This is a genomic window from Streptococcus sp. 2741, assembly GCF_013276315.1.
Lineage (GTDB): Bacteria > Bacillota > Bacilli > Lactobacillales > Streptococcaceae > Streptococcus > Streptococcus pseudopneumoniae.
Window position 1 is genome coordinate 1 of the sequence record NZ_VMKU01000017.1, and the last position, 49,162, is coordinate 49,162.

The 49,162-nt window shown below is 39.8% G+C and carries 45 protein-coding genes and 2 pseudogenes; 10 read left to right on the forward strand and 37 right to left on the reverse strand.

The window, feature by feature from the left end; translation table 11 throughout:
• The first annotated feature begins 158 nt into the window (after window positions 1-158).
• A complete protein-coding gene (spuA, locus tag HT671_RS02140) occupies window positions 159-4,019 on the forward strand; it encodes an LPXTG-anchored pullulanase SpuA (RefSeq protein ID WP_101514417.1) in 3,861 nt (1,286 codons plus the stop codon).
• A 75-nt stretch (window positions 4,020-4,094) separates the two neighbouring features.
• Here spuA and HT671_RS02145 read toward each other — a convergent pair whose 3' ends face one another.
• Genes HT671_RS02145 through HT671_RS02155 form a run of 3 tightly spaced genes read right to left on the reverse strand, consistent with a single transcriptional unit; the run spans window position 4,095 to window position 6,287 of the window.
• A complete protein-coding gene (locus HT671_RS02145) occupies window positions 4,095-4,859 on the reverse strand; it encodes an amino acid ABC transporter ATP-binding protein (protein ID WP_000942261.1) in 765 nt (254 codons plus the stop codon).
• A gap of 9 nt (window positions 4,860-4,868) precedes the next feature.
• Window positions 4,869-5,591 carry an amino acid ABC transporter permease gene (locus HT671_RS02150; protein ID WP_000362517.1) on the reverse strand — a complete coding sequence of 241 codons (723 nt, stop codon included), beginning with the start codon at window positions 5,589-5,591 and terminating at the stop codon, window positions 4,869-4,871.
• 3 nt (window positions 5,592-5,594) lie between these two features.
• Complete coding sequence (locus HT671_RS02155; RefSeq protein ID WP_004256697.1) at window positions 5,595-6,287, reverse strand: amino acid ABC transporter permease; 693 nt, start codon at window positions 6,285-6,287, stop codon at window positions 5,595-5,597.
• Window positions 6,288-6,309: 22 nt separating this feature from the next.
• On the opposite strand from HT671_RS02155, the gene HT671_RS11515 reads away from it, so the two are divergent.
• Entirely contained in the window at window positions 6,310-6,495 is a 186-nt protein-coding gene (locus HT671_RS11515) for a chlorohydrolase (protein ID WP_078929755.1), read from the forward strand.
• Here HT671_RS11515 and HT671_RS02165 read toward each other — a convergent pair.
• From HT671_RS02165 to HT671_RS02185, 5 genes are all read right to left on the reverse strand, one after another.
• Window positions 6,473-7,351 (reverse strand): transporter substrate-binding domain-containing protein, encoded by an 879-nt coding sequence (locus HT671_RS02165; RefSeq protein ID WP_000039542.1) that lies wholly within the window; start codon window positions 7,349-7,351, stop codon window positions 6,473-6,475. The two genes, HT671_RS11515 and HT671_RS02165, sit on opposite strands and share 23 nt — an antisense overlap.
• Before the next feature lie 11 nt (window positions 7,352-7,362).
• Window positions 7,363-8,361, reverse strand: a complete 999-nt coding sequence (locus HT671_RS02170; protein ID WP_050222822.1) for a uroporphyrinogen decarboxylase family protein — start codon at window positions 8,359-8,361, stop codon at window positions 7,363-7,365.
• 2 nt (window positions 8,362-8,363) lie between these two features.
• Window positions 8,364-8,567, reverse strand: a complete 204-nt coding sequence (locus HT671_RS02175; protein ID WP_000823549.1) for a hypothetical protein — start codon at window positions 8,565-8,567, stop codon at window positions 8,364-8,366.
• 9 nt (window positions 8,568-8,576) lie between these two features.
• On the reverse strand, window positions 8,577-9,584 hold the full coding sequence (locus HT671_RS02180; protein WP_000202171.1) for a uroporphyrinogen decarboxylase family protein: 1,008 nt from the start codon (window positions 9,582-9,584) through the stop codon (window positions 8,577-8,579).
• 206 nt (window positions 9,585-9,790) lie between these two features.
• Window positions 9,791-10,840 (reverse strand): LLM class flavin-dependent oxidoreductase, encoded by a 1,050-nt coding sequence (locus HT671_RS02185; RefSeq protein WP_000229792.1) that lies wholly within the window; start codon window positions 10,838-10,840, stop codon window positions 9,791-9,793.
• Between the two features lie 55 nt (window positions 10,841-10,895).
• On the opposite strand from HT671_RS02185, the gene HT671_RS11520 reads away from it, so the two are divergent.
• Window positions 10,896-11,063 (forward strand): hypothetical protein, encoded by a 168-nt coding sequence (locus tag HT671_RS11520; RefSeq protein WP_240153261.1) that lies wholly within the window; start codon window positions 10,896-10,898, stop codon window positions 11,061-11,063.
• Between the two features lie 28 nt (window positions 11,064-11,091).
• Here HT671_RS11520 and HT671_RS02195 read toward each other — a convergent pair whose 3' ends face one another.
• The 12 genes and pseudogenes from HT671_RS02195 to ruvB form a co-directional block, all read right to left on the reverse strand.
• The gene (locus HT671_RS02195) at window positions 11,092-12,228 is read right to left on the reverse strand and encodes a mannitol-1-phosphate 5-dehydrogenase (RefSeq protein ID WP_138703072.1); all 1,137 of its coding nucleotides are present in this window, start codon (window positions 12,226-12,228) and stop codon (window positions 11,092-11,094) included.
• A gap of 61 nt (window positions 12,229-12,289) precedes the next feature.
• Window positions 12,290-12,727, reverse strand: a complete 438-nt coding sequence (locus HT671_RS02200) for a PTS sugar transporter subunit IIA (protein WP_000764147.1) — start codon at window positions 12,725-12,727, stop codon at window positions 12,290-12,292.
• A 1-nt stretch (window position 12,728) separates the two neighbouring features.
• Complete coding sequence (locus HT671_RS02205) at window positions 12,729-14,684, reverse strand: transcription antiterminator (RefSeq protein ID WP_000927661.1); 1,956 nt, start codon at window positions 14,682-14,684, stop codon at window positions 12,729-12,731.
• Between the two features lie 23 nt (window positions 14,685-14,707).
• Window positions 14,708-16,477: a PTS mannitol-specific transporter subunit IIBC gene (locus tag HT671_RS02210; RefSeq protein WP_138703073.1), complete on the reverse strand. Its 1,770-nt coding sequence runs from the start codon at window positions 16,475-16,477 to the stop codon at window positions 14,708-14,710.
• A gap of 444 nt (window positions 16,478-16,921) precedes the next feature.
• On the reverse strand, window positions 16,922-18,730 hold the full coding sequence (gene glmS, locus HT671_RS02215; RefSeq protein WP_000334290.1) for a glutamine--fructose-6-phosphate transaminase (isomerizing): 1,809 nt from the start codon (window positions 18,728-18,730) through the stop codon (window positions 16,922-16,924).
• A gap of 191 nt (window positions 18,731-18,921) precedes the next feature.
• Window positions 18,922-20,301 (reverse strand): 6-phospho-beta-glucosidase, encoded by a 1,380-nt coding sequence (gene bglA, locus HT671_RS02220; RefSeq protein WP_172923021.1) that lies wholly within the window; start codon window positions 20,299-20,301, stop codon window positions 18,922-18,924.
• A 98-nt stretch (window positions 20,302-20,399) separates the two neighbouring features.
• Window positions 20,400-22,253 (reverse strand): proline--tRNA ligase, encoded by a 1,854-nt coding sequence (locus HT671_RS02225; protein ID WP_054392882.1) that lies wholly within the window; start codon window positions 22,251-22,253, stop codon window positions 20,400-20,402.
• A gap of 12 nt (window positions 22,254-22,265) precedes the next feature.
• Window positions 22,266-23,525: an RIP metalloprotease RseP gene (gene rseP / locus HT671_RS02230; protein WP_138703074.1), complete on the reverse strand. Its 1,260-nt coding sequence runs from the start codon at window positions 23,523-23,525 to the stop codon at window positions 22,266-22,268.
• Window positions 23,526-23,546: 21 nt separating this feature from the next.
• The gene (locus tag HT671_RS02235) at window positions 23,547-24,350 is read right to left on the reverse strand and encodes a phosphatidate cytidylyltransferase (protein WP_000189868.1); all 804 of its coding nucleotides are present in this window, start codon (window positions 24,348-24,350) and stop codon (window positions 23,547-23,549) included.
• Window positions 24,351-24,358: 8 nt separating this feature from the next.
• Window positions 24,359-25,117, reverse strand: a complete 759-nt coding sequence (locus tag HT671_RS02240) for an isoprenyl transferase (RefSeq protein ID WP_000466722.1) — start codon at window positions 25,115-25,117, stop codon at window positions 24,359-24,361.
• 345 nt (window positions 25,118-25,462) lie between these two features.
• Window positions 25,463-26,035, reverse strand: a pseudogene (locus HT671_RS02245) (nucleotidyltransferase family protein).
• The gene (gene ruvB, locus HT671_RS02250; RefSeq protein ID WP_007284862.1) at window positions 26,016-27,014 is read right to left on the reverse strand and encodes a Holliday junction branch migration DNA helicase RuvB; all 999 of its coding nucleotides are present in this window, start codon (window positions 27,012-27,014) and stop codon (window positions 26,016-26,018) included. The pseudogene HT671_RS02245 and the gene ruvB overlap by 20 nt, the downstream one beginning before the upstream one ends.
• Window positions 27,015-27,145: 131 nt before the next feature.
• On the opposite strand from ruvB, the gene HT671_RS02255 reads away from it, so the two are divergent.
• On the forward strand, window positions 27,146-27,238 hold the full coding sequence (locus HT671_RS02255) for a type I toxin-antitoxin system Fst family toxin (protein ID WP_000970381.1): 93 nt from the start codon (window positions 27,146-27,148) through the stop codon (window positions 27,236-27,238).
• A gap of 595 nt (window positions 27,239-27,833) precedes the next feature.
• Here HT671_RS02255 and HT671_RS02260 read toward each other — a convergent pair.
• Together HT671_RS02260 and HT671_RS02265 are read right to left on the reverse strand one after the other, a co-directional pair.
• The gene (locus tag HT671_RS02260) at window positions 27,834-28,487 is read right to left on the reverse strand and encodes a DUF4352 domain-containing protein (RefSeq protein ID WP_001074692.1); all 654 of its coding nucleotides are present in this window, start codon (window positions 28,485-28,487) and stop codon (window positions 27,834-27,836) included.
• A gap of 228 nt (window positions 28,488-28,715) precedes the next feature.
• Window positions 28,716-29,157: pseudogene (locus HT671_RS02265) on the reverse strand (IS630 family transposase); the annotation flags it as partial.
• Window positions 29,158-29,272: 115 nt separating this feature from the next.
• On the opposite strand from HT671_RS02265, the gene HT671_RS02270 reads away from it, so the two are divergent.
• Window positions 29,273-29,365 (forward strand): type I toxin-antitoxin system Fst family toxin, encoded by a 93-nt coding sequence (locus HT671_RS02270; RefSeq protein WP_000970294.1) that lies wholly within the window; start codon window positions 29,273-29,275, stop codon window positions 29,363-29,365.
• 823 nt (window positions 29,366-30,188) lie between these two features.
• Here HT671_RS02270 and HT671_RS02275 read toward each other — a convergent pair.
• Genes HT671_RS02275 through leuS form a run of 4 tightly spaced genes read right to left on the reverse strand, consistent with a single transcriptional unit; the run spans window position 30,189 to window position 34,753 of the window.
• Window positions 30,189-30,605, reverse strand: coding sequence for a GNAT family N-acetyltransferase (locus tag HT671_RS02275; protein ID WP_000628384.1), 417 nt, complete (start codon window positions 30,603-30,605; stop codon window positions 30,189-30,191).
• A gap of 11 nt (window positions 30,606-30,616) precedes the next feature.
• The gene (locus tag HT671_RS02280) at window positions 30,617-31,312 is read right to left on the reverse strand and encodes a GNAT family protein (RefSeq protein WP_001144903.1); all 696 of its coding nucleotides are present in this window, start codon (window positions 31,310-31,312) and stop codon (window positions 30,617-30,619) included.
• A gap of 55 nt (window positions 31,313-31,367) precedes the next feature.
• Complete coding sequence (locus HT671_RS02285; protein ID WP_001081167.1) at window positions 31,368-32,210, reverse strand: hypothetical protein; 843 nt, start codon at window positions 32,208-32,210, stop codon at window positions 31,368-31,370.
• 41 nt (window positions 32,211-32,251) lie between these two features.
• Window positions 32,252-34,753, reverse strand: coding sequence for a leucine--tRNA ligase (gene leuS, locus HT671_RS02290; protein ID WP_000011746.1), 2,502 nt, complete (start codon window positions 34,751-34,753; stop codon window positions 32,252-32,254).
• Between the two features lie 147 nt (window positions 34,754-34,900).
• Here leuS and HT671_RS02295 point away from each other — a divergent pair, with 147 nt between their 5' ends.
• The 5 genes from HT671_RS02295 to HT671_RS02315 all read left to right on the forward strand — a co-directional run bounded on the left by HT671_RS02295 (window position 34,901) and on the right by HT671_RS02315 (window position 41,226).
• On the forward strand, window positions 34,901-36,550 hold the full coding sequence (locus HT671_RS02295) for a histidine kinase (protein ID WP_000019712.1): 1,650 nt from the start codon (window positions 34,901-34,903) through the stop codon (window positions 36,548-36,550).
• A complete protein-coding gene (locus tag HT671_RS02300; RefSeq protein WP_000475415.1) occupies window positions 36,543-37,316 on the forward strand; it encodes a response regulator in 774 nt (257 codons plus the stop codon). The genes HT671_RS02295 and HT671_RS02300 overlap by 8 nt, the downstream gene beginning before the upstream one ends.
• A 111-nt stretch (window positions 37,317-37,427) precedes the next feature.
• Window positions 37,428-38,474, forward strand: a complete 1,047-nt coding sequence (locus HT671_RS02305) for an ABC transporter substrate-binding protein (RefSeq protein ID WP_000731166.1) — start codon at window positions 37,428-37,430, stop codon at window positions 38,472-38,474.
• A 12-nt stretch (window positions 38,475-38,486) separates the two neighbouring features.
• On the forward strand, window positions 38,487-39,578 hold the full coding sequence (locus HT671_RS02310; RefSeq protein ID WP_101514792.1) for an ABC transporter ATP-binding protein: 1,092 nt from the start codon (window positions 38,487-38,489) through the stop codon (window positions 39,576-39,578).
• Window positions 39,568-41,226 carry an iron ABC transporter permease gene (locus HT671_RS02315; RefSeq protein ID WP_000440015.1) on the forward strand — a complete coding sequence of 553 codons (1,659 nt, stop codon included), beginning with the start codon at window positions 39,568-39,570 and terminating at the stop codon, window positions 41,224-41,226. The genes HT671_RS02310 and HT671_RS02315 overlap by 11 nt, the downstream gene beginning before the upstream one ends.
• Before the next feature lie 222 nt (window positions 41,227-41,448).
• Here HT671_RS02315 and HT671_RS02320 read toward each other — a convergent pair whose 3' ends face one another.
• The 11 genes from HT671_RS02320 to HT671_RS02370 form a co-directional block, all read right to left on the reverse strand.
• Complete coding sequence (locus HT671_RS02320; RefSeq protein ID WP_000241534.1) at window positions 41,449-42,141, reverse strand: histidine phosphatase family protein; 693 nt, start codon at window positions 42,139-42,141, stop codon at window positions 41,449-41,451.
• A 232-nt stretch (window positions 42,142-42,373) separates the two neighbouring features.
• A complete protein-coding gene (locus HT671_RS02325; protein ID WP_119919658.1) occupies window positions 42,374-43,837 on the reverse strand; it encodes an N-acetylmuramoyl-L-alanine amidase family protein in 1,464 nt (487 codons plus the stop codon).
• A 17-nt stretch (window positions 43,838-43,854) separates the two neighbouring features.
• Window positions 43,855-45,192, reverse strand: a complete 1,338-nt coding sequence (locus HT671_RS02330; protein WP_119919657.1) for a PFL family protein — start codon at window positions 45,190-45,192, stop codon at window positions 43,855-43,857.
• A 9-nt stretch (window positions 45,193-45,201) separates the two neighbouring features.
• Window positions 45,202-45,468 (reverse strand): ACT domain-containing protein, encoded by a 267-nt coding sequence (locus tag HT671_RS02335; protein WP_000644124.1) that lies wholly within the window; start codon window positions 45,466-45,468, stop codon window positions 45,202-45,204.
• 264 nt (window positions 45,469-45,732) lie between these two features.
• Complete coding sequence (gene rplQ / locus HT671_RS02340; protein WP_000331493.1) at window positions 45,733-46,119, reverse strand: 50S ribosomal protein L17; 387 nt, start codon at window positions 46,117-46,119, stop codon at window positions 45,733-45,735.
• Window positions 46,120-46,130: 11 nt separating this feature from the next.
• The gene (locus HT671_RS02345) at window positions 46,131-47,066 is read right to left on the reverse strand and encodes a DNA-directed RNA polymerase subunit alpha (RefSeq protein WP_000568988.1); all 936 of its coding nucleotides are present in this window, start codon (window positions 47,064-47,066) and stop codon (window positions 46,131-46,133) included.
• A gap of 42 nt (window positions 47,067-47,108) precedes the next feature.
• Window positions 47,109-47,492 carry a 30S ribosomal protein S11 gene (gene rpsK, locus HT671_RS02350; RefSeq protein WP_001118385.1) on the reverse strand — a complete coding sequence of 128 codons (384 nt, stop codon included), beginning with the start codon at window positions 47,490-47,492 and terminating at the stop codon, window positions 47,109-47,111.
• Window positions 47,493-47,509: 17 nt separating this feature from the next.
• Window positions 47,510-47,875, reverse strand: a complete 366-nt coding sequence (gene rpsM / locus HT671_RS02355) for a 30S ribosomal protein S13 (RefSeq protein WP_000090781.1) — start codon at window positions 47,873-47,875, stop codon at window positions 47,510-47,512.
• A gap of 17 nt (window positions 47,876-47,892) precedes the next feature.
• Window positions 47,893-48,009, reverse strand: a complete 117-nt coding sequence (rpmJ, locus tag HT671_RS02360; protein ID WP_001808836.1) for a 50S ribosomal protein L36 — start codon at window positions 48,007-48,009, stop codon at window positions 47,893-47,895.
• A gap of 24 nt (window positions 48,010-48,033) precedes the next feature.
• Window positions 48,034-48,252: a translation initiation factor IF-1 gene (gene infA, locus HT671_RS02365; RefSeq protein WP_001029883.1), complete on the reverse strand. Its 219-nt coding sequence runs from the start codon at window positions 48,250-48,252 to the stop codon at window positions 48,034-48,036.
• A 116-nt stretch (window positions 48,253-48,368) separates the two neighbouring features.
• On the reverse strand, window positions 48,369-49,007 hold the full coding sequence (locus tag HT671_RS02370; protein ID WP_001050436.1) for an adenylate kinase: 639 nt from the start codon (window positions 49,005-49,007) through the stop codon (window positions 48,369-48,371).
• Window positions 49,008-49,162: the final 155 nt, after the last annotated feature.

Sequence of the window (49,162 nt, forward strand, 5' to 3'; positions counted from 1 at the left end):
TTTCATTGAGTATTATTTCCATTATTTATACTGATATATAAAATAATACGGAAAACTTCTCAAAAGTAAGAATTTCTTTGACAAACCAAAGAAAACGCTTGCATATTGTTTTACTACATGCTATACTGGTATAGAAATTTATTGATTGGAGAATCATCATGAGAAAAACACCAGCTCAAACTGAGAAAAAAATGGTCTACAGCATCCGTTCCCTCAAAAATGGAACTGGTTCTGTCCTTATCGGCGCAAGCCTTGTCTTGCTTGCCATGGCTACACCAACTATCTCAGCAGACGAAAGTACACCAACCACTAACGCAAATAATAGTGAAACTACTACTGCCCTTGCCCAGCCTCTTACTGATACAGCAACTAGCACTGGTAAGAAAGAAAGCGATTTTTCTTCACCTAATAATGCAAGCGCTTCCCTAGAGAAAGAAGAAAAACCTGCAACAGAGGCGACCACTCCTGTTGCAAGCCCAGCCGATCCAGCACCACAAACTGGACAAGATCGTTCAAGTGAGACAACTACTTCCACTAGTCCAGTAACGACTGAAACTAAGGCAGAAGAGCCCATCGAAGATAACTACTTCCGTATCCATGTCAAAAAACTTCCTGAAAAAAACAAGGATGCTCAAGGACTATGGACTTGGGACGATGTTGAAAAACCATCTGAAAATTGGCCAAACGGAGCCTTGTCCTTCAAGGATGCCAAAAAAGATGACTACGGCTATTACCTAGATGTCAAATTAAAGGGAGAAGAAGCCAAGAAAATTAGCTTCCTCATCAACAATACAGCTGGAAAAAATCTAACCGGCGATAAATCTATAGAAAAACTAGTTCCAAAAATGAACGAGGCTTGGTTAGACCAAGATTACAAGGTTTTCTCTTACGAGCCACAGCCTGCAGGAACTGTTCGCGTCAACTACTACCGCACAGATGGCAACTATGACAAGAAATCTCTCTGGTACTGGGGAGATGTGAAAAATCCAAGTAGCGCTCAATGGCCTGACGGAACAGACTTTACGGCTACAGGCAAATATGGCCGCTATATCGACATTCCTCTTAATGAAGCCGCAAGAGAATTTGGATTTTTATTACTAGATGAGAGCAAAGAAGGAGACGACGTGAAAATCCGTAAAGAAGATTATAAGTTTACAGATTTGAAAAATCATAGCCAAATTTTCCTAAAAGACGATGACGAATCAATTTACACAAATCCATACTATGTCCATGATATCCGCATGACAGGGGCCCAACACGTAGGAACTTCTAGCATTGAAAGTAGTTTTTCAACACTTGTCGGTGCTAAAAAAGAGGATATCCTCAAACACTCCAACATCACTAATCACCTAGGAAATAAAGTAGCTATCACCGATGTTGCAATAGATGAAGCTGGTAAAAAAGTGACCTACAGCGGAGATTTCTCTGACACAAAACACCCATATACTGTTAGCTACAATTCCGGCCAATTCACTACCAAAACAAGCTGGCGCCTGAAAGATGAGGCTTACAGCTATGATGGTAAACTTGGAGCTGATCTTAAAGAAGAAGGAAAACAAGTTGATTTGACCCTCTGGTCACCAAGTGCTGATAAGGTTTCTGTCGTTGTCTACGACAAGAATGACCCTGACAAAGTAGTTGGAACTGTCGCTCTTGAAAAAGGGGAAAGAGGAACTTGGAAACAAACTCTAGACAGCACAAACAAACTCGGAATCACCGATTTCACTGGATACTACTATCAATACCAAATCGAGCGTCAAGGTAAAACTGTTCTTGCACTCGATCCTTACGCTAAATCTCTTGCTGCTTGGAATAGCGACGATGCCAAGATTGACGATGCCCATAAAGTGGCTAAAGCCGCCTTTGTAGATCCAGCTAAACTCGGACCTCAAGACTTAACTTATGGTAAGATTCACAATTTCAAGACTCGTGAAGACGCCGTTATCTACGAAGCTCATGTGCGTGATTTCACTTCAGATCCTGCCATTGCAAAAGACTTGACCAAACCATTTGGTACCTTTGAAGCCTTTATTGAAAAACTAGACTACCTCAAAGACTTAGGTGTGACCCACATCCAGCTCCTTCCAGTCTTGTCTTACTACTTTGTCAATGAATTGAAAAACCATGAACGCTTGTCTGACTATGCTTCAAGCAACAGCAACTACAACTGGGGATATGACCCTCAAAACTACTTCTCATTGACTGGTATGTACTCAAGCGATCCTAAGAATCCAGAAAAACGAATCGCAGAATTTAAAAACCTCATCAACGAAATCCACAAACGTGGCATGGGAGCTATCCTAGACGTAGTTTATAACCATACAGCCAAAGTCGATCTCTTTGAAGATTTAGAACCAAACTACTACCACTTTATGGATGCTGATGGGACACCTCGAACTAGCTTTGGTGGTGGACGCTTGGGGACAACCCACCATATGAGCAAACGGATCCTAGTTGACTCTATCAAATATCTAGTTGATACCTACAAAGTGGATGGCTTCCGTTTCGATATGATGGGAGACCATGACGCCGCTTCTATCGAAGAAGCTTACAAGGCTGCACGCGCCCTCAATCCAAACCTAATCATGCTTGGTGAAGGTTGGAGAACCTATGCTGGTGATGAAAATATGCCTACTAAAGCTGCTGACCAAGATTGGATGAAACATACCGATACTGTCGCTGTCTTCTCAGATGACATCCGTAACAACCTCAAGTCTGGTTATCCAAACGAAGGTCAACCTGCCTTTATCACAGGTGGCAAGCGTGATATCAACACTATCTTCAAAAATCTCATTGCTCAACCAACCAACTTTGAAGCAGACAGTCCTGGAGATGTCATCCAATACATCGCAGCCCATGATAACTTGACCCTCTTTGACATCATTGCCCAGTCTATCAAAAAAGACCCAAGCAAGGCTGAGAACTATGCTGAAATCCACCGTCGTTTGCGACTTGGAAACCTCATGGTCTTGACAGCTCAAGGAACTCCGTTTATCCACTCTGGTCAGGAATACGGGCGTACCAAACAATTCCGTGACCCGGCCTACAAGACTCCAGTAGCAGAGGATAAACAACCAAACAAATCTCACTTGTTGCGTGATAAGGATGGCAATCCATTTGACTATCCTTACTTCATCCATGACTCTTACGATTCGAGTGATGCTATTAACAAGTTTGACTGGACTAAGGCTACAGATGGAAAAGCATATCCTGAAAATGTCAAGAGCCGTGACTATATGAAAGGGTTGATTGCCCTTCGTCAATCTACAGATGCCTTCCGACTTAAAAGTCTCCAAGATATCAAAGACCGTGTCCACCTCATCACTGTCCCAGGTCAAAATGGCGTGGAAAAAGAGGATGTAGTGATTGGCTACCAAATCACTGCTCCAAACGGTGATATCTACGCAGTCTTTGTCAATGCGGATGAAAAAGCTCGCGAATTTAACTTGGGAACTGCCTTTGCCCACCTCAGAAATGCTGAAGTTTTAGCAGATGAAAACCAAGCAGGACCAGTCGGAATTGCCAACCCTCAAGGACTTGAATGGACTGAAAAAGGCTTGAAATTGAATGCCCTTACAGCCACTGTTCTTCGAGTCTCTCAAAATGGAACTAGCCATGAGTCAACTGCAGAAGAGAAACCAGACTCAACCCCTTCCAAGCCTGAACATCAAAATGAAGCTTCTCACCCTGCACATCAAGATCCAGCTCCAGAAGCTAAACCTGATTCTACTAAACCATCTGCAACAGTAGCTGATGCAGAAAATAAACCTAGCCAAGCTACAACTGGTTCACAAGCTTCACAACCAGCACAAGAAGCACAAGCATCATCTGTAAAAGAAGCGGTTCGAAACGAATCGGTAGAAAACTCTAGCAAGGAAAATATACCTGCAACCCCAGATAAACAAGCTGAACTTCCAAATACAGGAATCAAAAACGAAAACAAACTCCTATTTGCAGGAATCAGCCTCCTTGCGCTCCTTGGTCTCGGTTTCTTACTAAAAAATAAAAAAGAGAACTAAACTAGCCCTCCTATAGAACTATCCCCCAAGCCTTAACGCTCGGGGGATTGATTTTTGCCCTGATAAGCCTATCTATCAAATCATATATTCTACACTATAGGTCGCATCCGAGAGTATTCGTGCCAAAAATTGCTTGGTTCGTTCTTCTTTTGGACGACTAAAGAAATCATGGGCATTATTTTCTTCAACAATTTTCCCACCGTCCATAAAAATAACATGATTGGCTACATCTCTAGCAAAACCCATCTCATGAGTCACTACTACCATAGTAACTCCTTCTTTAGCTAACTGTTTTAAAACATCTAAAACATCCCCTACCAACTCTGGATCCAAGGCCGATGTTGGCTCATCTAATAAAATGACCTCTGGTTTCACAGCAATGGCACGCGCAATACCGATTCGTTGTTGCTGGCCTCCAGAAAGCTGAGAGGGATAGTAAGCTTTATAAGCTAGTAAACCAACTTTTTCTAAGGCAGCTTCCGCACGTTTTGTTGCTTCTTCCTTAGGAATTTTCCGAGCAATAATCAAGCCCTCCAAAATATTTTCCAAGGCCGTTTTATTAGCAAATAAATTATAATGTTGAAAAACGAAAGCAGTCTTCTTGCGAATTTCTAAAATATCTTTTTTAGTCAATTTTCCAAGGTCGTATTCTTTATCAGCAAGCTTCAAAGAGCCACTATCGGCTTTTTCTAAATGATTGAGACATCTGAGAAAAGTCGTTTTACCTGATCCAGATGGCCCCAATATTACAACCACATCCCCTTGGTTGACCTTGAGATTAACATCTCCCAGGACTTGTCTGTCTCCAAATTTTTTTGCAACATGTTCTACTTGTAACATTGTCTCCTCCTATGCTAAACCTGTACTGGGCACTACTTGTCCCTTTCTTCTTTGAATATAGCGTTTCTCTAAGATTGAAAAGCCCCATTGAATCAATCCGCAAATAAGAATGTACTGTAAAAAGATCACAAAATAGGATTCAAAATACTGATAACCATAAGACGCTTCAACACGGGCAATTGCTGTAATATCCTTAATGGTCATCACAAAGACCAAAGAGGTTCCTTTTACAATATTTATGACTAGATTAGCCAGATTGGGCAAGGCTGATTGCAAGGCCTGTGGAAAAACAATCCTCACATAAGCCTGACTAGTGGTTAAACCAATCGCTTGTGCAGCTTCTAATTGTCCCTTATCCACAGTCAAAATAGCCGAACGTAAGATTTCTGATAAACTACCTGTTGTCATCAAACTATAGATAATAAAAGCATAATAGATCGGATTGAGTTTAAAGATATCAACATCACTCCCTATGCTTTTGAGAAATTGATTGAGCAAACTCGGAAACAAACTATAAAAGAAAAGAATCAGCAAAATCGGAGGTGTTGCTCTTATAAAAGCTAGATACACGAGAGAGAAAGTTCGAACACCTTTGACTTTATATATTTGTCCCAGAGCTAAAAACAAGGCTGGTCCAAAACTTAAGACCATGGCTACAATCATAATGATTAAGGTGGTTGGCACCCCTTTTAAGGTCTCTAAAAAAGTTTTCGCAATATAGTCTAAATCCATATCCTATCTCCCTTTCGTTTCCAAAGATTTTTCTAACAAGCGACTCAAGAAGGAAACAGCCAAGGCTACACCCCAATAAAGAATGGCAACCGCTGTATAGGTTTCAAGAGAGTAATTCCCCAAATTGCGACTGATTAAGAGATTCCCAGCTCCCATGACATCCACAAAACCAATCGTATAGGCTAGGGCAGCGTCCCGCATCAAATTTAGAATAGCGGTCGTCATATTTGGAAGAGCCACTTGAAAAGCCTGAGGAAAAATGATTCTCCAAAATGTCTGACTAGGGGTCAGACCAATACTGACTCCAGCTTCCATCTGACCTTTGGGAATTGCCTGATAGGACGCCTTAAATACTTCTGCAATGATAGCCGCAAATAGCAAGACCATGGTGAATAAGACGAAGACCGTCTTAGACCAGTTGTTGATATCTAAATTCAGCCACCATTTTAAAAATTCAGGTAAACCATAAAAAACTAAAAACAGTAAGACAATGGGGGGAGTACAGCGAAGAGTGAAAATATAGCCCTTAGAAAGACCTGCAAAAGTCTTGTCTTCTCCCACTTGAGCCCAAGCCAGTAAGCCACCGAAAAGGGAACCAAGGATTGTAGTAAAAAAGAGAATGGACAAGGTCATCGGAAGAGCCTGCCATAAGGTGGGTAAAAATTGGAACACTCTTGAAAAGTCATATGAAACCATGTAAACCTCTTTCTAATACTCAATGAAAATCAAAAAGCAAACTAGGAAACTAGCCGCAGATTGCTCAAAACAGTGTTTTGAGGTTGTGGATAGAACTGACAAAGTCAGTAACCATACCTACGGCAAGGCGACGTTGACGTGGTTTGAAGAGATTTTCGAAGAGTATAACACGCCTGACTGCTCATCTAATCTCTATCAACGTAGCTAAAAACATCTTCTTTGAAGTATTTTTGAGAAAGTTTAGCTAGAGTTCCATCTTCTTTTAATTCTTTAATCGCTTTTTCATACTCTTTAGCAAACTTCTCACCCTTTTCATCACGGTGAATCAAGGGATAGGTTGGAATTCCTTTATAAGGGAACCAGCTAAGTTTGTCCGCATATTGGTGGTAAGAACCATCCTCTGCTGTCACTGCTTTTTCAAAAGACAACTTGATGTCAAAGAAAGCATCATAACGTCCTTCTAAAACCCAAGCATAAGCATCTGCCACCTTGAAAGATTCAGCAGCTGTCAACTCAATTGGTGTATCCTTGTGCTTGTCATTATAGCTATTAATCACATTCCACTGGGCATTTTGAGGAGAGATGGGTACTAATTTCCCTTTATTTTTGGCGAAATCATCAATATTCTTATATTTAGCTTCATCTCCTTTTCTGACAGTAAAACCAATAATGCTGGCTCCTACTGGCTCAGATGGAATAATGAATTTCTTAGCCCGTTCATCTGTATACCAAGCACCTTTAGTTCCAATATCGTACTTGCCAGACTCAAGTCCAATCAAGAGATCATCATCACTAGTTCCAGTATACTCAAATTTATAATCTGCTAATTTCTCATCCACCGCCTTTAAAACAGCGACTTCATAACCATCTGATTCCCCTTTTTCGTCAATAAAATCATAAGGGACATAGTTTTGAGTATGGGCAACTTTTAAAGTTGTTACTTGTCCAGACGAAGCTGCATCTGCACCTTTAGCAGATGCTCCCGACAAAGTCCTACCAATAATCGTTGCTCCAAGCACTGCCACAACCGCAACTCCACCAACAATCCATGTTTTCTTACTCATATTCTTCTCCTTTATTTAGCTACTGCTTCTCTCACCCACTGGATACGCTCCACTGCAATATCGTTTGGAATGGTACAATCTGCTCCAAGTATGAGGCCATCTTTCCCTGTTTCTTCTACCAATCGTTTGGTTTCAGCCTGAATTTCTTCCTTACTGCCTCGATAGAGAAGGCCATCTTTACCGTTTTCAAATCCTCCCAGAACAGCACGACCCTTGAAAATCTCACGACCTTCTTTTAGACTAATCCCTTCTGGACCAACTGCCCAGTTAAAAACATGAGCTGGATAGTCTGCAAAGATATGAATATCGTTTCGAGCTCCTTCATAGCCACAGATATGAAGGATATTTACCCCACCAACCGACTTAGCCGCATTTAAAACAGTCAGTTCACTCGGCTCAATAATCTCCTGATAGGCTTCAGCAGAAACACGCGCATCCTGAATACTTTGCACACTGAGATAAATACCATCTACTCCTGCATCTTTAATAATAGCTTGACTCAAGCTAGCGATATCTTGCGCAATCACATCAAGGACTTTTTTCAATTTCTGAGAATCTTGAACTAAGAAATCTGCAATGAGATCATCTCCACCAGACACTTCTCCAAGTAACCATTTGAGGTAGGTCACAGGCGCAAAAATATTGTAAATAGCAACAATATCTTCCGTAAACTCCTGCTTAATCTTCTTCACTAATTCTACCTGCTCTCTAATCCACGGATGATCTTTACCCAGAGGTTGAACCTCCGACAGCTCTTGGAGTGACTTCCCTTTAGCAATAACTGGATTTGGATAAGCAAAATAGCCATCACTCATCAACTTGATAAAGTCTGGATGTAGGTCACGGATAAAACGTTTGTGACCTTGTATGTTCTTTTCAATAATCACAGGATTGGAAAATCCCTTTAACCATTCCTCTTCTGATGTAAAGTGGTGCCAAAAACCTACAGGTACACGGCCAACCACTTCTCCTCTAAATGCTTTTAAAACCCAGTCTCTTTTTTCTGACATCTCTATTTTCCATTTCTTTCTTTTTCAACTAATAAAACACTGGCAATATCATTGGTTTGAATAAAGGGAAGACTTCTCTTCTGAAAATCCTGAATCCCATGACATCTTGGCCCTTCCTTACAAGCAAGTCCCTTTGTAAGACTGATCGCAAGTAAGATGACAAAGCCGAGGGCCGTCCCTACCAATAGCCACTTTTTTCTTTTCATAAGGCTCTCCTATTCTAACATAGCAGCCTGACGAATCCAGTCCAATCTTTCTAATTCAAAGTCATCTGGAACCGTGCAATCCGCTCCAAGAAGGACTCCTCTAGTCCCAGCTTCAGCCAACAATCGTTTGGTTTCCTCTTGTAGTGCAGCCTTTCTACCTCCATAAAGCAGGCTCTGCTTCCCATTTTCAAAACCACCCAAGACCGCTTTGCCATGAAATAGCTCCTGACCTTGAGGTAAACTGACTGCTTCATGGTGGGTTGCCCAATTGAAAACCTGGGCTGGATAATCTTTGAAAATAGTCACATTGTTACTGGCACCTTGGAAACCGCAGATATGCAGGATATTTACCCCACCTACCTGATTGGCAGCTTCTAAAACCTTTATGTTACTTGGCTCAATATAGGTCTGATACAATTCTGCTGTGATGCGCTCATCCTGAATTTCTTGTGTACTGAGATAGATTCCATCTGCTCCACCATCCTGAATGATTTTTTTAGTTAGGATAGCGATATCCTCAGCTATCACGTCTAAAACATCCCTGAATAGCTCTGGATTTTCAAGAAAAAGATCTGAAACCTCCTTATCACCTCTAGAAGTCTCTGTACGAAACCACCTTTTCAAATAGGAGATCGGAGAAAAAATATTGTAAAATGATGCAATGTCCTCAGTGAAGGTTGCTCGAATAGCCTCTACCACTTCTACTTGTTGCTGAATCCAAGGATGGTTTTCACCAATCGACTCAATAGAAGCTAACTCCTGAAGACTTGTAACCTTAGGACTGTAGACATTACTTGGATAAATGAAAAATCCGTCACTCATCATTTTGACAAAATCAGGATGGATTCTTTCAACGTACTTCCGATGTCCCTCTACACTTTTTTGAAAGATACGTGGATTATTTAAACCTTGTCCTTTTTCCTCCAGTGTTACAAAATGAAACCAAAAGCCAACAGGAACCCGTTCCACCTCTTCTCCTCGAATAGCTCTAAAAACTAGCTCTCTTTTACTTGTCATACTTCTCTCCTTCCATTTGGATTGAAACCATCTTACCACTCCTTTTGACCTTTTCCCAATATATATTGACTATCGACTTGATTGGGATTGTTTATATCAATAGAGAAAAAAATCTCTGAAAANNTTTTCAGAGATTTTTTTCTGTTTATTGCTTTTTTAAAATAGTTGTTATATAGATTTTTTATCAGCCTGATTAGTATTTTTTATTAAGCCTCTTTCATGGCAAAGTAAGCCCGGACTTTGGGAGCCACTTGTGTGCCGAAGAGTTCAATAGCTCTCAGGACTTGTTCATGAGGCATGGAACCAAGCGGTAGATGGAGCATGAAGCGGTCCAAACCTAAGTCTTCAATCATGCGAATCAATTTTTCGGCCACCTGATCTGGATTGCCCACAAACATGGCGCCATTTGATCCTACCTGCTCCAAATATTGCTTATAACGCAATTCTTGCCAGTGTGGACGGTCTTTGGAAATAGCATCCACTACTTGCTTGGTCGGATGGAAATAATCTTTCACAGCCTGCTCGCCATCTTCAGCAATCCAACCCCAAGAATGGACCCCAACCTTTAGTTCCTGACTGGCATGGTCTGCTTCGCTCCCAATCTCACGATAAGCCTGAATCAACTTTTTAAAATAACGAGGGTTACCACCAATAATGGCATAGACAATCGGTAGGCCTGCCTGAGCAATCTTTACTGTTGATTCGACATGACCACCTGTCGCTATCCACAAGGGTAATTTGTCCTGAACTGGACGAGGATAAACTTCTTTACCAGCAATCGTTTGGGTCAATCGACCTTTCCAGTCTAGCTTTGTCTTTTCATTGACTAACTGGAGCAAGTCTAATTTCTCATCAAAAAGGGCTTCGTAGTCTTTCAAATCATAGCCAAACAGAGGAAATGATTCCGTGAAAGAACCCCTTCCAGCCATAATCTCCGCACGTCCATTTGACAAAGCATCGATAGTGGCATATTGTTGGAATAAGCGAATCGGATCCATACTCGAGAGAATGCTGACTGCACTGGTCAAACGGATTTTCTTGGTATTGACTGCCCCAGCTGCCAGGACAATCTCTGGGGCTGATACTGCAAAATCCTCTCGATGGTGCTCACCAATCCCATACACATCCAAACCAACCTTGTCAGCCAGTTCAACCTCTGCTAGCAACTGGCGAATGCGTTCGTCATGACTGTAAGTTTGCCCAATCCCTTCAAGCTCCGTTGTTTCCCCAAATGTTGAAATTCCCAATTCTACCATATCCATTATCCCTATCTACTCTGTCCTCCAATTTGAAAAATTATTCTAATACTCAATGAAAATCAAAGAGCAAACTAGGAAGCTAGCCGCAGGCTGCTCAAAGCACTGTTTTGAGGTTGCAGATAAGACTGACGAAGTCAGCTCAAAGCACTGCTTTGAGGTTGTAGATAGAACTGACGAAGTCAGCTCAAAACACTGTTTTGAGGTTGCAGATGGATGCTAACCTGATTTGAAGAGATTTTCGAAAAAGATTAAATATACTCTACAATTTGCTCAATCAATTCTGGGTCGTCTAAACCTGTAACTTGTATAACAACATCTTTGACTGATTGTTTAGCCAACAATTCACCTAATCGAATACTTTCTTCATCATTTACATCGCGATAGTCAAAGGCATAGCCAACTGTTTTAAGTAGGTTTTTATATGACAAACTGAGTTCTTTCAATTCACGTATCGGCCGGATGAATCGTTCATTATAGCCTAATTTTCGGATTGGAGTACGAGCTACGCGACTAACCTCGTCCACTATGAAAGGATTTTCAAACCGTTCTATAATGACTTTGTGATAATTCTCCAATTCTTTTTTATCAAAGTTCCATTTGGCAATCAAGAGACTCCGAATTTCAGTTAATACAGATTCAATCCGAGATTTGATATTAGGATTTTGAAGAGCTTCCAAAATTGTCTTGGCACCATAATGCGCACCAATGTAAGCTGAAGTTGCATGTCCAGAATTGACTGAAAAAAGTTTTCGCTCAATAAAGGGTTCTAAATCTTCTTCATAATGCACATCTTTTAGACGTAAATCTGGATTTTTAAGACGCTTGGTTTCCACGACCCATTCATTAAAGGGTTCGACCACAACAAAAAGGGAATCTTCGTGACTTTGTGCTGGAACAATCCTGTCTACTGCAGCATTTGGAAAACCTATGTAGTTATCAGCAAATGTCAAACCTTCCGGACTTAAATATTTCTTGACTTCTTGATAAAGAAATTGAGACCCGCCAATCATATTTTCACAGGCCATAACATCCAATGCCTGTGTATTTCCTGCAACTCGGCGAGCTTCGATTCCTTTGGCTAGAAGTTCAGCGATAAAAGGGAGTATATTAGGTCCGATTGCAGTAGTAATAATATCCGTCTTTTGAATCGCTTCAATGACTTGCTCAGGATGTTCTTTGCTATTAATGCCAGCCACATTAGTTACTTCTATACGAGACTGTCCTTTCTGTGCAATTTCAATTTCATACTTGCCCTTTTCATTTAGAGCATGAATTATCTGATTATTGACATCCACAAAATCAATATGGAAACCATTTTTAAATAGAATTTCACCTATAAAACCACGACCGATATTACCGGCACCAAAATGAACAGAATGTTTCATTCAATTTCTCCTTTTCCTATTTGAGGGACATATATACTAGATGACAAATGACGAAATTCAATTATTCAACAGCATCAAATAAGCGCAATACTTCCTCTTTTGACTGAGCATCTGCTAGTTTAAGAACATTATCTACATCTGCACAGAAGATAGAAATTTTCTGAATAATTTCTAAGTGTTCATTACCAATACCAGCAATACCAAAAAGAACCGTTGCCACTTGAGGGTTAGATACATTCCCAAAATCAACCCCTCTAGGGACTTGAACGACTGTAATACCAGACTTGAGTACATCCTTTTTTGCTGCATCTGTTCCATGCGGTATGGCAATAAAGTTACCCATGTAAACAGATAGCTCTTTATCTCGCTCAATCATGGCTTCAATATAGTCTTCATTAACATATCCACCCTCATAAAGAACTTGCCCACAATAACAAATAGCTTCCTCCTTGTTAGAAAATTGTTTATTAAGCTTAATCAAATGTTTTTCAAGTTTCATATTAGTTCTCCAATTTCTTAATTTTTTCGTTAAAAATAGTATTTAGCATCTGATAAATAATGGATTGATTTCCCGTCTTGTAAATCTCTGTATAAAGATGATTTTCAATAATCGACTGACTAATAGCTGTCATTAAATCTCTCGCTTCCTCGCTAGCTTCTTTAGACATTAGCATTAGCAGACACCTTTTGACCTCTTCTTCCTCTCGTTTCATTGACAATGCGGAGATAGGTAGTTTGAGTTCAAACATAGTAAAACTATTTGTTGTTACTTTGCTAGACTGACTATGTAAAAGCACCAGACCAGTATTAGGAATAGCCATAGGACTATTCTGGAAGTGAGATAACAATTTTCTTGTTAGGTAATCTCTGTCACTCACATTCTTCTGATATTGGATGATTTGTTCTACCGTGTGCTCAAATGATTGATTATTCTCCAATTGAACCAACTCGAATTGACTCAAAAGCTGACTACTAGATATTAAATAATCTTGCAAGTCATAACTTTTCTCTGGAGCGATAGCATCACGCGCGACAATTGTACGATGTGCCTGTACATACTGAAGTCGTTCCTGTAATTCAAGCAATTCTTTGACGGTTGGAAAACTAGAAATTACATCGATTTCCTGATTAGTCAGCGGCTTGGTAGATAAAATATAATCATACTGACTGAGATCAATACTGTGGTAATCTACTAGAGACTGAATATCTATCAACTCTACAAAAGGAGCAACACTCTTAATTTTACTGACTAATAAATCTCTAGTGACCCGACGTTCATCCGTTAAAAGCAAAACACGGACTGGATAAATCTCTGGACTACGGCCTAAGCTAGAGATAAAATGTAGGGCAATCATGCCATACTCATACTCTGTATGAAGATATTTCGGAAAAATATCATTCACTAAAAGACTGATGACTGTATAAAGAAATTTATTCCTTTCAACTAAAATCTGGACAGATTCTGGCAAATTTTCACCCTGAAAAAGGATAGGGACGCCTAAACTGAGCCGAATATGATGGAAAAGAAAATTGAATAAAACCTTGTCCTTAAAAAAGTCAATCTTGGTATACATGGAAACCGTATCAATCAGATTTGAAATATTGTAGAAAAATTCACCATCAAATTTCTCCGTAAAGAGCGGATTGTCCTGACGTTTAATGATTAATTCATCCAAGATGCTCGCAAAATAGATAATTTCCTGAATACTATAAAATTGTGCAGTCTGCTTAGAGTAAGCTTGAAAAATTTTTTGAGAAATTTCCAAAGCCTGCTTACTAGTATTAGGTGAATTTTCAATGTTTTGCTCCTGACCTATAAGAGATAACAAGATCGCAAAAAACATCTTCATCCTAGCATCCATATCTGGAAAACCTGACAGTTGCTTATTAACAATCTGACTGGCCAGCCTAGTTCTATCTGCTTCTAAAATATCAAAGCTCCCAAAATTACCGGTTGAAAAATCTGCTACTGAGATACAGTTTGTCAGTAAAATAGCCAAAAATCTTCTCTTACCAACTGAATCACCAGAAATCCGATAACCTTTTTGTCGTTCAATTTTCAGATCAAAGTCTAAAAGACGCTTATCAATATCTGAAATATCCTGAATAATAGTTACATTACTGACTTTCGTGCACTCTTGCAATGCTTCATTGGTGACAAAACCACTCTCAGTCAGAAGGCGATAGGTAATCAACTCTTGTCTTTCTTGGGGACTATACTCAACTAACACTTCAAGTTCTGTCGGCAAATCATCCAACTCTCCAGTCAAAATATAGTATTTCCCATGCTTCGTTATTTCGATTCCATATTGCTCCATGCTATCTGTCAAATCTGATAAAGTTCGATAAATTGTTCTAGATGAAACCTGTAAGATTTCAGTCATATCTTGCATTGAAAGCTTCCCTACATGTAGGAAAGCCTTCAATAATTGTTCTTCTCGTTTGGTTAATAGCATTCGTAATTTAGAAACCTCTAGTTCTATTTGTACATTCTAGCAGCCATTTTGTCATATTCTGGTGTTGTTACTAAACTATCCACAATAAGAAATTGAGAATTCGGTGCTGCTTGCTGCACTTCTGCCTGTAAAGAAATAGTTGTTACAATCATTATGTTTTTAGAATTAAATTCACCTAATTCTAAAATTTTGGCAGTAGAAACTGGAATACGAATATTCTTGTTTCTAAAGATAGCCCGAATCGTTTCACAGCCCATAGTTGCAGATCCCTGTGCTTTACCATAAGCAACTACTACAGCATCAATATGGTTAAGGTCAATTTCCTGACTATCTACTGATGCTGAAGTTGGTATATCTCCTTCAATTTCTGCTATTGGAGAAGCTCCTGTTAATGAAGCTACAATTTCATCATAACGAGGGGACGCTAAGAAATTATCAACAGAAACATGAATAGCACTTGGACTCTTGTCTTTAGCTCTTGGTGTCAGTTCTTCCTGAGTAACAATTAATGTTTTTGGTGTATCAAGCAAATTTGAGATTGCCTGATTAGATACTGGAATCTCTAGACCTGCTTTTTTAACCTTATCTCGAAGAATACTAGCTCCCATAGCAGAGCTTCCCATACCAGCATCGCAGGCGAAAATGATTTTTTCCACTGAGTCTGTCGAAACAACTGCATCAACAGAAGTTGATACTAACTGACCTTTAGACTGAGCCTTAGCTGCTTGGGTAGCCGCCTGAGCAGCTTCGAGCGAATCCTCAGTTGACTTGTCTGCATGAAGAATAAGGGCTGCTACAAGGAAAGAAACAACTGCTGCCACTAAAACACCTAGAAGAACATTTAGATGGGGCCAAACGCCTTTTGGCGCCGTAGCCATAATCGCAATAATAGAACCTGGTGAAGCTGGAGATTTAAGACCAGCGTCTAAGAGTTGAAAAGTAAAAGTTCCAGAGATACCTCCTGCCATAGCAGCTAAAAATAGAGTAGGCTTCATCATAACATAAGGAAAGTAAATTTCATGAATCCCTCCGAAGAAATGAATAAGCATTGCCCCCCAAGAAGAAGATTTAGCAGAACCTTTACCGAATACAGCATAAGCTAATAGAATTCCCAGGCCTGGTCCAGGATTAGCTTCCAATAGGAAGAGAATTGACTTACCAGCTTGAGCTACCTGTTCTACTCCCAGAGGAGTAAAAATGCCATGATTGAGGGCATTATTGAGGAAAAGGACTTTAGCCGGTTCGATGATAATATTAGCTATAGGAAGGAGGCGAGCATTAACAATAGCCTCAACACCATTCCCAACAGCTCCAGTAAGAGTCGATACGACTGGACCGATTGCGTAGAAAGCCAAAAGCAATAATGCAAAACCAACGAGACCAGCTGAGAAATTATTAACTAACATTTCAAATCCGGGACGAATTTTTTCCTGGAACTTTTCATCAAATTTCTTGATAGTCCATCCTCCCAGTGAGCCCATTACCATAGCTCCGATAAACATAGGAACACTAGAACCTGTGATTGCACCAACAGTAGCAATAGCTCCTACAACGGCACCACGTTGACCATGGATCATATATCCACCTGTGTAACCAATCAGGATTGGCAATAAATACGTTAACATAGGACCAACAACAGTAGCTAACTGTTCATTTGGCAGATAGCCATCAGCGATAAAGAGGGCAGTCAACACTCCCCAAGCAATAAATGCTCCAATATTGGGCATAACCATATTTGAAAGCGATGTCCCTAGTTTTTGAACTCTGACTTTCAATGATACTTTTTCTTCCATTAGGATCATCCTCCTTTTCTTAAAACTAGTATATACAAAGTTAAAAACCTTTAAAACTAAAGTTTTGTCACAGATTTTGTGCCAAAACTTTACTTTTGACGAGGCTGGGCAAAAAGGCTTAAAAATGATAAAACGCATCATATCAGGTGTACAAAACCTTAATATGATGCGTTTTATCATGGAAAGATTTACTGAATTTTCTCTTCAAATTGAGTTTTTGCCCAGCTTCCTCTTTTTATAGTAGTTTGAAATAAGATACGAACAAATCAATTGGAAAATTCAAATTAATTTCTAGAAATATTTTAGTATTCCTGTGTACTGTTCTAAATTCAATCTGCTATAATTATTGAAAAGTAAACCCCTATCATCATTTGTAACATAAAAAATAGGCTGTAAAACCTTATAGGATAAACCTATGGCTTTACGCCCGTATATTCATAGATTCTATTCTACCGTTACTGATTTAGCAAGGTTACGTGGTTTGTCCACATCAAGACCACGGTGGAGGGTTGCAAAGTAAGCGACCAATTGTGTTGGTACGACCATTGAAATTGGTGAGAGGTAAGGGTGTACAGTCGTAAGGACGATATCGTCTGTCTCTTTAGCAACATTTTCTTCTGCGATAGTGAGGACTTTTGCACCACGGGCTGCCACCTCTTGGATATTTCCACGAGTGTGGTTGGCAAGGACTGGATCTGACAAGAGAGTCAAAACAGGTGTTCCTTCTTCAATCAAGGCAATAGTTCCGTGCTTGAGTTCTCCTGCCGCAAAGCCTTCACACTGGATGTAAGAAATCTCTTTAAGTTTGAGACTTGCTTCCATGGCTACGTAGTAATCTTGACCACGTCCGATGTAAAAGGCGTTACGAGTTGTTTCAAGTAGCTCACGAACCTTGACTTCAATGGTTTCTTTCTCTGAAAGAGTTGATTCGATAGACTGAGCTACGATTGACAACTCATGAACTAAATCAAAGGCTTGCGCTTTGGCATTGCCATTTGCTTCTCCGACTGCTTTTGCAAGGAAGGCAAGGGCTGCAATTTGCGCTGTATAGGCCTTGGTTGAGGCTACGGCAATTTCAGGACCTGCGTGAAGGAGCATGGTATGGTTAGCTTCACGTGAAAGGGTTGAACCTGGGACATTTGTCACTGTCAAGCTTGGGATTCCCATTTCATTAGCCTTGACCAAAACCTGACGGCTATCCGCTGTTTCACCAGACTGGCTGATAAAGATGAAAAGTGGTTTCTTGCTGAGAAGTGGCATACCGTAGCCCCACTCAGATGAGATTCCAAGTTCAACTGGCGTATCTGTCAATTCTTCCAACATTTTCTTAGAAGCAAATCCTGCGTGGTAAGATGTTCCAGCTGCAAGGATGTAGATACGGTCTGCGTCTTGAACAGCCTTGATAATAGCTGGGGCTACGACAACTTGACCAGCCTCATCTGTGTAGGCTTGGATAAGTTTCCGCATAACCGTTGGTTGCTCGTCAATTTCCTTGAGCATGTAGTAAGGATAAGTTCCCTTACCGATATCTGACAAGTCAAGTTCTGCAGTATAGCTAGCACGTTCACGACGATTGCCATCATAGTCTTGAACTTCTACGCTATCTGCCTTGACGATTACCAACTCTTGGTCATGAATTTCCATATATTGATTAGTCTCACGAATCATAGCCATAGCATCTGAACAGACCATGTTATAGCCTTCTCCAAGACCAATCAAAAGTGGTGATTTATTCTTAGCTACGTAGATAACTTCAGGATCTTGTGAGTCAACCAAGGCAAAAGCATAAGAACCACGGATGATGTGAAGAGCTTTTTTGAAAGCTTCAAGAACTGACAAGCCATCTTCTTCCGCAAATTTTCCGATCAAGTGAACGGCGATTTCCGTATCTGTTTGCCCTTTGAAGTTGTGCCCCGCAAGGTATTCTTCCTTGATTTCAAGATAGTTCTCAATCACCCCGTTATGCACCAAGACAAAACGTTCAGTCTCAGAGCGGTGTGGGTGAGCATTGTCTTCCGTTGGTTTTCCGTGAGTCGCCCAACGAGTATGTCCAATACCAGTTGTTCCCTCCACACCAGCTGTCTTAGCAGACAATTCTGCAATACGGCCAACCGCCTTGACCAGATGATTTTCAGCACCACCTAGGACAAAAATTCCCGCAGAATCATAGCCACGGTATTCAAGCTTTTCAAGCCCTTGAATCAAAATATCAGTTGCATTTGTGTTTCCAACAACACCAACAATTCCACACATAGTATATACGACACAGACAAGCTGTGCTTTCTCCTTAAAATTGGTATAGTCTAATTCTTCTTTTATAGAATCAGCAAAAACAGTATATACTTGTTTTTTTCACTTGTCAAGAGTAAAAATTGGTATAGTTCACATTAACTTCTTGTAAACAAAAAACTCTGACCAATTAGGATAATCAGTCAGAGTCCTTTTTAAAATCCATTATTATCGCTTAATTCCTTGAACCAGTGCCCTGATTTCTTCAGACGGCGTTCTTGCGTTTTCAAGTCCAATTCAACCAAACCATAGCGATTTTTATAGCTGTTGAGCCATGACCAACAGTCAATAAAGGTCCAAATTAAGTAGCCCTTACAATTGGCTCCGTCTTCAATAGCACGGTAAAGTTCGCGAAGATGACCTTTTACAAAGTCAATACGGTAATCATCTTGAATCATTCCATTCTCACGGAATTTTTCTTCCCCTTCAACACCCATACCATTCTCTGTCAACATCCACTCAATATTGCCATAGTTTTCCTTGATATTTTGGGCAATGTCATAAATCCCTTGCTCATAAATCTCCCAGCCACGGTGAGGATTAATTTTACGTCCAGGCATCACATAAGGCTCATAAAAATGTTCTGGTAAGAGTGGACTCTCTGGATGCTTCGCAAATCGAGGAGCCATAACACGCAAAGGTTGATAGTAGTTGACACCAAGGAAGTCCACCGTATTGTCACGAATGAGCTCCAACTCCTCCTCTGTAGCATCAGGCAAGAGCCCGTATTCATGCAAGATTTCTACCAACTCCTGTGGATAAGTCCCCAAAACAGACGGATCTAAGAAAGATTGGGCCTGAAAAAGGTTCGCAATACGAGCCGCCTTGACATCAGCAGGATGCTGGCTACGTGGATAAGCCGGTGTCAAGTTTAAGACAATCCCAATCTTGGAATCAGGCAAGAGTTCATGACAGGCCTTAACCGCCCGACTGCTGGCCAATTGTGTATAATAAGCTACTTTAACCGCTACCTCTGCATCCACCTTATGTGGATAATGGGCATCGTAAAAATAGCCAAATTCTACTGGAACGATTGGCTCGTTAAAGGTAATCCATTGATCCACTAAATCTCCATAAGTCTCAAAACAAAAACGAGCATAGTCTTCATAGGCTGAGACTGTCGCCTTATTTTCCCAACCATCCCCATCCTCTTGAAGGGCAAAAGGCAAATCAAAATGATAAAGATTGACTAACAGACGAATCCCTTTGGCCTTAATAGCCTCAAAAACCTTACGGTAAAAATCTACACCCTGAGAATTGACTTTTCCACGTCCTTGTGGAAAAATCCGTGACCACTGAATAGAAGTTCGAAAGGCCGTGTGACCAGTTTCTAACAGGAGGTCGATATCCTGTTCCCAATTTTCATAAAAGGTCGATGTTTTATCTGGACCAATCCCATTATAGTATCGATTTGGCTCCACTCGGTACCAATAATCCCAGAGATTATCTCCCTTACCGTCACCAGCTACACGTCCTTCTGTTTGTGGTCCAGAAGTAGAGGATCCCCAGACAAAATCCTTTGGAAATCTTAGCATACATTTACCTCTTTATCTAGTCATTTTTCCCATTATACAGAAAAAACAAGGTAAAAACTAGTTACATTTTTTCCTTGTTTTTCTTCTGATTATAGTTTTTATTTCTTGCTGAGGATTTCAAGCGTTTCAAGTAAGTTATCTGCATGAACTTCGATAGTATCACCAGTCGCTTTAATCTTCACTTCTACGATGCCATCGGCTGCTTTCTTCCCAACAGTGATACGGATTGGCAATCCAATCAAGTCGCTATCGCTGAATTTAACACCAACACGTTCGTTACGGTCATCCGTCAAGACTTCGTAACCAGCTCCCATCAAGCTTGCTTCAAGCTTTTCTGTCAAGGCTTGTGCTTCTTCGTCCTTGACATTGACAGTGATCAAGTGCACATCAAATGGTGCCAATTCTTTAGGGAAGTTGATTCCCCAAGCGTAACGGTATTCACCTTTTGGCGTTTTATTAACAAAGAGGCGAGCGTGTTGCTCCATCACTGCTGAAAGGAGACGGCTGACACCGATACCGTAACATCCCATGATAATTGGCACAGCACGGCCATTTTCATCCAAGACATCTGCTCCCATGCTTGCTGAATAGCGAGTGCCGAGTTTAAAGATGTGACCAATTTCGATACCACGCGCAAAGTTAAGAACACCTTGTCCGTCTGGGGAAATTTCACCCTCACGAACTTCACGGATATCCACATATTCTGCAGTAAAATCGCGACCTGGATTCACACCAGTCAAGTGGTAGCCATCTTCGTTAGCACCGACAACTGCATTGCGAACATCTTGTACCTTACGGTCTGCAATGATTTTAATATTCTCTGGCAAACCAACTGGTCCAAGTGAACCAAATCCTGCTTGAACAAGATTCGCCACTTCTTCTTCGCTAGCAACGTCAAAGAAATCTGCTCCCAAGTAGTTTTTCAACTTGACTTCGTTGAGTTGGTCATTTCCAACTAGAAGGGCTGCAACAAGCTCACCATCTGCCATGTAAAAGAGGGTTTTAATCGTTTGTTCTTCTGGAACATTGAGGAAGGCTGCAACTTCATCAATTGATTTAACATCTGGCGTTGCAACACGAGTAACTTCTTCTTCAGCGACAACACGGTTGCTTGGTTTGTACTCGTTTGTTGCCATTTCTAAGTTAGCTGCATAGCTAGACTCACTTGAGTAAGCAATGGTATCTTCACCAGAGACTATCCATTTGAGCAATTCTGCCTTGATTTCTTCTTGCGCTTGATCAGGAATTTCGTCAAATGAGGCAACTGACTTGTCCAAGACAACCCAGCGGTCAAGGTCTGTACGAGCAGATGTAATGGCCATAAATTCTTGGCTATCCTTACCACCCATGGCTCCACCGTCACCAATAATAGCCTTGAAGTCTAAACCACTACGAGTGAAAATACGCTCATAGGCTGCTTTGTACTCATCATAAACACTATCCAAACTATCATAGTTAGCGTGGAAACTATAAGCATCCTTCATGATAAACTCACGTGTACGAAGAAGTCCATTACGTGGGCGTTTTTCATCACGATACTTAGGCTGGATTTGGTAAAGGTTGAGTGGCAATTGCTTGTAAGACTTAACAGAATCACGGACAATAGCTGTAAAGGTTTCTTCGTGTGTTGGACCTAGGATAAAGTCTGATTTTTCACGGTTTTTTAGTTTGTAAAGGTCTTCACCGTAAGTTTCGTAACGACCTGATTCGCGCCACAATTCTGCACTGAGAAGGGCAGGAGCCAACATCTCAACGGCACCAATCTTGTCGAATTCTTGGCGCATGATATTTTTAGCTTTTTCAATCACACGATTAGCAAGTGGTAGGTAAGAATAAACACCTGCAGATACTTGGCGAACATAACCAGCACGCAACATAAGAGCATGGCTGATAACTTGAGCATCGCTTGGCATTTCGCGAAGCGTTGGGATAGGTATTTTACTTTGTTTCATAATATTCCTCGATTATCTAAAAAAGAGTCGCATAATGTCATTCCAAGTCACAGCAATCATCAAGACAACCATGATGACCACTCCGGCCAAGGTGACATAGGTTTCAATTTCTTGTTTTAATGGTTTGCGGCGGATGGCTTCCAGGATATTGAGCACAATCTTACCACCATCCAGAGCTGGAATCGGAATAAGATTAAAAATCCCGATATTGATAGAAATCATTGCCAAGAAGTACAAGACATTCTCAATTCCATTTTTAGCAGCATCACTACTTGCCTTAAAGATGGCAACAGGTCCACCTAGCTTGTTCAAATCCGGTTGGAAAATCAGATTTTTCAGAGCTGATAGGATTCGGATAGCCGAGTCGGCTGCAGTTGTTAATCCACCTACAAACATGGATAGAAAATCTGACTTAATTCCCGGTTGAACACCTAGAAGGTAACGGCCTTGACTTTCTTCGGGTGTAACAGTGACTTGTTTGTCACTCCCCTTTTCAGAAATAGTCACATCCAAAGTCGGGGCCGTCTTATCTTTGGTTTCTGTTTCCACAGCCTGAATCAAGCTTTCCCAGTTGTTAATCTCATGTGAGCCAATCTTGGTAATTTGTGCCGTTTCTGGCACTCCCACCTTAGCCAAGGCCCCTTGGGGCATGACATGGAACTGGTTGGTATCAACATCTCTGACGCCACCCTGCATAAAGATTAAAATCCAAAAAACAACGACACCCAAGATAAAGTTATTCATAGGGCCTGCAAAGTTGGTAATCAGTTTGCCCCAGATAGTCGCATTTTGATATTGAACATCTAAAGGTGCAATCCGAACCTCAGTACCATCTGCTTCCACAACCGTTGCATCGTGATCCACTGCAAATGTTTTTTCTTCTTCCAGAACCAATCCTTTGATAAAGAGCTTGTCTTCAAAATCAAACTGGGTCACCTGCATAGGGAGGGCTGTTTGATCCAATTTTTTACCTGAGAGATTGATGCGTTTAACCTTACCATCATCAGCAAGTGTCAAACTAACAGGCGTTCCTGTCTTGATTTCAGTTGTATCATCACCCCAACCGGCCATGCGGACATAGCCACCCAGAGGCAAGATTCGAATGGTATAGGCCGTTCCATCCTTGCCAATGTGAGCAAAAATTTTAGGTCCCATACCGATGGCAAATTCACGTACTAAAATCCCTGATTTCTTGGCAAAGTAGAAGTGCCCGAACTCGTGCACCACTACAATAATCCCGAAAACCAGAATAAAGGTTAAAATTCCGAGCATAGCGTTTCCTCCGTCTTTTGATTAAAAGAGTCCAAATAAGTGCATGATTGGAAATACAAGCAACATACTATCGAAACGATCCAAAACACCACCATGTCCAGGGATAAATTTCCCAGAATCCTTAACACCAAAATGACGTTTGATCGAACTTTCTAGTAAATCACCAAATTGTCCAGCAATACTAAAGAAAATAGCAAAGACTGACATCTTGTAAATTCCATATGGAAGAGCAACTGTACTGTCAACTATCATAAAGATAATGGTTACTAAAATCGCTCCTAAAATACCACCCAAGGCACCCTCAAGGGTTTTATTAGGCGATACCCTTGGTGCTAACTTTCGTTTCCCATAGTTCATCCCAACAAGATAGGCACCACTGTCTGTCGCCCAGACGATACACAAGGCCAAAAGCGCCTTATCTAAACCTGCAACACGAGCATCTAGTAAAGCATTAAATCCAAAGCCCACGTAGAAGCTCATAGCAAGAGGGAAAACCGCATCCTCAATCGTATAAGACTTGCTAAAAACGGTCGTTCCTAACATGATTGAAATCAAAACACTATAGGCAACCACATTCCCATCAACTGGCAAAAAAGTCAGGTAATTCTCCAAGGGAATGGTCAATGCAAAGGTTGCAAAGAGGGTCAAGAGGCCCTCCATCGTCATGGTCTCTAGACCTCTCATCCTCAAAAGTTCATGCATGGCTAGCATGGCTATGATTCCGATTGCTATCTGAAGCAAGAGTCCCCCAATCATCAAAATCGGTAGGAAAATAGCCAGTGCAATCCCTGCAAACAAGGTTCTTTTCTGTAAATCCTGTGTCATATTTCCTCCTAAACTCCTCCAAATCGGCGATGACGACGATTGTAGGCAAGAATGGCTTCCTGCAAGGCCGCCTCGTCAAAATCAGGCCACAAGGTATCTGTAAAATAGAGTTCACTATAGGCCCCCTGCCATGGTAGGAAATTACTCAAACGCAATTCTCCACTGGTACGGATAATCAAGTCTGGGTCTCGTAACTCCTTAGGTAAATGCTGGGTAAAAAGATAATTACCAATCAACTCCTCTGTGATGTCACCTGGGTTGATTTTGGCATCTAAAACATCCTGAGAAATCAACTTAAGAGCCTGTGTAATCTCAGCACGTCCACCATAGTTAAGAGCAAAATTAAGAATCAAACCTGTGTTGTTCTTAGTCAATTCCTCAGCCTTGGTCAGAGCTTCAAAGGTTTGCTTAGGCAGGCGGTCCGTTTCTCCGATCATTTGAATCTTAACATTATTCGCATGCAGTTCCGGGACATAATTATCATAAAACTCTACTGGCAAGTTCATGATAAACTTGACTTCCTGATCTGGACGGGTCCAGTTTTCTGTAGAAAAAGCATAGACCGTAATAACCTTAACGCCTAGTTTGTTAGCTGCCTTGGTCACAGTTTGCAATGCTTCCATGCCCGCCTTATGTCCAAAAACTCGCGGTTGCATACGTTTTTTAGCCCAACGGCCATTGCCATCCATGATGATGCCAATATGAGCAGGGACCTGTGTCGGAACCTCTACTTCCACAGCCTTATCTTTCTTAAAAAATCCAAACATGATCTTATTCCTATTCAAAAATCTATCGTTTCATTATACCATATTTCCCTATTTTCTTCTATCACTAAGCTATTTATACTCTTCGAAAATCTCTTCAAACCACGTCAGCTCTATCTGCAACCTCAAAACAGTGTTTTGAGCAACCTGCGGTTAGCTTCCTAGTTTACACTTTGATTTTCATTGAGTATTATTCTCAGGCACCAAGCCCATTTTTCAAAAAAATAAGCCGCCTGATTGGGCGACTTTATTTTTTATAGGGAGATTATTATGAAAAAGTTTTAGGAGTTTAAGTTAAGGTCTTCTTAACTTATGAACTCAGTATACACTCCCTAGCTTAAAGTTTCCTTAAGAAGTTTTAAAAATCAAATTTTTCCATTTCTCCTGACAATTTTTCTTGGATAAACGTGTTTGATAAAGCTCCATTCGGTCTTCATTTTCTAAGAAATGAGGAGTTGGACGAACTTGAAAATTCAAAATATCCTCGAGTCCGTAAGGAGTAAAGAGTTCTAAAGTAGAATCTTCATTCAAGCGCAGTCCAACAGCCGTACATCGTTCTGGATACTTACTCATGGCATCACAAGAGCTGCTATAGGGAGCAGTATGAGGACTGTGCTGATGCACACAGACCTGATTTTTCAATTCCCACTAGTACTGAGGAAAATCCTCTCTCAACTTTTTCTCTAGAGACAAGGTTTCCTCATAAGAAATATCTGGATCAAAGAAAATTACATCTACATCTGTTTCACAGTCAAAAGGGGATTTGTCTGACAAGAGATTCCAGATAAAATTTCTGACAGAACCTGCTGCCAACCAGGAATCTTTCAGACCAAGGTTTCGGATGATAGTCAGAATAGCCATCATATCCGGATTTTCTCTGAAAGAGTCTAAAATTTCAGCCTTATTTTTCAATATATTCATACCCAAAATGCTCATAAGCCTTAGCAGTCGCCACCCGTCCAGACCGTGTCCGCATGATAAAACCTTTTTGAATCAAGTAAGGCTCATACATGTCTTCCACCGTCTCACGTTCTTCTGCTATGTTAACAGAAAGAGTTCCTAGACCAACAGGACCACCTCCGTACATCTCAATCATGGTACGAAGGATTTTCTGGTCCACATAGTCCAGACCTTCATAGTCAACATCCAGCATAGTCAAAGCCTTATCGGTAATAAGATCATCGATCACCCCATTCCCCATTATCTGGGCAAAATCGCGCACGCGCTTGAGGAGACGATTGGCAATACGAGGGGTCCCACGACTACGTAGGGCCAACTCAGATGCTGCCTCATGGGTGATTTCCATCTCAAAAATATCTGCCGTCCGCTCAACAATTTCCGTCAAGTCAGCATGGGCATAATACTCCATATGACCTGTAATCCCAAAACGTGCCCGTAGCGGATTTGAGAGCATACCAGCCCGAGTCGTCGCCCCAATCAAGGTAAAAGGTGGCAACTCCAAATGAACGCTGCGACTGCCTTCACCAGCACCAATCATGATATCAATGTAGAAGTCCTCCATGGCACTATAAAGCACCTCTTCCACAGACATGGGCAAGCGATGAATCTCATCAATAAAAAGGACATCCCCAGGCTCCAAGTCATTCAAAATCGCTACCAGATCACCGGCTTTTTCAATGACAGGCCCAGACGTTTGCTTGAGATTGACACCTAGTTCATTGGCAATAACAAAAGCCATGGTCGTTTTTCCCAAGCCTGGAGGGCCAAATAAGAGCACATGATCCAGCGCTTCATCCCGCATTTTGGCAGCTTCGATAAAGATTTGGAGCTGGTTCTTGACCTTATCCTGTCCGATATATTCACGTAAATACTGAGGACGGAGCGTGCGTTCTACTAACTCCTCATCCCCCATTATCTCATTATCTAAAATTCTACTCATGGCTCTATTATATCAAAAAACCAAGCCACAAACAAAAAAGCCACTGGATTGTGACTCCCGAGTCTAGCACTTATGTGGTATAATATTGTTCGGAACTTCTACACCGCCTACGAAAGGAGGTGAGATAGCCCATGATGGAATTAGTACTCAAAACTATCATCGGACCAATTGTGGTCGGTGTCGTTCTTCGTATAGTCGATAAATGGCTAAACAAGGACAAATAGTGTCAAAAAAGACCTCAAGCTTATTTGGTCGTGAGCTTGGGGTCTTTTCTAGCCTATGATATAGAACTAGTACTCAATTCCTTTTTATTATCCCATAGTTCACGAATTTTGTCAAAGGTTTATATCCTCATCCATTCAGCTTCTCCAACTTTAGAATCTGTCCAATAAAGTTTATAAGATTTAGAGAAAGCTATTGAAAAATGATATTTAGAAAACTTCCGAAAAGCCTGAAATAGAGCAAAAAAACTCCACCAGTCCCGGTGGAGTTAAGGGAGATTATGATGAAAAAGAAAAGTTTAGGATTTTATTAAATAAAGTTAGGAGGTCTTTATTTAATGACTATATAATACTAGACTAGCCTTAAATTTTGCTTAAGCAAAAACAAGTTTTATTATTTTTCTCTGTTGATCCAAGTCATCCCTATACAATTATAGGTGGATAAGGCTTCAAAATCCAATTTGCACCATTTTCTCCACTTCAACATAATTCCTAGATTACTAATTTTTTAAAACCATAACATAAAAACAAATGTAAAGAATAAGAAAAAATGCATAACATCTACTAAAAAATAGACATTTTGCATTTTTAATTCAGACTAATCTAGACTAATTTTTCCTCTTTGAGTTCCAAAAACACCTGTTTGTACTTGTAACTGTAAGCCTGAAGCATCTGCAGTCTCCGTATTCACATCAAATACCACATTTCCTGTGATACTATTTTCAGGGTTTAATTCTGACAAAAAGAATTTTGCTTCCTGATTTGCATAGATACCAGCTGTACTATCAGTTGAGTACTCTGTATCATCTTTTAAAAGCTTAAAGAAATCATCCGTAACAGTTATAGATTTTTTACCATTATTTTTTACCGTCACATTCAGAATTAAATAAATACCATTTGCGTTTTTGCCAAATTCTCCTCCAACATTTTGAGACAGAGATTTTGAATTCACGATATATTCAACATCTCCAACTTTAACAACTTCTCCGATTTTATTCTCTGCCTTAGCTTTTGTCTCCTCTTCCTTATTTTTATTTTTTTCTGTTGCCTTTGTTTGAGAAGTTTCTTCTGATGCTGCTGTTTGCGTACTTGAACTAGATGCAACTTCCTGCTTAGTGGAGTTACTTCCACTTCCACCTTTAACTACACCAAATACAACAATAATAACAATCAATATGAACCACCATTTTTTATAAAAAGGTGTTTTTTTCACATATACATTCCCATTTTCATCTTTGATTTTCTTAGCCATAAGAAATTTCCTTTAATCTTTTTCAACTATTATATTATATTTCCTAAAAAAAAAAGCATTTTTGAGGGTAATTTTAATTTTTTTAAATAAATGCGATTTAAAAAGTTTCAATCACTGAGCCTAGCTAAACAATTTCAACTAACAAAATTATCTCAAAAGAACTTTGCCATTTCAATTTTTCTAAAATATAGCACTCTAAGACAAATGAGGTGATTCTTGTTCATACTCAATTGTCTGAGCGTCTGCCTTCTTGGGATGCTCAGGTCGAGGAGTGACCGTTCGCCAACCATGGCATTTCAGGAGATAATAGCAACCATCACGTGTAGAAGTGCGACTAATCTCTTTTTGATAGGATGCAAATAACTGATTGACAGTTACAAATTCCCCAGCTTGAGCAGTTTCTATATGACGTTTTAGAAATGCTTGTTCTTCTTCGTAAGTCCTATATTCTCTATGACGTCCACCACGAGTCTCTTGAAGAAGAGCATACAAACTCCTTATATTTTTCAAATTCCTCCAAACAGTTGTTTTATTGCAATCTAGCAGATCCATGATTTCCTTATAACTCTTTTGAATAAAATATAATCTATAGACGTTTGTGGTATTCGGCGTACGATGAATCTCTTAGGAGTTTTTCAATTTTTTGTGTTTCTTCGTTTGTGAGTTTCATAACTACTATTATAAGATGTTTTTTGACTTTAGTATAATATGAGAGAGTAGATTACTTTATGGTATAATATTCTACGGCACTGCTACACCGCCTGCGAAAGGAGGTGAGATAGCCCATGATGGAACTAATCCTTAAAACTATCATCGGACCGATTGTGGTCGGTGTCATCCTTCGCTTAGTCGATAAATGGCTAAACAAAGATAGATAGTGTCAAAAAAGACCCCAAGCTTAATGTGGAAGTTAGCTTGGGGTCTTTTCTAGTCCATGATATAGAACTAATCCTTAATTCCTCTCCATTATCTCACAGTTCACAAAATTTGTCAAAACTTTACATCCTCAGCTTCTCAAGCTTTAACCACTTTACAACAAGACTTTCAAGTTTAAGAGAAAATTAGGGATTCTATCAATTTCATAGAAATTTTGATTTAGTAAACGAAGAGACAATCTTATATGTCACTCCTCATTTAATACGCCACTACTGGACAAGCAAAATCATTATTACAGTAGTTCTAGTCCTTCAATTAACAGTCACTTACATTCAAAGTGAGGTTGAAGTAGCTGAAGGTACAACAGACCTATTTCTTAATCATATTCGCTAAAAAAGCCCCCGCCAATTCCCCGACCAAAATCCGAAAAATACCGAAAAATATCGAAAAATGATTTTTAGAATAGTCCCCAAAAGCCTGAAATAGAGCCAAAAAACTCCACCTAATCGGGTGGAGTTAAGGGAGATTATTATGAAAAAGAAAAGTTTAGGATTTTATTAAATAAAGTTAGGAGGTCTTTATTTAATAACTATATGATACAAGACGAAGCTTAAAACTAGCTTAACTTTTCTCAGATTCTACCATTTTGCAGAAAATCACTATCACTATCACCTCACAAAAAGCCACCTGATTAGGTGACTTCATTAGGAGATTATGATGAAAAAAAGTTTTAGGATTTCATTAAATAAAGTTAGGAGGTCTTTATTTAATGACTATATAATACTAGACCATCCTTAAACTTTGCTTAAGAAAAAACAAGTTTTGTTATTTTTCTCGATTCGCCCAAGTCATCCCTATACAATTATAGGTGGATAAGATTTCAAAGCCCATAGAACGATAAAATCCCACGTTTTTTTCTGTCTCTTCTGTCACCAGCTGGACTTGATAAGCATCTTTGTAATCTTTTAAGGCCTCTTTCATTAGGGCACTACCAATCCCTTGACGCTGATAGATTGGTAAAACAATCAAATCCTGTACAAAAACTGATGAGAATCCATCTCCAACCAAACGAATCAAGCCCACCACAGCATCACCATCAAGTGCCAGATAAATTACTAATGAATGCGATAAGGCATGCTCCAGCATCTCTGGTTGATGGGTATAATTTGTCCAACCGACAGCCTGATAGAGATGCAAAACATCCTCTAGCTTGACAATTTCTTGCTTTTTAATAGTAATCATCTCAACACCTCTTAAAGTTCTCTCAAGCTCTTGTACTGCTGTCCATTTTTATCAAAATTTTCAGGACGCAGCCATGTTTCCAAACGATCTTTGACTTGAGGCCAGTCCTTATCAATCATAGACAACCAATCCGTATCCCTCGTCCGTCCCTTATAAACCACCGCCTGGCGGAAGGTTCCTTCATAGACAAATCCCAAACGCTCCGCAACTCGTCTGGATGGCAGGTTAAGAGCATCGCATTTCCACTCATAGCGACGATAGTTTAGCTCCTCAAAAATATAGCGAGCTAGGAGATACTGAGCCTCAGTTCCTATCCGTGTACCCCTTAGCTCTGGAGAAAAAGTGACTGCTCCGACTTCTATTACTCGGTTATTCTGGTCAATGCGCATGAGAGAAAAAGTTCCCAAAGCCTTACCAGTCGCCTTGTCTATGATTGCATAGTAAAAACGGTCCTTACGAGCCAACATCTGATTTAAAAGGCTAACCAGCTCCCCCATATCTGCTACTGGCTCCTGAAAAAGATAGGTCCACATCTCCCGAGGAGTATCCGGGCCATAAACAGCTAGCAAATCCTCCGCATGTTTTTCTACCGAGAGAGCCTCTATCCTAGCATAACGCCCTTCTAAGAAATCAATAGAAGGCAGTGCACCGGGTGTATAACCTTCCATTGACTCACCAATCATCTGACCATATTCATTTACTGGCATAGCTTTCTCCTTGTTTCACTTTTCAAACTTTTTACTCAACTCTATTTGAATTGTCCTATCTGCTAATTTCAAGTTTTTTATCAATTTCATTTAACAATTTTTCTGCATCTTCTTTATTTAAAACATTTTCTCGTGCTACATAGTTTCTACAAATATTCAGGGCCGCAATTTGGTCTGCTTTATCCAAAGATTCAAACATAATTCTCACTGAGTTACTAGCAATAACTCCTCGTTTATCATCCGAATTTTGAAGAAAGTTAAGTAGAACACTTAAATTGTTCTGACGACACGATTCGTACAAATCAATATATTCACCGTATTTTTTCGATTCAGAATCAGTAAGTTTATCTACAACTTTTACCTGCGAATAAAAATAGATTATTTCCCTATTTTGAATAATATAATTTATTTTTCTGATATATTTTAATCCCTCTATTAAGAGCCAAATAAAATAGATTATCAGAATACCAAACAGTGGTAGCCACATGATACCAACACTGGATTGAATACGAGGATAAGTTTCATTAAAAGAAACTATTAAATTTTTGGCTCCAAAATAATGAATAATGGATAACAAATTTGTCACTATTAATAGAGTTGCAAAAGATTTTGTAAATAAAAATTGATACACTTCAGACTGTGTCCTTATAATTTCATTTGGAGATATTCCAAAAATATTGCTTGATTTATCATTTGAAAAACTAAAGAAAGTAATAAAAACTGCAAAGAGAGTGTCTAAAGTGAGTGTCAAATTTAAACTTTCCTTGTCCCAAAGACAATTTTTAAAATAATATGCACCCACTATTGACATTACTAATACTATAACTGACACTACAATAATAGAAATCTTAAATAATAAAATTTCACACTTCCTGCTATCGTTCACTAATCTATTCATTCTGACCTATTCTAAAGTTCATACTCTAGAGTTACTTCTTTTTATTTCACAACAATGTTAACCAATTTATTCGGTACCGCAATTACTTTCACGATTTCCTTACCGTCAATTTCTGCTTTGACTTTTTCATCCGCTAGAGCAATTTCTTGCAATTCTTCGCGTGATAGGTCTTTAGCGACCATGAGTTTGGCACGGACTTTTCCTTTGATTTGGACGACGATTTCGATTTCGTCTTCAACCAATTTGCTTTCGTCCCATGTTGGCCAAGCCACGTAAGAGATTGACTCACCTGTTGCTGCAACAGTTTGCCAGAGTTCTTCTGCCAAGTGAGGAGCAAACGGTGCAATCAATTGGATAAAGCCTTTGGCGTAGTCTACATAAAGTTTTTCTTCCTTGTTAGCCGCGTTGACAAAGACCATAAGTTGGGCAATGGCTGTGTTGAATTTGAGGGACTCAATTTGTTCTGTGACAGCTTTAACGGTTTCGTTATAAACCTTGTCAAGAGCACCATTGTTTTCCGCAATAATTTCCTTACTTGTAATCAAACGGTAAACACGGTCAAGGAATTTACGACTTCCTTCCAGACCTTCTTCTGACCAAGCGATTGAAGCATCAAGTGGGCCCATGAACATTTCATAAACACGAAGGGTATCGGCACCGTATTGTTCCACCACATCGTCTGGGTTGACAACGTTCTTAAGAGATTTAGACATCTTGGCTGGTGCTTGCTCCAACTCTTCTCCTGTTTCCACATGGAAGAAAGAACCGTCACGTTTTTCAACCTTATCGGTTGCCACAAGAGCCCCACGGTGGTCACGGTAGCTTGTTCCCAAAATCATTCCTTGGTTAAAGAGTTTTTGGAATGGCTCTTTTGTTGGAACCACACCGAGGTCATAGAGGAATTTGTGCCAGAAACGAGCATAAAGCAAGTGAAGTACAGCATGCTCTGCACCACCCACGTAGATATCTACTGGCAACCATTGTTTGAGAAGGCCCTCATCAGCCAATTTCTCAGTGTTGTGTGGATCGATATAGCGGAGGTAGTACCAGCTTGAACCTGCCCATTGTGGCATGGTGTTGGTTTCACGACGACCTTTAACACCATCTTCACGAGTCACTTCAAGCCAGTCTGTCAAGTTAGCTAGTGGACTTTCACCAGTACCTGAAGGACGGATATCCTTGGTTACAGGCAAGACAAGTGGCAATTCACTTTCAGGAACAGCTGTTGAAGTTCCATCTTCCCAATGAATGATTGGAATTGGTTCACCCCAGTAACGTTGACGGCTAAAGAGCCAGTCACGGAGACGGTAGGTAACCTTCTCTTGTCCACAGCCTTTTTCTTCCAACCAAGCCACAATCTTGGCAATTGCGTCTTCTTTGTTCAATCCATCTAGGAAGTCTGAATTAACATGAAGGCCATCTTCTGTGTAGGCAGCTTCTTCAACGTTTCCACCTTCAAGTACTTCGACGATTGGAAGGTCAAATTGTTTGGCAAATTCCCAGTCACGTTGGTCGTGGGCAGGCACAGCCATAACCGCACCTGTTCCATAACTAGCAAGAACATAGTCCGCAATCCAGATTGGAATTTCCTTGCCATTGACAGGGTTGATGGCATAAGCACCTGTCCAGACCCCAGTTTTTTCCTTGGCAAGGTCTGTACGAGCCAAGTCAGATTTGAGGCTAGCTTGGTGTTTGTAGTCTGCAACTGCTTCTGCTTGCTCTGAACTTACGATAGCGTCTACTAATTCATGCTCAGGAGCCAAAACAGTGAAAGTCGCACCGAAAAGAGTATCAGGACGAGTGGTAAAGACTGTGAATTCCTTATCAGTTCCCTTAACCTTGAAGGTTACATTAGCACCAGTTGATTTCCCGATCCAGTTGCGTTGCATGTCCTTGATAGACTCTGGCCAATCTAGTTCATCTAAGTCATTGAGCAAGCGCTCTGCGTAAGCCGTGATTTTGAGCATCCATTGGCGCATTGGCTTGCGGACAACTGGATAGCCTCCACGCTCAGACGTTCCATCAGGAAGGACCTCTTCGTTGGCGATGGCTGTTCCCAATTCCTCAACCCAGTTTACTGGCACTTCCGCTTCATAGGCCAAGCCTTTTTCGTAAAGCTTGGTGAAAATCCATTGCGTCCACTTGTAGTAGTTTGGATCTGTTGTGTTGACTTCACGATCCCAGTCATAAGAAAATCCAAGCGCATTGATTTGGCGTTTGAAGTTGGCAATGTTCTCCGCCGTAAATTCTGCTGGGTCATTACCAGTATCCATAGCGTATTGCTCTGCAGGCAAACCAAAAGCATCCCAACCCATTGGGTGAAGAACATTGTAGCCTTGCGCACGTTTGTAACGACTGAGGATATCGGTTGCAGTATAACCTTCTGGGTGTCCTACGTGCAGACCAGCTCCAGACGGATAAGGGAACATATCAAGAGCATAAAACTTAGGTTTTGATGCATCTGTTCCTGTCTTAAATGTATGATGTTCTGCCCAGTAGCCCTGCCACTTAGGCTCAATTTCTTTATGATTGTAAAAACTCATGGTCTCTCTCCAATTTTGTGATGTTACTATTATACCATTTTTGAGGGAATTTGGTCTCGTTCTATTCTATACTTTTCTATTTTACCTTGCTCTAAAATTTTTAAACTGCTATACTTATAACAGAAAACCCTTCCAAGGAGGTAGCAGATGTCTCATTCCTTTAAAAAATCGCTCCAAAAAGAAATTCTCCATAGAAGCTCTATCGCAGCCTTTGTGACCTCTCTTTTACTACTCATTTTACTTTTTGGTTTTTCCTATTTTTTACAAAAGCAGCAACTCTCCAAAGATACGAGACAGATTGTCAAACAGGTTCAAGAAATGAAAGAAGCAAATAATGAGCTCCTGACTACTATGAACCATAAAATGATTCCTGAATTTTTGGACGGCAAACACACAGAGAGAGAAGTCTTTAGCTTATTTTACGAGACAAAAGCTAGATTGAAGCTTAGTTCTGACCTCATTATTCTAAACGATACAGGTGAATTACTATTTAGTACCAATCGAAATCATCAAGAAAGTATTTTATCACCCTACTATCTAAAACTGCTCATTCAAAATCCTTCTCAAGAAAAAGTGACAGAAAAAATTGCACTCTCTTCAGATAAGCAACATTACACACTCTTTATCAAACCACTACTTCAAAACCAACGAGTTAAGGCCTATACTATTGCTTTCGTAAATGAGAATGATTTCATCTCAAGCTTCCCAATGATCAATTCCAAATACATCATTACCGATAGCTTTGGAAATATGTTTTCCAACAATACAAATCAGTTTACTCGCTCCACTCTTGAAAAATTGGATGAAAAACTCCTACACTCTCGCACCCACTGGTATGCGAATGAACCGCTTATTGTTCAAAAAGAAAAAGTCGGTGCTATTTTTTCAATCTATACTTTTCAATCCTTCTTTCCCATTCCTAGCTTACTTGGTCTAGCCTCCATTCTCACCTTGTGTATATTCTTCCTCTACTTCTGGCAAGCAAGACGAATTGCTCATAAGATTGCCACACACAATGCTGTTCCTATTGAAAGTTTGGTTTACCAACTTCAAGAAATTCCTAAACAAGCAGAAAAAAGGCTTTCTCTACAAACAGGTGATGAGTTTGAGTTTATGGCAGAAAAAATCAACAATATGTTGTACGAATTAGATCAACTTCATCAAAAAATGTTGACCATAGAAAAAGAAAAATGGATTTTTGAAAGAAAAATGCTGGAAGCTCAGTTCAATCCTCATTTTCTCTACAATACACTTGAGACGATTAAAATCACTTCTTTAATGGATGCCGCCCTCACACAAGACCTAATTCAAAATCTCACGCGCATTCTTCGCTACAGTATCACGGATTTAGAAAAAGAAACAACCATTTGTCAGGATTTAAAGATTATAGAGGATTACCTTATGATTCATAAGATTCGTTTTGAGCACTTTTCTTATGATATTGTCTGTCCAGAAACTGTCGATAATCAGCCTATCCCTAAACTTTTCTTACTTCCTCTAGTAGAAAATGCTATAAAATATGGGATGCAATACCGTATTGATCTTCATATTGATATCCAAATTACCTTGGAAGCAGATTCTCTGACTTTTTTAATCAAGGATAATGCCGGAGGGCTCACAAAACAAGAGCGACTCGCTATTTTAGACTCTTTAGAAAGCCCTCATACCCAGCATGGCATCGTGAACAGCTACAAACGATTGAGCAATTTCTTTTCTGATGTCCAGCTAGATTTAGGAGTCAATCGCCAAGGAGAAACTTGGGTCAAATTTATAACGAAAGGACTAACTCATGTTTAAGCTCATTATCGTAGAAGACGAACACCTCATCCGAAAATGGCTAGAGATTGCCGTAGACTACTCTGCCGTAGGTATCCAAGTCGTAGGAACTGCCAGTCACGGTCAAGAGGGAATGAAACTCATCCAAGAAAAAGAACCTCATATTGTCTTAACAGACATCACCATGCCAATTATGGATGCTTTTATGATGTTCGAAGCCACTCGTACCCTTTCCTATGAAAAAGTTATCTTATCAGGTTATAACGATTTTCAAAATGCCAAAAAAGCCATGCAATACGGAGCAGTTGATTTCTTATCCAAGCCAATTGATACCAAGGAATTGACAGAATGTCTTCAAAACATTGTTTTGCGATTACAAGGTAGTACCTATCAAGAAACTCCTTTTTTAGAAGAATATCAAACTTTACTCACCTCTATCCAACAGGTTGATACACAAAACCAAATCATTCAACAAATTATTTCCTTTGTCCACAAGCATTATGCAGAGCATTTTACGATTGCGACTATTGCTGAAGCTTTAAACTATAGCGAAAGCTATCTATATAAAGTTATCAAAGAAGACTTCCCCATGACTCTAAATGAATATATCTTACAATATCGTCTGAAACAAGCTATAGATAAGATGGCTGAATCTCCCAACTCCCCTCTAAGCGACATCTCTGATCAAGTTGGATTTTCAGACTATAAATATTTTGCCAAAGTATTTAAAAAGTATCTCCATATTTCCCCAAAGGAATTGAAATCACTCGGAAGAATAGTAAAATAAGCTATTCTTCTTTTTGTAGAGAATTTTACTCTAATAGAATAGAATTGTCGGTTTTAAAAACGCTTATATTGTTTTAAAATAAACTTAAATAACACAACGGAGGTATCCATCATGAAAAAGAAATGGATGTATTATGCTGCTTGCGGACTAGCCCTTTTTGGTCTTGCTGCTTGTTCTTCTAATGAATCTGCCGATGGCGGTTCATCTGATAAAGGAGACGGCGGTTCGCTAGTCGTTTATTCACCAAACTCAGAGGGCTTAATCGGAGCAACTATTCCTGCCTTTGAAGAAAAATATGGTATCAAAGTAGAACTGATTCAAGCTGGTACTGGAGAACTTTTCAAAAAACTGGAGTCAGAAAAAGAAGCTCCTGTAGCTGATGTCATCTTTGGTGGTTCTTATACACAATATGCTACCCACGGAGAACTCTTTGAAAACTATACTTCAAAAGAAAATGATAATGTTATCAAAGAATATCAAAACACAACTGGCTACTCTACTCCTTATACACTAGATGGTAGTGTTTTAATCGTCAATCCTGATTTAACGAAAGGCATGAACATCGAAGGATATAGCGACCTTCTCAAACCTGAACTAAAAGGAAAAATTGCAACTGCTGACCCAGCAAACTCTTCTAGCGCCTTTGCTCAATTAACAAATATGCTACAAGCTCAAGGTGGTTACAAAGACGATAAGGCTTGGTCTTATGTAAAAGATCTCTTCACACTTATTGATGGGAAAATCGGTTCAAGCTCATCTGGTGTCTATAAAGCAGTCGCTGACGGAGAAATGGCTGTTGGTCTCTCTTATGAAGATCCAGCAGTTAAACTCTTAAATGACGGAGCTAATATCAAGGTAGTCTATCCAAAAGAAGGAACCGTCTTCCTACCTGCTAGTGCTGCTATCGTTAAAAAAGCGAAAAATATGGAAAATGCCAAGAAATTTATCGATTTTATTATCTCTCAAGAAGTACAAGATACACTTGGTACAACCACTACTAACCGTCCTGTTCGTAAAAATGCCAAAACAAGCGAAAACATGAAACCAATTGACAAAATCAAAACACTCACTGAAGATTATGATTATGTCATCAAAAATAAATCAGATATCGTTAAGAAATACAACGAAGTCTTTACAGATATCCAATCTAAACAGTAAAAGAGGTTCACTATGAGTGAGATCAGAATTATTAACGCCAAAAAAATCTACCACGATGTCCCTGTTATTGAGAATTTGAACATTACAATTCCAAAAGGAAGTCTCTTTACCCTTCTTGGGCCTTCAGGGTGTGGGAAAACGACCCTTCTTCGTATGATTGCAGGTTTCAACAGTATCGAAGGTGGAGAATTTTACTTCGATGATACAAAAATCAATAATATGGAACCCAGCAAACGCAATATCGGGATGGTTTTCCAAAACTACGCTATTTTCCCACATTTGACTGTCCGAGATAATGTCGCTTTTGGTCTCAAGCAAAAGAAGGTTCCAAAAGAAGAATTGATTCAACAGACCAACAAGTATCTTGAACTCATGCAAATTGCTCAATATGCGGATCGGAAGCCCGATAAACTCAGTGGTGGACAACAACAACGTGTCGCCTTGGCACGCGCCTTAGCTGTTAATCCAAGTGTTCTCCTCATGGACGAGCCACTTAGTAACCTAGATGCCAAACTTCGCTTGGATATGCGTCAAGCCATTCGAGAAATCCAACACGAAGTGGGAATTACAACCGTCTATGTAACCCACGACCAAGAAGAAGCCATGGCTATTTCAGATCAAATTGCTGTTATGAAAGACGGAGTCATCCAACAAATCGGTCGGCCAAAAGAACTCTATCATAAACCAGCTAATGAGTTTGTAGCAACCTTTATCGGACGCACAAATATCATCCCTGCCAATCTTGAAAAACGGAGCGACGGCGCTTATATCGTCTTTTCAGATGGCTATGCTCTTCGAATGCCAGCCCTTGATCAGGCTGAAGCACAAGCTATTCATGTAAGTATTCGTCCTGAAGAGTTTATCAAAGATGAATCTGGAGATATTGAAGGCACTATTAGCGATAGCGTCTATCTTGGACTGAATACTGAATACTTCATCGAAACAGGATTTGCCTCAAAAATTCAAGTTAGCGAAGAATCAACTTTTGAAGAAGATATACAAAAAGGCGATCGTATTCGTCTACGAATCAATACTCAAAAATTAAACGTCTTTTCTGCAGATGGTTCACAAAACCTGATAAAAGGAGTCAACCATGGAACGTAAAAAACTAAATATTTGGACAGCCTCCTCTTTCTTCATCTTTCTTACTTATCTTGTCTTTCTCGTTTATCCTATCGTTACCGTGCTCAAGCAAGCACTCATACATGAAGGACAATTCTCACTAGCTAATTTTGTCACTTTCTTTAGTAAAGCCTACTACTCTGAGACACTCGTCAACAGTTTCAAGGTTTCCATTACCGCTACTGTCACTTCCTTAGTTGTAGGAACCCTATTAGCTTATCTCTTCTCTATGTATGACTTCAAGGGAAAGAAATTTCTACAAATATTGATTATCATTGCTTCCATGTCAGCTCCTTTCGTGGGAGCCTACTCCTGGATTCTCTTGCTGGGACGAAATGGGGTCATTACTAAATTCCTGACAAATACCCTTCATCTTCCAGCTATCGATATTTATGGATTCAAAGGAATTGTACTTGTCTTTACACTGCAACTATTCCCACTGGTATTTCTATACGTTGCTGGGACAATGAAAAGTATTGACAATTCTCTACTTGAAGCTGCTGAAAGCATGGGTTCCTTCGGATTTAAGCGTATCGTAACGGTTGTTTTGCCTCTCCTAGTTCCAACCTTACTAGCTGCTGCCCTACTTGTATTTATGAGAGCATTCTCAGACTTTGGAACGCCTATGTTGATTGGTGAAGGATATCGGACTTTCCCCGTCTTGATTTATACTCAATTTATTAGCGAGGTTGGAGGAAATTCTGCTTTTGCATCTGCTTTAGCAATTATGGCGATTATCATTGCCTTGGCAATCTTCCTTATCCAAAAATACATTTCAAACCGCTACAGTTTCAGTATGAATTCGCTCCATCCAATTGAGCCTAAAAAAACCACAAAAGGAAAAATGGTTGCCATTTATGCAACAGTCTACGGAATTATCTTGTTCTCTGTTCTACCTCAAGTCTACTTGATTTATACTTCTTTCCTAAAAACATCAGGTATGGTATTTGTCAAAGGCTATTCTCTAAACAGTTACAAGGTAGCTTTCAATCGTATGGGATCTGCTATTTTCAATACTATTCGTATCCCTTTGATTGCCTTAGTTCTAGTTGTCCTATTTGCAACATTTATCTCCTACCTAGCCGTTAGAAAACGGAATTTATTTACAAACTTAATTGACAGCCTCAGTATGGTCCCTTATATTGTACCAGGAACCGTTCTAGGGATTGCCTTCATTTCTTCCTTCAATACTGGCCTATTTGGAAGTGGATTTCTTATGATTACAGGAACTGCTTTCATCTTGATTATGTCCCTATCTGTCAGAAGATTACCTTATACTATTCGCTCATCTGTTGCTAGTTTGCAACAAATAGCACCAAGTATTGAAGAAGCCGCGGAAAGCTTAGGAAGTAGTCGTCTCAATACCTTTGCCAAGATTACAACTCCAATGATGCTATCTGGTATTATTTCTGGAGCCATCTTATCTTGGGTCACAATGATTTCAGAACTCTCTACTTCTATCCTCCTCTACAATGTCAAAACAAGAACAATGACTGTAGCCATTTATACAGAGGTTCTCAGAGGGAATTACGGTGTAGCCGCAGCCTTGTCAACTATCTTGACTATTCTAACAGTAGGTTCCTTGCTCTTGTTTATGAAAATCTCTAAAAGCAACAGCATTACACTTTAGTTTCCCCCATCAAAAACAGCCGAAAGGATTACCCTCGGCTGTTTTTTCTTATCTTGATATTCCTATCAAATCCCTAGTTCATAGCAAGCAAGTCTAGACTGATTATACTCAATGAAAATCAAAGAGCAAACTAGGAAACTAGCCGCAGGTTGCTCAAANNGTCAGTAACCATATCTACGACAAGACGACGTTGACGCGGTTTGAAGAGATTTTCGAAGAGTATTAAATAGAGGTCGCTTCCATCTTCTCCCATCCTAGCTCTCGGTAACTACAGTCACCAACAACCTCTACGCTAAACTGGCCGTTCTCATATTCAAGGATCGTCACGCTACCATTATCGAGGCCATGCGGATGCATACCATTGATCAGATAAACAATGGTTCCAATGGTCATTCCATGGCTGACGACAAGGGCGTTGCCCCCGCCTTGTTCTTCCATTTCTTTGGCAATCGCTTCAAAACCTTCCTTGATTCGACCACTGAGTTTTTCCCATCCTTCAGCCCAACCAGCTGTATCAACCTCTACCAAGCCCTCAGCCAGTTCCGCATAAGATAATTGGTGAACGTGGTCCACATTAAAGATACGAGGAATAATGCCCATGAAAAGATCGCCATCGTAGGCTCCATCAAAGCTACCAAAACACCATTCTCTGATACGCTTGTCCATGCGATAAGGGATTTTCCCTTGCAGTCCAAGCTCCTCAAGTATAATTCCCATAGTCTGAATGGTGCGACCAGAATCACTGGAATAAGCGCGCTCAAACTGTAGACCAGATTCTCGCAAACCGATTCCTAATTCTTGAATTCCTAGCTCACCTTCAGCTGTTAAGGGAGTATCACTCCAACCTTGCGCGCGACCAATCGTGTTAAACATGGTCTTGCCATGACGTACCAAATACAATCGTACTTTTACCATTTTCCGTCCTCCGTTTGCTTCTATTATATCATGGATGATAAAACAAAAGCCACCCAGACAGGTGACTTTTGCAGGAGATTATTATGAAAAAGTTTAGGAGTTCTATTAAATAAAGATATTAGATGAAAATCAAATTCAAACTAAATCAGTATTATCTGTTTCAAATAATATTAGGAGGTCTTTATTTAATGATTATAGTATACACAGCTAACCTTAAATAGAGCTTAAAAAATTATACCCATTCACCTTTTTCATTTACTTTATAGCCGTTAATGGTCATATTTTTTGCCAATTTCCCATCAGCTAACAAGTAATACCACTTATCTCCGTCTTTAATCCATTGATTACGAGCGTACTTACCATCTTGGTTCAGATAATACCAACTATCATACTGAGAATCAAATACCCACTCACTCTTAGCCATGTAACCGCCACGTTTTAGGTAGTATTCTCCCTGCCAAGCTTTCTCCACATAACTACCAGTTGAATCTACATAAAACCAGCTCTTATAGTCTTCATCATAAATCCATTCACTTGCAGCCATTGAAGCATCTGATTTTAGATAATAACGGCCTACCCAACTGTTTCTTACAAGATTGCCAGAAAGGTCATTATAGTACCATTTGCCAGACTCTTTAAACCACTTACTTGCTTGATGATTTTTCTTAGTCTCTCCATTAGAGGTAATAATAGCTTGAGATGAAGTTGAAACTGAGGATGAAGTTCCAGTAGAAACTGCTTGAATAGCCTCTTCTTTTGTCACCTTAGGCTTAGCTTTTCCTTGGTAAACATCTTCGATACGCTTAGTAAAGACAGATAACTCTTCAGGGGATAACATGTGTCTTACAGTCTCTTCCTTATATACAAGACCTGCTTCTTTCCTGATTTTGTGTATCCCCTCTTCAACTATATCATCAATCTTACTAAACATAGAAACTTTATCTGCTTTTGAAAGTGTATCATCATTACTAATGGCTGTCTTCTCCATGAAAGCAACAGCATTAATTTCTCTGATATTTTTTTCCGTAGGAATTAAACTAGGACTCGATTTATCAACATTTTTATAAAAAGTTGATAAATTTTGAACATAATCTTTTAATGTTAAATTAGTATTATTTTCTGGATCGTAATCACCAAAATAATTACGATCCCGAGGTATCGACCAGCCTGTTAATGGTCCGTAAAACATTTTTAAATCGCTAATTATTTTTTCCTTTTCTTCAGATGAGTATAAGTTACTATCTTTTTCTACTTGCTGAAGTAGTAAGTCATATTTTTTTATTCTAGCTATATCAAAAACATATCCTAAAAAGTTAGGCACATCACTTTTTATTCTATTGACAATTTCTTCGAATTCAAACGAATAATAGTAACCATTTTTTGAAAATCTATTTATATTTTCCTCTGTAACCTCAGCTAATCTTTTAACTACGACAGTCTTGAGTTTTAAGACATCATCATCTTTAAATTGTACAGTATTCCAATCAATGCCATCAATTTCTTCCAATAATTTTTTCTTCACTTGTTCAGAATAATTTCTAGCTACATTCTCTAAATCTGCTTGTGTTTTATATAGACTTTCATTTCTTGAATTCGTATCATTTTCCTGCGCAAAAACTACTTGACTGGCAAAAGTTCGGACTAGTAAAGTCGACAGTCCTAAAGCTACTAAAGCATGTTTCATTTCTTTTTTCATCAATTTCTCCTATTTTCTTAATTTTTAAAACTATGAATTGGTGCTGGGATTTGTCCTCCACGAGAGATGAAATCAACAGACGAAGCCCCATTAACCTTCATAACAGGTGCAGTACCTAATAGGCCACCAAATTCAATCATATCGCCTTCTTTTCCTTTTGGAATGATACGAACAGCTGTTGTTTTCATGTTAATGACACCAATTGCAGCTTCATCTGCAATCATAGCCGCAATGGTTTCAGCAGGTGTATCTTCTGGGATGGCAATCATATCCAAACCAACAGAACAGATAGCTGTCATAGCTTCTAGTTTTTCCAAATTAAGAGAGCCATTTTGCACTGCAGCAATCATTCCTTCATCCTCAGAAACGGGGATAAAGGCACCAGACAAACCACCGACTTGGTTGCAGGCCATCACTCCGCCCTTCTTAACTTGGTCATTCAAGAGAGCCAAGGCAGCCGTCGTTCCGTGCGTACCAACTGTCTCTAGTCCCATTTCCTCAAGGACACGTGCTACAGAATCTCCAACCGCAGGAGTTGGGGCCAAACTCAAGTCCACAATACCAAACTCCACACCCAGTCTCTCACTAGCCATCTGACCAACCAATTGACCGATACGAGTGATTTTAAAGGCAGTTTTCTTAACTGTTTCGGCTACTACATCAAAGCTCTGTCCACGAACTTTTTCCAAGGCACGCTTGACCACGCCAGGACCGGAAACGCCGACATTGATGATAACATCTGCTTCCCCAACACCATGGAAGGCACCAGCCATAAATGGATTGTCCTCAACAGCATTAGCGAACACAACCAACTTGGCCGCTCCCATATCTGATAGATTAGCCGTTTCCTTGATAACTCGTCCCATATCCGCCACAGCCGTCATATTGATACCAGACTTGGTTGAGCCGATATTGACTGACGAGCAGACCTTGTCCGTTTCAGCCAAAGCACGAGGAATAGAATCGATGAGAATCTCATCCCCCTTTTGATAACCTTTTTGTACCAAGGCAGAGAAACCACCAATAAAATCCACACCGATTTCTTTCGCAGCCTTATCAAGCGCTTTTGCCAGAACCACGTAGTCCGTCGCATCTGTCGCTGCCCCTATCAGAGAAATAGGAGTCACCGATACACGCTTATTTACGATAGGAATTCCCAACTCAGCTGCAATTTCATCCCCAACAGCCACTAAATTAGCTGCCTTGGTCGTAATCTTTTGATAAATTTTCTCCGCAGCACGATTGATATCTGGATCAATACAGTCCAAAAGGGAAATCCCCATGGTAATGGTTCTGATATCGAAATTTTGCTCCTCAATCATGGCGATAGTTTCAGTAACTTGTCTAATATCCATGTGCACCTCCTAGATATTATACATAGCTTCGAAAATCGCTGCACTCTGAATATTGATTTTCACATTCAAAGTTTGCCCAAAAGCTTCAAATTCATTACGAAGATAGGTAAAATCTTGCTTTTCATCGCTAGAGACGACAGCCATCATCGTGAAATATTCATCCAAGACAGTTTGAGAGATATCATCAATATTCAAACCCAATTCTGCAATTTTACCAGAAACACCTGCCACAATTCCAGATTTATCTTTACCAACAACAGTTATAATGGCTTTCATAAGTAAACTCCAATTCTTCTTTTAATAGGAAACCTGAACATTCAGCAGATTTCTTCTTAAATAGTATAGCATAATTCCAACTTAAATACTCAAAAACGCCTGCTTACGAAGTTGTTCTTAAGAAAAAAACAATTTCGTAAACAAGCGTCTACTATCCCAACTTATGATGAGTGTTCCCGCTAGGACCGAAATCCTAGCGGTAGACCAGAGCTAGACTAAGAGCACAAGACTCCATCATCATAACACTCAACAAAATTGATGATTTTATACTAATTCGATGATCGCCATTGGCGCTGCATCACCACGACGTGGTTCAGTTTTAAGGATACGAGTGTATCCACCGTTACGTTCAGCATAACGAGGTGCGATTTCTGAGAACAATTTTTGAAGTGCTGTAGTAGAAGTGTACTTGTCAGTTGCTTCATCATAGTTTTCAGATGCGATTTCATTACGTACGAAAGCAGCTGCTTGACGACGTGCATGCAAATCACCACGTTTACCTAGAGTAATCATTTTTTCAACAGTTTTACGGATTTCTTTAGCACGAGCTTCAGTTGTCACGATTGATTCGTTGATCAAAAGGTCAGTTGTCAAATCGCGAAGCATTGCTTTACGTTGTGAGCTAGTGCGTCCTAGTTTACGGTAAGCCATGTATTCCTCCTTTATTTATCTTTTAATCCAAGACCCAAATCAATGAGTTTGAGTTTCACTTCTTCCAAACTCTTGCGTCCAAGATTTCGTACTTTCATCATCTCTGCTTCAGATTTTTCTGTCAAATCATGCACAGTATTGATACCGGCACGTTTCAAACAGTTGTATGAACGCACAGACAAGTCCAGTTCCTCAATCGTACGATCCAAAATACGGTCGTCAGATTCAGTATCAGCTTCTTTCATCACTTCAGTTGACTTAGCAATCTCAGTAAGATTTGTAAACAAATCAAGATGTTCTGTCAAAATACGTGCTGAAAGCCCTAAAGCATCTTCCGGAATAATTGTTCCATTTGTCAAGATTTCAAGGGTTAGTTTGTCAAATCCATCATTGCTACCTACACGAGCAGGTTCCACTTGATAGTTGACTTTTGTAACTGGTGTATAAATAGAATCTACAGCAAGTGTTCCAACTGGTGCATTATCTTTTTTATTTTCATCAGCAGGTACATATCCACGACCACTGTTAACAGTCATAGTCGCTTTTAGGGAAGAACCTTCACCGATTGTAAAGAGATAATGATCTGGATTTACAATTTCAATATCGCTATCTGTCAAAATGTCACCAGCTGTTACTTCAGCAGGACCTTCAACATCTAGTTCGATGATTTTTTCGTCTTCAACGTACGATTTCACTGCAATTCCTTTAATGTTCAGAATGATTTGCATCACGTCTTCACGAACACCTGGAACTGTGTCAAACTCATGTAACACACCATCAATATTGATAGATGTCACAGCTGCTCCTGGTAGAGAAGCTAGAAGTACACGACGAAGAGAGTTACCAAGAGTTGTACCGTAGCCACGTTCAAGTGGTTCGATTACAAACTTGCCATAATCTTTATTTTCATCAATTTTTGTTATATTTGGTTTTTCAAACTCGATCATTTAGTTACTCCCTCTTAAACGAAAAGCAGTGTAATGCGATGATTATACACGGCGACGTTTTGGAGGACGAGCACCATTGTGTGGCACTGGAGTCACATCACGAATTGCTGTTACTTCAAGACCAGCGGCAGCAAGCGCACGAATAGCTGACTCACGACCAGAACCTGGACCTTTTACAGTAACTTCAACTGATTTAAGACCGTGTTCTTGTGCAGATTTAGCAGCAGCTTCAGAAGCCATTTGAGCAGCGAATGGTGTAGATTTACGAGAACCTTTGAAACCAAGAGCACCAGCTGATGACCAAGCAATTGCATTACCATGCACATCAGTAATCATAACAATAGTGTTATTAAATGTAGCGTGAATATGAGCAATACCAGATTCGATATTCTTTTTCACACGACGTTTACGTGTTGGTTTAGCCAAGACTTTTACCTCCTATATTATTTTTTCTTACCAGCAATCGCAACAGCTTTACCTTTACGAGTGCGAGCGTTGTTTTTAGTGTTTTGTCCACGGACAGGAAGTCCACGACGATGACGGATACCACGGTATGAACCGATTTCCATCAAACGTTTGATGTTCAAGTTTACTTCACGACGAAGGTCACCTTCAACTTTGATTGCATCCACTTCACGACGGATAGCATCTTCTTGATCTGATGTAAGATCACGTACACGAACATCTTCTGAGATTCCAGCAGCAGCCAAAATTTTCTTAGATGTTGCAAGTCCGATACCATAAACATAAGTCAATGAGATTACTACGCGTTTGTCATTTGGAATGTCAACTCCAGCAATACGAGCCATGTTTTCTCCTTTCTATCTTATCCTTGACGTTGTTTGTGTTTTGGATTTGCTGGGCAAATTACCATAACACGACCATTACGACGAATAACTTTACAGTATTCGCAAATTGGTTTGACCGATGGTCTTACTTTCATTTCTTATCCCTCCAAGTTTTTCGATTATTTAAAGCGGTAAGTGATACGTCCACGTGTCAAGTCATATGGACTCATTTCGACAGTAACACGATCTCCCGCTAAAATACGAATATAGTTTTTACGAATTTTACCAGAAACTGTTGCTAAAATCTGATGTCCATTTTCAAGTTCAACCGTAAACATTGCATTCGGCATTGTATCAACTACTTTGCCTTCAACTTCAATCACATCGTCTTTTGCCACGCAAAAGCACCTCCATAAATTTCGATTCGATGCCTCTAGACACAGAGACAACAATTATAAGTCAGACTATCTCAGTATAACATTTGTAGCGGATTTTTGCAAGTGTGAAAAGCGCTTTATTTCAAATTTGTCAATACTTTTTCGATATCTGAGAAGACATCATTGATATCTTGATTACCTTCGATGTCATGAACCAAACCTTTGGCACGGTAGTGAGCAATGATTGGTTCTCCTTGAGCAATATTAACGTCCAATCGACGTTTTACTGTCTCAGGTTTATCATCTTCACGTTGGTAGTAATCTTCTTCTTTATAGTCAACTGGTGGGTTAAAGACCTTGTGGAAAGTTTCTCCAGTTACGCGGTGGATGATACGACCACTCAAACGTTCCAAGAGGCTATCTGGATTCACTTCAATATTGATGACGCCTTCTAGTTCAATGCCAAGTTCAGCCAATGTTTTGTCCAAGGCATGAGCTTGTTCGATTGTACGTGGGTAACCATCCAACAAGAATCCTGTTTCTTTAATATCATCTTGTGAAAGACGTTCTTTTACGATTCCATTTGTAACTTCATCAGGAACTAATTCACCCTTGTCAATATATGACTTAGCAAGAACACCCATTTCAGTTTGATTTGCCATTGCAGCGCGGAACATATCACCTGTTGAGATATGTGCAACATGGAATTGTTCTACGATTTTTGCTGCTTGAGTTCCCTTACCTGCACCAGGTAAGCCCATAATCAAAAGATTCATGATTTGATCTCCTTATTTTATTTTTAAATAGAAGCAAAAAGTCTTTTCACCCCTATTTAAAAACAAAATAGAAGAGGGGAGATCCAACTCTTACAAATGTCAGAGTTTAAACCTCCACTCCCTCAGCATTTACTGCTTCATACTCAATGAAAATC

Excerpts from the sequence above, each read along its gene's own strand:
- HT671_RS02270 (WP_000970294.1), top strand. The coding sequence starts at position 29,273 with ATGATGGAACTAATCCTTAAAACTATCATCGGACCGATTGTGGTCGGT.
- HT671_RS02155 (WP_004256697.1), bottom strand. The coding sequence starts at position 6,287 with ATGGTTTCATATGACTTTTCAAGAGTGTTCCAATTTTTACCCACCTTA.
- ruvB (WP_007284862.1), bottom strand. The coding sequence starts at position 27,014 with ATGAGTAGAATTTTAGATAATGAGATAATGGGGGATGAGGAGTTAGTA.
- HT671_RS02195 (WP_138703072.1), bottom strand. The coding sequence starts at position 12,228 with ATGAAACATTCTGTTCATTTTGGTGCCGGTAATATCGGTCGTGGTTTT.
- HT671_RS02200 (WP_000764147.1), bottom strand. The coding sequence starts at position 12,727 with ATGAAACTTGAAAAACATTTGATTAAGCTTAATAAACAATTTTCTAAC.
- HT671_RS02370 (WP_001050436.1), bottom strand. The coding sequence starts at position 49,007 with ATGAATCTTTTGATTATGGGCTTACCTGGTGCAGGTAAGGGAACTCAA.
- leuS (WP_000011746.1), bottom strand. The coding sequence starts at position 34,753 with ATGAGTTTTTACAATCATAAAGAAATTGAGCCTAAGTGGCAGGGCTAC.
- HT671_RS02165 (WP_000039542.1), bottom strand. The coding sequence starts at position 7,351 with ATGAGTAAGAAAACATGGATTGTTGGTGGAGTTGCGGTTGTGGCAGTG.
- HT671_RS02295 (WP_000019712.1), top strand. The coding sequence starts at position 34,901 with ATGTCTCATTCCTTTAAAAAATCGCTCCAAAAAGAAATTCTCCATAGA.
- spuA (WP_101514417.1), top strand. The coding sequence starts at position 159 with ATGAGAAAAACACCAGCTCAAACTGAGAAAAAAATGGTCTACAGCATC.
- HT671_RS02275 (WP_000628384.1), bottom strand. The coding sequence starts at position 30,605 with ATGATTACTATTAAAAAGCAAGAAATTGTCAAGCTAGAGGATGTTTTG.
- HT671_RS02255 (WP_000970381.1), top strand. The coding sequence starts at position 27,146 with ATGATGGAATTAGTACTCAAAACTATCATCGGACCAATTGTGGTCGGT.
- HT671_RS02305 (WP_000731166.1), top strand. The coding sequence starts at position 37,428 with ATGAAAAAGAAATGGATGTATTATGCTGCTTGCGGACTAGCCCTTTTT.
- HT671_RS02320 (WP_000241534.1), bottom strand. The coding sequence starts at position 42,141 with ATGGTAAAAGTACGATTGTATTTGGTACGTCATGGCAAGACCATGTTT.
- HT671_RS02335 (WP_000644124.1), bottom strand. The coding sequence starts at position 45,468 with ATGAAAGCCATTATAACTGTTGTTGGTAAAGATAAATCTGGAATTGTG.
- HT671_RS02285 (WP_001081167.1), bottom strand. The coding sequence starts at position 32,210 with ATGAATAGATTAGTGAACGATAGCAGGAAGTGTGAAATTTTATTATTT.
- HT671_RS02185 (WP_000229792.1), bottom strand. The coding sequence starts at position 10,840 with ATGGTAGAATTGGGAATTTCAACATTTGGGGAAACAACGGAGCTTGAA.
- HT671_RS11515 (WP_078929755.1), top strand. The coding sequence starts at position 6,310 with ATGAAAATCAAAAAGCAAACTAGGAAACTAGCCGCAGATTGCTCAAAA.
- HT671_RS02345 (WP_000568988.1), bottom strand. The coding sequence starts at position 47,066 with ATGATCGAGTTTGAAAAACCAAATATAACAAAAATTGATGAAAATAAA.
- HT671_RS02150 (WP_000362517.1), bottom strand. The coding sequence starts at position 5,591 with ATGGATTTAGACTATATTGCGAAAACTTTTTTAGAGACCTTAAAAGGG.
- HT671_RS02280 (WP_001144903.1), bottom strand. The coding sequence starts at position 31,312 with ATGCCAGTAAATGAATATGGTCAGATGATTGGTGAGTCAATGGAAGGT.
- rpsM (WP_000090781.1), bottom strand. The coding sequence starts at position 47,875 with ATGGCTCGTATTGCTGGAGTTGACATTCCAAATGACAAACGCGTAGTA.
- HT671_RS02180 (WP_000202171.1), bottom strand. The coding sequence starts at position 9,584 with ATGACAAGTAAAAGAGAGCTAGTTTTTAGAGCTATTCGAGGAGAAGAG.
- glmS (WP_000334290.1), bottom strand. The coding sequence starts at position 18,730 with ATGTGTGGAATTGTTGGTGTTGTTGGAAACACAAATGCAACTGATATT.
- HT671_RS02205 (WP_000927661.1), bottom strand. The coding sequence starts at position 14,684 with ATGCTATTAACCAAACGAGAAGAACAATTATTGAAGGCTTTCCTACAT.
- HT671_RS02225 (WP_054392882.1), bottom strand. The coding sequence starts at position 22,253 with ATGAAACAAAGTAAAATACCTATCCCAACGCTTCGCGAAATGCCAAGC.
- HT671_RS02175 (WP_000823549.1), bottom strand. The coding sequence starts at position 8,567 with ATGAAAAGAAAAAAGTGGCTATTGGTAGGGACGGCCCTCGGCTTTGTC.
- rseP (WP_138703074.1), bottom strand. The coding sequence starts at position 23,525 with ATGCTCGGAATTTTAACCTTTATTCTGGTTTTCGGGATTATTGTAGTG.
- HT671_RS02325 (WP_119919658.1), bottom strand. The coding sequence starts at position 43,837 with ATGAAAAAAGAAATGAAACATGCTTTAGTAGCTTTAGGACTGTCGACT.
- rpmJ (WP_001808836.1), bottom strand. The coding sequence starts at position 48,009 with ATGAAAGTAAGACCATCGGTCAAACCAATTTGCGAATACTGTAAAGTT.
- HT671_RS02330 (WP_119919657.1), bottom strand. The coding sequence starts at position 45,192 with ATGGATATTAGACAAGTTACTGAAACTATCGCCATGATTGAGGAGCAA.
- HT671_RS11520 (WP_240153261.1), top strand. The coding sequence starts at position 10,896 with ATGAAAATCAAAGAGCAAACTAGGAAGCTAGCCGCAGGCTGCTCAAAG.
- HT671_RS02170 (WP_050222822.1), bottom strand. The coding sequence starts at position 8,361 with ATGTCAGAAAAAAGAGACTGGGTTTTAAAAGCATTTAGAGGAGAAGTG.
- HT671_RS02210 (WP_138703073.1), bottom strand. The coding sequence starts at position 16,477 with ATGGAAGAAAAAGTATCATTGAAAGTCAGAGTTCAAAAACTAGGGACA.
- HT671_RS02240 (WP_000466722.1), bottom strand. The coding sequence starts at position 25,117 with ATGTTTGGATTTTTTAAGAAAGATAAGGCTGTGGAAGTAGAGGTTCCG.
- HT671_RS02315 (WP_000440015.1), top strand. The coding sequence starts at position 39,568 with ATGGAACGTAAAAAACTAAATATTTGGACAGCCTCCTCTTTCTTCATC.
- HT671_RS02260 (WP_001074692.1), bottom strand. The coding sequence starts at position 28,487 with ATGGCTAAGAAAATCAAAGATGAAAATGGGAATGTATATGTGAAAAAA.
- HT671_RS02310 (WP_101514792.1), top strand. The coding sequence starts at position 38,487 with ATGAGTGAGATCAGAATTATTAACGCCAAAAAAATCTACCACGATGTC.
- bglA (WP_172923021.1), bottom strand. The coding sequence starts at position 20,301 with ATGCTAAGATTTCCAAAGGATTTTGTCTGGGGATCCTCTACTTCTGGA.
- HT671_RS02145 (WP_000942261.1), bottom strand. The coding sequence starts at position 4,859 with ATGTTACAAGTAGAACATGTTGCAAAAAAATTTGGAGACAGACAAGTC.
- HT671_RS02300 (WP_000475415.1), top strand. The coding sequence starts at position 36,543 with ATGTTTAAGCTCATTATCGTAGAAGACGAACACCTCATCCGAAAATGG.
- HT671_RS02235 (WP_000189868.1), bottom strand. The coding sequence starts at position 24,350 with ATGACACAGGATTTACAGAAAAGAACCTTGTTTGCAGGGATTGCACTG.
- rplQ (WP_000331493.1), bottom strand. The coding sequence starts at position 46,119 with ATGGCTTACCGTAAACTAGGACGCACTAGCTCACAACGTAAAGCAATG.